This window comes from Erythrobacter epiphyticus (assembly GCF_034653295.1).
Classification (GTDB): domain Bacteria; phylum Pseudomonadota; class Alphaproteobacteria; order Sphingomonadales; family Sphingomonadaceae; genus Erythrobacter.
This window is the reverse complement of the sequence record NZ_JAYEEU010000004.1, coordinates 221,421-279,091: the sequence shown is the minus strand read 5'-3', so window position 1 is coordinate 279,091 and position 57,671 is coordinate 221,421. Positions and strand designations below refer to the sequence as shown.

General features: G+C 64.1%; 50 protein-coding genes and 1 tRNA gene (2 of these 51 cut by a window edge). 27 read left to right on the top strand and 24 right to left on the bottom strand.

From position 1 onward, the window contains the following. The 4 genes in view from SOQ14_RS03385 to bchF are tightly spaced (at most 3 nt apart) and all read right to left on the bottom strand, a layout consistent with a single transcriptional unit that may run on beyond the window. Positions 1–2,910, bottom strand: partial view of a magnesium chelatase subunit H gene (locus SOQ14_RS03385; RefSeq protein WP_322896629.1) — the 5' portion only. It extends 720 nt beyond the left edge of the window; only the first 2,910 of its 3,630 coding nucleotides appear in the window; the start codon lies at positions 2,908–2,910; the stop codon falls past the left edge of the window. Next, positions 2,900–4,471: a ferredoxin:protochlorophyllide reductase (ATP-dependent) subunit B gene (gene bchB, locus SOQ14_RS03380; RefSeq protein ID WP_322896628.1), complete on the bottom strand. Its 1,572-nt coding sequence runs from the start codon at positions 4,469–4,471 to the stop codon at positions 2,900–2,902. The genes SOQ14_RS03385 and bchB overlap by 11 nt, the downstream gene beginning before the upstream one ends. Before the next feature lie 3 nt (positions 4,472–4,474). Continuing rightward, complete coding sequence (locus SOQ14_RS03375) at positions 4,475–5,791, bottom strand: ferredoxin:protochlorophyllide reductase (ATP-dependent) subunit N (protein WP_416232720.1); 1,317 nt, start codon at positions 5,789–5,791, stop codon at positions 4,475–4,477. Then, a complete protein-coding gene (gene bchF, locus SOQ14_RS03370) occupies positions 5,788–6,366 on the bottom strand; it encodes a 2-vinyl bacteriochlorophyllide hydratase (protein ID WP_416232724.1) in 579 nt (192 codons plus the stop codon). The genes SOQ14_RS03375 and bchF overlap by 4 nt, the downstream gene beginning before the upstream one ends. A 295-nt stretch (positions 6,367–6,661) precedes the next feature. On the opposite strand from bchF, the gene SOQ14_RS03365 reads away from it, so the two are divergent. The 7 genes from SOQ14_RS03365 (at position 6,662) to SOQ14_RS03335 (ending at position 13,514) form a co-directional block, all read left to right on the top strand. After that, positions 6,662–7,525: a cobalamin B12-binding domain-containing protein gene (locus tag SOQ14_RS03365; RefSeq protein ID WP_322896626.1), complete on the top strand. Its 864-nt coding sequence runs from the start codon at positions 6,662–6,664 to the stop codon at positions 7,523–7,525. A gap of 13 nt (positions 7,526–7,538) precedes the next feature. After that, positions 7,539–8,963: a transcriptional regulator PpsR gene (ppsR, locus tag SOQ14_RS03360; protein WP_322896625.1), complete on the top strand. Its 1,425-nt coding sequence runs from the start codon at positions 7,539–7,541 to the stop codon at positions 8,961–8,963. Positions 8,964–9,255: 292 nt separating this feature from the next. Then, a complete protein-coding gene (gene chlG / locus SOQ14_RS03355) occupies positions 9,256–10,170 on the top strand; it encodes a chlorophyll synthase ChlG (protein ID WP_322896624.1) in 915 nt (304 codons plus the stop codon). Then, positions 10,170–11,549 (top strand): BCD family MFS transporter, encoded by a 1,380-nt coding sequence (locus tag SOQ14_RS03350; protein ID WP_322896623.1) that lies wholly within the window; start codon positions 10,170–10,172, stop codon positions 11,547–11,549. Before chlG ends, SOQ14_RS03350 begins: the two co-directional genes overlap by 1 nt. Beyond that, on the top strand, positions 11,546–12,742 hold the full coding sequence (locus tag SOQ14_RS03345) for a geranylgeranyl diphosphate reductase (RefSeq protein WP_322896622.1): 1,197 nt from the start codon (positions 11,546–11,548) through the stop codon (positions 12,740–12,742). Before SOQ14_RS03350 ends, SOQ14_RS03345 begins: the two co-directional genes overlap by 4 nt. 10 nt (positions 12,743–12,752) lie before the next feature. Beyond that, entirely contained in the window at positions 12,753–13,235 is a 483-nt protein-coding gene (locus SOQ14_RS03340; protein ID WP_322896621.1) for a TspO/MBR family protein, read from the top strand. Positions 13,236–13,250: 15 nt separating this feature from the next. Then, positions 13,251–13,514, top strand: a complete 264-nt coding sequence (locus SOQ14_RS03335) for a hypothetical protein (RefSeq protein ID WP_322896620.1) — start codon at positions 13,251–13,253, stop codon at positions 13,512–13,514. Between the two features lie 211 nt (positions 13,515–13,725). Here SOQ14_RS03335 and pufM read toward each other — a convergent pair whose 3' ends face one another. The 9 genes from pufM to SOQ14_RS03290 form a co-directional block, all read right to left on the bottom strand. Then, the gene (gene pufM, locus SOQ14_RS03330; RefSeq protein WP_322896619.1) at positions 13,726–14,703 is read right to left on the bottom strand and encodes a photosynthetic reaction center subunit M; all 978 of its coding nucleotides are present in this window, start codon (positions 14,701–14,703) and stop codon (positions 13,726–13,728) included. Positions 14,704–14,718: 15 nt separating this feature from the next. After that, on the bottom strand, positions 14,719–15,543 hold the full coding sequence (gene pufL, locus SOQ14_RS03325) for a photosynthetic reaction center subunit L (protein ID WP_322896618.1): 825 nt from the start codon (positions 15,541–15,543) through the stop codon (positions 14,719–14,721). Positions 15,544–15,641: 98 nt separating this feature from the next. Beyond that, complete coding sequence (gene pufA / locus SOQ14_RS03320; RefSeq protein WP_273677142.1) at positions 15,642–15,836, bottom strand: light-harvesting antenna LH1, alpha subunit; 195 nt, start codon at positions 15,834–15,836, stop codon at positions 15,642–15,644. Positions 15,837–15,916: 80 nt separating this feature from the next. After that, entirely contained in the window at positions 15,917–16,063 is a 147-nt protein-coding gene (gene pufB, locus SOQ14_RS03315) for a light-harvesting antenna LH1, beta subunit (protein ID WP_322896617.1), read from the bottom strand. Positions 16,064–16,234: 171 nt separating this feature from the next. Continuing rightward, positions 16,235–17,680 carry a chlorophyllide a reductase subunit Z gene (bchZ, locus tag SOQ14_RS03310; protein WP_322896616.1) on the bottom strand — a complete coding sequence of 482 codons (1,446 nt, stop codon included), beginning with the start codon at positions 17,678–17,680 and terminating at the stop codon, positions 16,235–16,237. 67 nt (positions 17,681–17,747) lie between these two features. Next, on the bottom strand, positions 17,748–19,325 hold the full coding sequence (gene bchY, locus SOQ14_RS03305) for a chlorophyllide a reductase subunit Y (RefSeq protein WP_416232719.1): 1,578 nt from the start codon (positions 19,323–19,325) through the stop codon (positions 17,748–17,750). Between the two features lie 5 nt (positions 19,326–19,330). Next, entirely contained in the window at positions 19,331–20,335 is a 1,005-nt protein-coding gene (locus tag SOQ14_RS03300) for a chlorophyllide a reductase iron protein subunit X (protein WP_322896615.1), read from the bottom strand. Further along, the gene (bchC, locus tag SOQ14_RS03295; protein ID WP_322896614.1) at positions 20,335–21,297 is read right to left on the bottom strand and encodes a chlorophyll synthesis pathway protein BchC; all 963 of its coding nucleotides are present in this window, start codon (positions 21,295–21,297) and stop codon (positions 20,335–20,337) included. Before bchC ends, SOQ14_RS03300 begins: the two co-directional genes overlap by 1 nt. 136 nt (positions 21,298–21,433) lie before the next feature. Then, positions 21,434–22,555: a methyltransferase gene (locus SOQ14_RS03290; RefSeq protein ID WP_322896613.1), complete on the bottom strand. Its 1,122-nt coding sequence runs from the start codon at positions 22,553–22,555 to the stop codon at positions 21,434–21,436. Positions 22,556–22,671: 116 nt separating this feature from the next. On the opposite strand from SOQ14_RS03290, the gene crtD reads away from it, so the two are divergent. Both crtD and SOQ14_RS03280 read left to right on the top strand, forming a co-directional pair. After that, positions 22,672–24,243 carry a 1-hydroxycarotenoid 3,4-desaturase CrtD gene (crtD, locus tag SOQ14_RS03285; RefSeq protein WP_322896612.1) on the top strand — a complete coding sequence of 524 codons (1,572 nt, stop codon included), beginning with the start codon at positions 22,672–22,674 and terminating at the stop codon, positions 24,241–24,243. Beyond that, positions 24,177–25,082: a carotenoid 1,2-hydratase family protein gene (locus SOQ14_RS03280; RefSeq protein WP_322896718.1), complete on the top strand. Its 906-nt coding sequence runs from the start codon at positions 24,177–24,179 to the stop codon at positions 25,080–25,082. Before crtD ends, SOQ14_RS03280 begins: the two co-directional genes overlap by 67 nt. 122 nt (positions 25,083–25,204) lie before the next feature. Here SOQ14_RS03280 and SOQ14_RS03275 read toward each other — a convergent pair whose 3' ends face one another. The 6 genes from SOQ14_RS03275 to SOQ14_RS03250 all read right to left on the bottom strand — a co-directional run bounded on the left by SOQ14_RS03275 (position 25,205) and on the right by SOQ14_RS03250 (position 31,484). Then, on the bottom strand, positions 25,205–25,519 hold the full coding sequence (locus tag SOQ14_RS03275) for a hypothetical protein (protein ID WP_322896611.1): 315 nt from the start codon (positions 25,517–25,519) through the stop codon (positions 25,205–25,207). Positions 25,520–25,894: 375 nt separating this feature from the next. Then, positions 25,895–26,062, bottom strand: a complete 168-nt coding sequence (locus SOQ14_RS03270) for a hypothetical protein (RefSeq protein WP_322896610.1) — start codon at positions 26,060–26,062, stop codon at positions 25,895–25,897. Positions 26,063–26,079: 17 nt separating this feature from the next. After that, on the bottom strand, positions 26,080–26,958 hold the full coding sequence (bchO, locus tag SOQ14_RS03265) for an alpha/beta fold hydrolase BchO (protein ID WP_322896609.1): 879 nt from the start codon (positions 26,956–26,958) through the stop codon (positions 26,080–26,082). 3 nt (positions 26,959–26,961) lie between these two features. After that, positions 26,962–28,695, bottom strand: coding sequence for a magnesium chelatase subunit D (locus SOQ14_RS03260; RefSeq protein ID WP_322896608.1), 1,734 nt, complete (start codon positions 28,693–28,695; stop codon positions 26,962–26,964). Next, the gene (gene bchI / locus SOQ14_RS03255) at positions 28,692–29,693 is read right to left on the bottom strand and encodes a magnesium chelatase ATPase subunit I (RefSeq protein ID WP_322896607.1); all 1,002 of its coding nucleotides are present in this window, start codon (positions 29,691–29,693) and stop codon (positions 28,692–28,694) included. The genes SOQ14_RS03260 and bchI overlap by 4 nt, the downstream gene beginning before the upstream one ends. 99 nt (positions 29,694–29,792) lie before the next feature. Further along, a complete protein-coding gene (locus SOQ14_RS03250) occupies positions 29,793–31,484 on the bottom strand; it encodes an ABC transporter permease (protein ID WP_322896606.1) in 1,692 nt (563 codons plus the stop codon). Positions 31,485–31,498: 14 nt separating this feature from the next. Between SOQ14_RS03250 and SOQ14_RS03245 the strand changes: the two genes are divergently transcribed. The 6 genes from SOQ14_RS03245 to SOQ14_RS03220 all read left to right on the top strand — a co-directional run bounded on the left by SOQ14_RS03245 (position 31,499) and on the right by SOQ14_RS03220 (position 37,631). Further along, positions 31,499–32,542, top strand: coding sequence for an ABC transporter ATP-binding protein (locus tag SOQ14_RS03245; RefSeq protein WP_322896605.1), 1,044 nt, complete (start codon positions 31,499–31,501; stop codon positions 32,540–32,542). A gap of 62 nt (positions 32,543–32,604) precedes the next feature. Then, positions 32,605–33,651 carry a Fe(3+) ABC transporter substrate-binding protein gene (locus SOQ14_RS03240; protein WP_322896604.1) on the top strand — a complete coding sequence of 349 codons (1,047 nt, stop codon included), beginning with the start codon at positions 32,605–32,607 and terminating at the stop codon, positions 33,649–33,651. Positions 33,652–33,801: 150 nt separating this feature from the next. Continuing rightward, positions 33,802–34,617, top strand: coding sequence for a ferredoxin--NADP reductase (locus tag SOQ14_RS03235; RefSeq protein ID WP_322896603.1), 816 nt, complete (start codon positions 33,802–33,804; stop codon positions 34,615–34,617). A 216-nt stretch (positions 34,618–34,833) separates the two neighbouring features. Next, on the top strand, positions 34,834–35,976 hold the full coding sequence (locus tag SOQ14_RS03230; RefSeq protein WP_322896602.1) for an acyl-CoA dehydrogenase family protein: 1,143 nt from the start codon (positions 34,834–34,836) through the stop codon (positions 35,974–35,976). Between the two features lie 132 nt (positions 35,977–36,108). Beyond that, positions 36,109–36,849 carry an SDR family NAD(P)-dependent oxidoreductase gene (locus tag SOQ14_RS03225; protein ID WP_322896601.1) on the top strand — a complete coding sequence of 247 codons (741 nt, stop codon included), beginning with the start codon at positions 36,109–36,111 and terminating at the stop codon, positions 36,847–36,849. A gap of 107 nt (positions 36,850–36,956) precedes the next feature. Then, a complete protein-coding gene (locus SOQ14_RS03220) occupies positions 36,957–37,631 on the top strand; it encodes a response regulator transcription factor (protein ID WP_322896600.1) in 675 nt (224 codons plus the stop codon). 60 nt (positions 37,632–37,691) lie between these two features. Here SOQ14_RS03220 and SOQ14_RS03215 read toward each other — a convergent pair whose 3' ends face one another. Together SOQ14_RS03215 and SOQ14_RS03210 are read right to left on the bottom strand one after the other, a co-directional pair. Further along, positions 37,692–40,400, bottom strand: coding sequence for a TonB-dependent receptor domain-containing protein (locus SOQ14_RS03215; RefSeq protein ID WP_322896599.1), 2,709 nt, complete (start codon positions 40,398–40,400; stop codon positions 37,692–37,694). A 138-nt stretch (positions 40,401–40,538) separates the two neighbouring features. After that, entirely contained in the window at positions 40,539–42,107 is a 1,569-nt protein-coding gene (locus tag SOQ14_RS03210) for a beta-helix domain-containing protein (RefSeq protein ID WP_322896598.1), read from the bottom strand. 329 nt (positions 42,108–42,436) lie between these two features. Here SOQ14_RS03210 and SOQ14_RS03205 point away from each other — a divergent pair, with 329 nt between their 5' ends. From SOQ14_RS03205 to SOQ14_RS03155, 11 genes are all read left to right on the top strand, one after another. After that, positions 42,437–42,838, top strand: a complete 402-nt coding sequence (locus SOQ14_RS03205; protein WP_322896597.1) for a tetratricopeptide repeat protein — start codon at positions 42,437–42,439, stop codon at positions 42,836–42,838. Positions 42,839–43,007: 169 nt separating this feature from the next. After that, entirely contained in the window at positions 43,008–43,616 is a 609-nt protein-coding gene (locus tag SOQ14_RS03200) for a lytic transglycosylase domain-containing protein (RefSeq protein WP_322896596.1), read from the top strand. A 53-nt stretch (positions 43,617–43,669) separates the two neighbouring features. Then, positions 43,670–43,981, top strand: coding sequence for a TrbC/VirB2 family type IV secretion system protein (locus SOQ14_RS03195; protein ID WP_322896595.1), 312 nt, complete (start codon positions 43,670–43,672; stop codon positions 43,979–43,981). A gap of 24 nt (positions 43,982–44,005) precedes the next feature. After that, on the top strand, positions 44,006–44,290 hold the full coding sequence (locus SOQ14_RS03190) for a VirB3 family type IV secretion system protein (RefSeq protein WP_322896594.1): 285 nt from the start codon (positions 44,006–44,008) through the stop codon (positions 44,288–44,290). After that, the gene (locus SOQ14_RS03185) at positions 44,280–46,718 is read left to right on the top strand and encodes a VirB4 family type IV secretion/conjugal transfer ATPase (RefSeq protein WP_322896593.1); all 2,439 of its coding nucleotides are present in this window, start codon (positions 44,280–44,282) and stop codon (positions 46,716–46,718) included. The genes SOQ14_RS03190 and SOQ14_RS03185 overlap by 11 nt, the downstream gene beginning before the upstream one ends. Continuing rightward, positions 46,715–47,929 carry a TrbL/VirB6 family protein gene (locus SOQ14_RS03180; RefSeq protein WP_322896592.1) on the top strand — a complete coding sequence of 405 codons (1,215 nt, stop codon included), beginning with the start codon at positions 46,715–46,717 and terminating at the stop codon, positions 47,927–47,929. Before SOQ14_RS03185 ends, SOQ14_RS03180 begins: the two co-directional genes overlap by 4 nt. Further along, positions 47,926–48,729, top strand: coding sequence for a TrbG/VirB9 family P-type conjugative transfer protein (locus SOQ14_RS03175; protein WP_322896591.1), 804 nt, complete (start codon positions 47,926–47,928; stop codon positions 48,727–48,729). Before SOQ14_RS03180 ends, SOQ14_RS03175 begins: the two co-directional genes overlap by 4 nt. A 32-nt stretch (positions 48,730–48,761) precedes the next feature. Further along, positions 48,762–49,892 (top strand): TraB/TrbI/VirB10 family type IV secretion system protein, encoded by a 1,131-nt coding sequence (locus SOQ14_RS03170; RefSeq protein WP_322896717.1) that lies wholly within the window; start codon positions 48,762–48,764, stop codon positions 49,890–49,892. A 5-nt stretch (positions 49,893–49,897) separates the two neighbouring features. Next, complete coding sequence (virB11, locus tag SOQ14_RS03165) at positions 49,898–50,914, top strand: P-type DNA transfer ATPase VirB11 (RefSeq protein ID WP_322896590.1); 1,017 nt, start codon at positions 49,898–49,900, stop codon at positions 50,912–50,914. Between the two features lie 141 nt (positions 50,915–51,055). Then, positions 51,056–53,236: an RNA degradosome polyphosphate kinase gene (locus SOQ14_RS03160; protein WP_322896589.1), complete on the top strand. Its 2,181-nt coding sequence runs from the start codon at positions 51,056–51,058 to the stop codon at positions 53,234–53,236. A gap of 13 nt (positions 53,237–53,249) precedes the next feature. Further along, positions 53,250–54,791, top strand: a complete 1,542-nt coding sequence (locus SOQ14_RS03155) for a Ppx/GppA phosphatase family protein (RefSeq protein WP_322896588.1) — start codon at positions 53,250–53,252, stop codon at positions 54,789–54,791. On the opposite strand, the gene SOQ14_RS03150 is transcribed toward SOQ14_RS03155, so the two are convergent. Then, the gene (locus SOQ14_RS03150; RefSeq protein ID WP_322896587.1) at positions 54,788–55,588 is read right to left on the bottom strand and encodes a queuosine precursor transporter; all 801 of its coding nucleotides are present in this window, start codon (positions 55,586–55,588) and stop codon (positions 54,788–54,790) included. The genes SOQ14_RS03155 and SOQ14_RS03150 overlap by 4 nt on opposite strands. Positions 55,589–55,649: 61 nt before the next feature. Between SOQ14_RS03150 and SOQ14_RS03145 the strand changes: the two genes are divergently transcribed. Beyond that, positions 55,650–55,726, top strand: a tRNA-Arg gene (locus SOQ14_RS03145). A gap of 182 nt (positions 55,727–55,908) precedes the next feature. Here SOQ14_RS03145 and SOQ14_RS03140 read toward each other — a convergent pair. Together SOQ14_RS03140 and SOQ14_RS03135 are read right to left on the bottom strand one after the other, a co-directional pair. Next, positions 55,909–56,907: a protochlorophyllide reductase gene (locus SOQ14_RS03140; RefSeq protein ID WP_322896586.1), complete on the bottom strand. Its 999-nt coding sequence runs from the start codon at positions 56,905–56,907 to the stop codon at positions 55,909–55,911. A 70-nt stretch (positions 56,908–56,977) separates the two neighbouring features. Beyond that, positions 56,978–57,671 carry the 3' portion of a DUF6671 family protein gene (locus SOQ14_RS03135; protein WP_322896585.1) on the bottom strand. It continues 203 nt past the right edge of the window, so the window shows 694 of its 897 coding nt (coding positions 204–897); its start codon lies beyond the right edge, outside the window; the stop codon is at positions 56,978–56,980.

The following is a 57,671-nucleotide window of genomic DNA, read 5'->3' as shown; positions in this document are numbered from 1 at the left end:
CAGCGCGGCGGTTTCGATGTCGCAGCCGTGCTTCTCCATCTGCGCCAGCGTGTGCTTGCGGATGAAGTTGGCCTCGGTCGGCTCGTCCGCCTGGCTTGCCATCAGCGCGGCTTCGGCGAGCATGCGGATCTGCATCGGCAGCAGATCGCGGAAAATGCCCGACAGCGTCATCACCACATCGATGCGCGGACGGCCGAGTTCTTCCAGCGGGATCAGTTCGGCACCGCACAGGCGGCCATAGGAGTCGCGCCGCGGACGTGCCCCCATCAGGCGCATCGCTTGTGCGATCTGAACGCCTTCGGTCTTCATGTTGTCAGTGCCCCACAGCACCATAGCGATGCTTTCGGGGAAGGGCGCGCCGCCATTGACGTGGCGGGCGATGAGCTGCTCGGCCTGTTCCGAACCCAGCTTGCAGGCGAAGGTTGACGGCAGCAGGAAGGGATCAAACCCGTGGATGTTGCGGCCCGTGGGCAGCACTTCGGGATTGACCACGACATCGCCGCCCGGCGCCGGCAGGACATAGCCACCATCAAGCGCGTGGATCAGCGAGCCCAGTTCATCCGATGAGGCGATCTTGGCGGCGAGTTCGGCGCGGTTGACCTTGTCCGGCCCGCCGCCCGCATCGACCATCGCATCGAGCATGTCCTCGAGTTCCTGCCCTTCCGGGTTCTTGCCCAGAATATGCAGGCCATAGGGAATGAGCGCTTCCTCAAGCTCATACAGCTTGGCCGTCAGTTCGCCGATCTCGGTATATTCGATATCGAGCGCTTCGCACTGGTCAGCGATCATCTGTTCCAGATCAGCGCGTTCATCGGCGTGATCGGGATCATTCTGCGTCAGCCGCCAGCGTTCGACACTGGTCTTGAGTTCGGACAGGCCCTTGTACAGCCCTGCCTGCGCCAGCGGCGGAGTCAGGTAGCTGATCAAGGTCGCCGCCGAACGGCGCTTGGCCAGCATGCCTTCGGTCGGGTTGTTGGCGGCATAGAGATAGAAGTTGGGCAGATCGCTGATCAGGCGTTCCGGCCAGCAGGTACCGGACATGCCCGCCTGCTTGCCCGGCATGAATTCGAGCGCGCCGTGGGTGCCGAAATGGACCACGGCGTGGGCGCCGAAATCCTCGTTGATATAGCGATAGAAGGCGCTGAAGGCATGGGTCGGCGAGAAACGGCCTTCGAACAGCAGCCGCATCGGATCGCCTTCGAAGCCGAAGGCCGGCTGCACGCCGACGAACACCTTGCCGAAATGCGCGCCCATGATCTGGATGTGGCCGCCATCGGCAAGCTGCTTGCCCGGTGCGGGGCCCCATTGCGCTTCGATTTCGCCGAGGAACTTCTCACGCCGGACATGCTCATCCGCCGGGATGCGGTGCGCGATATTGGCATCGGTGCCGTAACGCTCCGCATTGCCCTTGAGGATCGCCTCGCGCATCGCATCAAGGCTTTCGGGCACCTCGACATCATAGCCTTCGGCGTTGAGACGCTTGAGCGTCGCGTAGAGCGATTCATGCACCGCCATGAAGGCAGCCGTGCCGGTTGCACCGGCATTGGGTGGGAAGTTGAACAGCACGATCGCCAGCTTGCGCTCAGCCCGTTCAGCCTTGCGCAGGCGCACCAGCTTGACGACGCGCGCGGCGAGCGCCTCGGCGCGTTCGGGGCAGCCCTGCATCGGACGCAGTTTTTCGGTGACCTGCTGCGCGCAGTGCCGCTCGCAGCCCTTGCAATGCGGGCCGGAATTGCCCGCGCGGCCGCCGAACACGCTCGGCACGGTCGAGCCATCAAGCTCGGGCAGTGCGACCATCAGCGTCGCTTCGAGCGGGAGCAACCCGCGCTCGCTCAGCGCCCAATCTTCGATCGTCTGGAATTCGACCGCATGGGCCGCCACGTAAGGCAGATCCATCTTGGCGAGCACATCGCGCGCGGCAGCCGCATCGCTGTAGGCCGGGCCGCCGACCAGAGAGAAGCCGGTAAGGTTGACGATGGCATCAACAGTCGGCTTGCCATCGGGGCCGACAAAGAACTTGTCGATCGCCGGGCGCGCATCGAGCCCACTGGCAAAGACCGGAACAACATTGAGCCCCATCGCCTCGAACGCCGCAATCGCGCCATCATAATGCGCGGCATCACGGCCCAGCAGATAGGAGCGTAGCAGGATGAGCCCGACCGTGCCCTCCGTGCCTGTGGGCTTGGGCAGCAGGCGCAGGCTTTCGGAAATGCGCTGCTGGGTGCGCGGATGATAGACGCCCACCTCGGGGTATTCGATCGGCGCTTCGGCCTTGGTGACACCGCGGCGATAGGCGCGTTCCCCGCTGGCATAGCGATCGATCAGCGCGCGCACCATGGCGACGACGTTTTCGTCCGAACCCGCCAACCAATATTGCAGCGTGAGGAAATAGGCGCGCACATCCTGCGCGGTGCCCGGAATGAATTTGAGCAGCTTGGGCAGGCGGCGCAGCATTTTCATCTGGCCTTCGGCCGAATTGCCGCCGGGCTTGGAAGAGCCGCGCAGCTTCTTGAGCAGCGCCAGCGGGCCCTTCGCCGGCGCATCCATGCGATAGGCGCCCATCTTGGTGAGGCGCACGATTTCGCCCGCGCTCATCAGGCATACCATCGCATCGCAATCCTCGCGCCGGGCTTCAAGCGCGGGCTGGATCATGCGGATCTGTTCATCGAGGAAGATCATCGTGGTGATGACAATGTCAGCCTCGGCAATCGCGGCGTTCACCTTGGCCAATTCGTGCGCATCGCTGCCCCATTCCGATGCGGCATGGAGCGAGAGTTGGATATTATCTGCCGCCAGTTCCGCCTCAGCGCGGCCAACCGCGCCTTTGAGGTGATTGTCGAGCGTCACAATCACCACCCGCACGGGGGCGCGGGGATCGACAAGTGCAGCAGAAGCAACCTTACCGTGCATAATGAGCCTTCGCGTCGTAGAGTGTTTCCAGTTCAATCCGGGTGAGGCCTTCGGCGGCAGCGAAGGCTTCGGTGTTGCGCTTGGCCTTGCCGCGCACAAAGAAAGGGATCTTTTTCAGCTCGCGCTCGGCCTCGGCAGTCCAGAGCGAGCCATCGGCTTCAGCCACCGCAGGGGCCGGGATGTCGGCAACCGGCGCTTCCGACACGGCTGCCACTTTCGCCGCCTTGGGCGAATGGGCTGCAAGGTGGCTCGCGCCATGTTCATCGGCGAATTCAAAGTCCTCACGGAACATCGTGAGCAGGTGTTCCTCAAGGCCCATCACCAGCGGGTGCACCCAGGTGTCGAAGATCACATTGGCGCCTTCAAAGCCCATCTGGGGCGAATGGCGCGCCGGGAAATCCTGCACATGGACAGGGGCTGAGATCACCGCGCAGGGCAGGCCCAGCCGCTTGGCAATGTGCCGTTCCATCTGCGTGCCGAGCACCAATTCGGGGCAGGCCGCGGTAATGGCATCTTCCACGGCCAGGTGATCATCGGTGATCAGCGGTTCGACCCCGCAGCGCACCGCTTCGGCGCGGATATCGCGGGCGAATTCGCGGTTGTAGCAGCCAAGGCCGCAGACTTCGAAGCCAAGCTCCTCGCGCGCGATCCGCGCGGCGGCCACGGCATGGGTGGCATCGCCAAAGATGAAGACGCGCTTGCCGGTCAGATAGGTCGAATCGACCGAGCGTGACCACCACGGCATCCGGGAAGAGGTGTCGCCGAGGGCAGGCGTGGGATCTGCACCTGCCAGCTCGGCGACGTCGGCAATGAAGGAGCGTGTCGCTCCCACGCCGATAGGGACGGTGCGCACCGCCGGCTGGGAGAAGGTCTTCTCCAGCCAGCGGGACGCCTCATCTGCAATTTCGGGATACATCACGATGTTGAAATCGGCCGCGCCAATGCGGGCAATATCAGCAGGGCTCGCGCCGAGCGGCGCGACAAGATTGACCTCGATATCGAGGCAATCGAGGATCTTGCGGATTTCCACCAGATCATCGCGGTGGCGGAAACCGAGGGCCGTGGGGCCAAGGATATTGGCGCGCGCGCGGCGGCCTTCGCGCGGTTCGCGCACCAGCGACTTGTCCGCCAGATGGCGCACGATCTGATAGAAGGTCTCGGCCGCGCCCCAGTGCTCCTTGCGCTGGTAGCTCGGCAGTTCGAGCGCGATAGCCGGGCAGGGCAGGCCCATCGCTTCGGCAAGACCGCCGGGATCATCCTGGATGAGTTCGGCGGTGCAGGATGCGCCAACGATAATCGCCTGCGGATTGTAGCGGGCAACCGCTTCGCGCGCGGCATCCTGGAAGATCTGCGCGGTGTCCTTGCCAAGATCGCGCGCTTCGAAAGTGGTGTAGGTAACCGGCGGGCGCTGGCCGCGCCGTTCGATCATCGTGAACAGCAGATCGGCGTAGGTATCGCCCTGCGGGGCGTGCAGCACATAATGCAGGCCCTTCATCGCCGTTGCGATGCGCATTGCACCGACATGGGGCGGGCCTTCATATGTCCAAACCGCCAGTTGCATCGCCTAGACCTCCAGCCTGTCGCGCCGCCGCAAGGGCCGGGCGAAGAGTTCAGCAAGGTCAGCGGCCTGATCAAAGCCGTGGATCGGCGAGAAGACGAGTTCAATCGCCCACTTGGTGGTGAAGCCTTCGCCTTCGAGCGGGTTGGCAAGGCCAAGTCCGCACACGGTGATATCCGGCTTGTCGGCGCGCACGCGATCAAGCTGACGCTCGACATGCTGGCCTTCACTGAGGCGCACCGCATCACTGAAATGCGGCAGTTCGCGGGCCAGGTGCGCGCGGTGAAGATAGGGCGTGCCGACTTCGACCAGCTCCATGCCAAGCTCGTTCTGCAAGAAGCGCGCAAGCGGCACCTCAAGCTGCGAGTCGGGCAGAAAGGTGATGCGCTTGCCTGCCAATTCGCCGCGCAGCTTGGCCAGCGCCTTGTTGGCGCGTTCACGGCCCGGTGCGAGCACGCGGGCGATGTGCGCTTCGTCGATCCCGAATTCGCGGGCCGCCGCGGCAAGCCAATCGGTGGTGCCTTCGGCGCCGAACGGGAACATTGCCTCGATCCGACGCGCGCCGCGATTTTCCAGCGCCATCGCGGTTTCACCAAGGAAGGGCTGGGCGAGGATGTAGCGGGTGTTGGCGCCAAGGCTGGGCAGATCGCGCGAATTACGCGCGGGCAGCACGCCGACATTCGCGATGCCCAGCTCGGCGAAAAGCCGCAGGAACTGGTCTTCCACGATATCGGGCAGACTGCCGACGATTAGCAATTGCTTGTCCGCTTGCGGATCGCTGGCAGGCATGACCGGCACGAGCGCAGCGAGGCAGGTGTCTTCGCCCTGGGTGAAAGTCGTCTCGATCCCGCTGCCGGTGTAATTGAGAATGCGCACCCGGGGCATGTATTGTGCGCCGAGGCGCTGGGCGGCCTTGGCGAGATCAAGCTTGATCACTTCAGACGGGCACGAGCCGACCAGAAACAGCGTCTTGATATCCGGGCGCCGTTCGAGCAGGCGGCTGACCACCCGATCCAGTTCTTCCTGCGCATCGGCCATGCCGGCGAGATCGCGCTCTTCCATGATCGCCGTGGCAAAGCGCGGTTCGGCAAAGATCATCACGCCAGCAGCCGATTGCAGCAGGTGCGCGCAGGTGCGCGAGCCCACGACAAGGAAGAAGGCATCCTGCATTTTGCGGTGCAGCCAGATGATCCCGGTCAGCCCGCAGAACACCTCGCGCTGGCCGCGTTCGCGCAGAACCGGACGATCATCGCGCGCCGGGCGATCGGTCGCCGGGGCGACATAATCGGCGCTGCAGCCATCGAGGAGGGTGGCATCGCTCACGCAGCCACCGCCATATCCTGCGCACCTTGTGCTTGGCCGGCAGCGTCAAGCTCGGCTTCTTTCTCGGCCTGGAGGCGTGCCATCCGCAGCTTCCAGATGAACTGGCCCGCGTTGATGACATAAGCGCCGTAACCTGCAAGGGCGACAATCAGGCGTTGTTCGAGCGTGCCGTAATCGCCCAGCAGCATCACCATATAAAGGGTGTGCAACGCGATCACGAGCATCGAGAAGACGTCTTCCCAGAAGAAGGCGTCGGCAAAAAGATACTTGCCGAACACGACCTTCTCCCAGATCGCGCCTGTCACCATGATGGTGTAGAGAAAGAACGTCTTGACGACGATGGAGACGTCAGCGGCGAAAGCGCCTTCGCCGGTGTTGAGCGTGCGGATCACCAGCACGAGGCTGACGAGAAACACCAGAAATTGCAGCGGCGCGAGCACGCCTTGAACCAGTGTCCAGACCGATTCATCCCGGCGCTTCCGCTCTTCCGCGGTGTACAGCGCGTATCGGGCTTTCCTCTCCGTGTCCGCCTGCGGCGTTGTTCTTGCAGGCTCGACCGGGGACGCGTGATCCATCCGAGTCATGTAGTTTTAGCCTTTGCTGTCAGAATCGAAGACTACGCCTTTCCCAACAGAAGTGTCAACTAAATTGGACGTTCAAAATTGTTGACGCTTTTTTGCTGCCGGGATGCGCGTTTGCGTGTTCTGGGGAAAAGGCGTATGGGTCATGCGTGGCTTCTTCGGGATCAGGGCCAGATTGCATGCGGGATGTGACGCGTCCCGCATCGTCCTGGACACTTTGTCCGCATGATCTGACAGGGGGCAGCCGATGGGAGAGGCCAGCAATTCCGGCACATTTGGGACCAGCGCCGTGTCCTGGCGCGATATTCTGGCCAGTCCCTTTGAGCGGGTGCGCAAGCGGGTAGGCAAGGGCAAATACTCGGCCACCGACTCCATCGAATCGATCACCACCGTCATCGAAAGCGAGATCATTCCGCGCCTCTTGATGGCGCATAATGCGGGCGGGCCTGGCAGTGATGCCGCGCATCCCGGACTGATCGATGGCACGGATATCAACCGCTTCGCCCTGCTACCGCTACGGCTGGAGGCGGCCGGTCTGCTTGAGGAAGTCGATGCGCTGATCGAGCGCGGCGCCAGTGTCGAGGCGATCTGCGTCGAATTGCTCGCGCCCGCCGCCCGCCGGCTTGGCGAAATGTGGGATCGCGACGAATGCGATTTCATCGATGTTACAATGGGTTTGTGGCGCCTTCAGGAAGTGATGCGCGAGATTTCGGCGCGCTCTCCGTCGCGCCGCTTTCCCTATCCGGAATCGCGCAGCGCGTTGTTTTCCCCCATGCCCGGGGATATCCACACCTTCGGCAGTCAGATGATCGAGGAAGTCTTCGCCCGCGCCGGCTGGCAGAGCGAGGCTCTGGTCAATCCGGAACGCCGCGAACTGCTCGATCGGGTGGCGCATATCCCATTCGATATCATCGGATTGACGCTTACCCGCGATTGCCCTAGCGCCGCGCTCGGCAATCTTATCAGGGCGATCCGCAGCGTTTCCGCCAATCCGCATGTCGCGGTCATTATCGGCGGGCGGGTTGTCAACGAGAACCCGTCAATCGTTGCGGAAGCCGGCGCAGATGGCACAGGCCATGATGCGCTGAGTGCCCTTGAGCTTGCCGAACAACTCATACTCGCCGCCCCAGTCAAGGCTCACCATTTGCGTTAGGTTCAATCACCGGATGCTCACACGCAAACATTCCCTCGATGGCAAAAAGCCGTTCGGCGCTGCGGCCGAACTGTTCGGTGCGCTTGACGCTGCTTCGGCCATGCGCATGGCGCTGGTGGCGGGCGATGTCGCGCTCGTGCTTGATGATGCCGGAACCATCCTTGATGCGGCCTTTGATCCGCGCGATTTTCCCAGCTTTTCCAATATTATCGGCAGCAACTGGATCGATATCGTCACCGAGGACAGCCGTCACAAGGTGATGGAAATGCTGGCCGCTGCGCGGCGCGGCGAAGTCCAGCCGTGGCGCGAAGTCAACCATCCGACCCGCGATGGCGAATTGCCGGTGCGCTATTCGGTGCTCAGCATGAATGGCGGCGAATATCACATCGCCTTTGGCCGCGATCTGCGCGAGGCCGGGCGCCTACAGCAGCGCCTTTTGCAGGTGCAGCAGGCGCTTGAGCGCGACTATCTGCGGATGCGCCAGCTCGAAGCGCGCTACCGCATGCTGTTCGAGCGTTCGTCTGAAGCGGTGATGATTATCGAGGCGTCGAGCTTGCGTATCCGCGAGGCCAATCCGGCAGCGCACGGCATGTTCGGCGCGCGCGCCGGGAGCCTGCCGGGCAAGAAGCTGCTGGGCGTGCTTGATCGCAATTCGCGCGATGCGGTGCAGGCGCTAGTCGGCTCGGCGCTGGTGTCCGACAATGTCAGCCCGATCACCTTGCGCCTGTCCAAGGGCGCGCGTGAAGTGCAGGCTTCGGTGGCCGGTTTCACGCAGGATCGCGGGCAGTTTTTGCTGCTGCGGCTGGTTGTCATCGGTGAGGGAGCAGAGCCTGCGGGCGTCCGTGTTGGCGAACTCATCGATCAGATGCCCGATGCCTTTGTGGTGGCCAACAGCAATCTCGAAATTGTCAGCGCAAACAGTGCCTTCGTCGAAATGGTGCAGGCGGCGAGCACGGATTCGTTGCGCGGGCGCCAGCTTGGCGAAATCATTGGCAGGCCGGGCATTGATCTCGATCTGATCGAAGGCCAGATCGATCAGCACGGCGTTGCCCGCAATGTCAGCACGGTGGTGCGGGTGGGCCGCGATATCGAGGGCGAAGCGGTGGAACTCTCCGCCGTGCGCACCGGCGGGGAGGAGCCGTTCTACGCCTTTGTCATCCGCCCGATCGGGCGGCGGATGCGCGACGTTCCGGCCAGCAGCACTGATGAATTGCCGCGTTCGGTCGAACAATTGACTGATCTGGTCGGGCGCATGTCGCTCAAGGATATTGTGCGCGAAAGCACCGATCTGATCGAGCGGCTGTGTATCGAGGCTGCGCTCTCCTACACCTCGGATAACCGGGCCTCTGCCGCTGAAATCCTTGGGCTTTCACGCCAGAGCCTTTATTCCAAGCTGCATCGCTACGGGCTCGGCAATCTGACGGGTGACGGCGACTAGCGCAAGCTTCACGGCGGTTCGCATAGTGGCCCGAATTTGCCCGAAAATGCGGGTAAACGGCACCAATCTCCACGATAATGCACAAATCCTGCGGGGATCGGGCTCCTTGCGGGGGCATCGCCGGCGCGCCCGGCGGCTGCGCCCGGCGATGAGAATCAGGGTAGCTTGACACCCTGCTGACCCGACAGGTTTCAGGGCCAATCAGTGCTTCCCCTCATCATTTCCCGATTTGTTGGAGACAAAGTGTCAAAATAATTTGACGCTTTCGCCTGTCAGACATAGCCTCGCGCACATGGATCAATCTGTGCCCTCGACTCGCCCAGCGACGCGCAGCCCCAATCTTCCTGCGCCCCGCGATGTGCTGCAATTGCTGAAACCGATCACCTGGTTTCCCCCGATGTGGGCATTCATGTGCGGGGCGGTTTCGTCCGGCGCTGGCCTTGAAGGGCGCTGGTGGTTTGTTGCCGGGGGCGTGCTCTTGGCGGGGCCGCTGGTCTGCGGCACCAGCCAAGCGGTGAATGACTGGTTCGATCGCCATGTCGATGCGATCAATGAACCGGATCGCCCGATCCCCTCGGGCCGCATACCCGGCCGCTGGGGTCTTTATATCGCCATCATCATGAGCCTGATTTCCGCCAGCATCGGCTGGCTGCTCGGGCCGATCGTGTTTGTTGCCGCGCTTGTCGGTCTGGCTTTCGCATGGGCCTATTCCGCCCCGCCGTTCCGTTTCAAGGAAAGCGGCATGGTCGGCCCGCTGGTATGCGGCCTTACCTATGAAGGGCTGAGCTGGTTCACCGGCGCGACAGTGATGCTCGGCGCCATGCCTGCGAAAGAAGTGATCTTCGTGCTGTTCTTCTATTCGCTCGGCGCGCACGGGATCATGGTGCTCAATGATTTCAAGGCCGTCGAGGGCGACCGGCAATCGGGCTTCACCTCGCTCCCGGTTGTCATGGGGGTGGAAGCCGCCGCGCGCTTTGCCTGCACCACCATGGCGGTGAACCAGATCGTGGTGATTGGCCTGCTGGCGCTGTGGGGCTTTGGCTGGTCGGCGCTGATCGTCACCGCCTCGCTGCTGGCGCAGATCGCCGCCATGCCAACCCTGATCCGCGATCCGGCGGGCAAGGCGCCATGGTATAATGGTGTGGGCGTGACGCTCTATGTGCTTGGCATGCTCGCGGCCGCCCTCGGCCTCGGGGGTTACATCTGATGGGCGGCGTGGCTTCCCCGGCATCGTGCGCTCCGGCAAGCGTAACGGGAGAAGCCGGGTTTGGCTGGCTTGCGATTGCCCGTATCGGCATGGTGCAGGCGTCGATCGGCGCGCTGGTGATGCTGGCAACCACCGTGCTCAACCGGCTGATGGTGGTCGAATATGCGCTCGCCGCGGCAATCCCGGCAGGCTTGGTGGCATGGCATTATGCCGTGCAATTGTGCCGCCCGCTGTGGGGCCATGGTTCGGACAAGGGCCGCGCGCGGGTGCCGTGGATCATTGGCGGCGTGGTGGTGCTGTCGCTTGCTTCCTACATGGCCACCCATGCGACCTTGCTGATGGTGCCATCGCCGCTGATCGGGTTTTCGATGGCGATTGCCGCCTATACGCTGATTGGCGTGGGTGTGGGGGCAGGGGGCACCTCGGCGCTGGCCCTGCTTGCATCGGGCGTTGCGCCGCGCCGCCGCGCTGCTGCTGCGGCGTTGACGTGGATCATGATGGTTGCGGGCATTGTCGCCTCGGCGATCACGGTCGGCAAATTGCTCATCCCCTATTCGCCCGAGCGGCTGCTCTTGGTGGCAGGCGGGCTGGGCATGGTGATGATAAGCCTTACCGTGGTCGCGACCTTCCGGCTTGAACGGCAAGCGGGCAGCTTTGCCGAAACCGCCAAGGATGGCCCCGCGCCTGATTTCAAGGCTGCGATCCGCGAGATCTGGGCCGAGAAAGCGGCGCGGCGCTTCACCATCTTCATCTTCGTCTCGATGATTGCCTTCTCGATGCAGGATCTCATCCTCGAACCTTTCGCGGGCCTGATCTTTGCCATGTCGCCGGGGGAATCGACCCAGCTTGGCGGCACGCATCAGGCGGGCATTCTGCTTGGCATGATCATCACCGGGATCGGCGGCAGTGCCTTTGCCGGTGATGGCAAGCGTGATTTGCGCAGCTGGGTGGTGGGGGGATGCCTCGGATCGGCAGCGGGGCTCGCCGGGCTTGCCATGGCTGCTGTCCACGGGCCGCCGTGGCCGCTGGCGATCAACGCCTTTGTGCTGGGTTTCGGCAATGGCGTCTTCGCTGTCGCCGCGATCGGGACGATGATGGGATTGGCCGGCGCCGGTGAGAACACCCGCGAAGGCGTGCGCATGGGCGTGTGGGGGGCATCGCAAGCCATTGCTTTTGGCCTCGGCGGTCTGATCGGCGCGGTCGGCGTCGATTTTGCGCGTCGCTGGCTCGGCGAGGATGGCGCGGCCTTCCAGATGATTTTTGCGGTGGAGAGCGCGGCTTTCGTGCTCGCCGCCATTCTGGCTTTCGGGATTGCCGCGGTGCGCGCGCCTTCCAAGTCCAGACCGACACAACCGGGTGAGAGGGAGATGTTCGCATGACCGAGGCTATCTATGATGTCGTCATTGTCGGCGGCGGGCCGTCGGGCTCCACCGCGGCCAATGATCTGGCGCTGGCTGGACATTCGGTGCTGCTGATGGAGCGGGGCGGGCGGATCAAGCCCTGCGGCGGGGCTGTGCCGCCGCGGCTGATGGCGGATTTCGACATTCCGCAAAGCCTGCTGGTTGCCAAGGCGCGCGCGGCGCGCATGATCGCGCCCTCGGGCCGCGCAGTCGATATGCCGGTGGGCGAGATCGGCTATGTCGGCATGGTTGACCGGGAGGATTTCGATGAATGGCTGCGTGAACGCGCGCGCTCATCGGGGGCGGAACGTCTTACCGCCACCTTCGAGAAGATCGAGCGCGATGATATGCCGCATCCGATCGTCACCTTCCGCCGGACCCGTGGCGGCCCGATTGAACGCGTGCGCGCACGCTGCGTGATTGGCGCCGATGGTGCGCGTTCGGCCGTGGCCAAGCAATGCTTGCCGGGCGCCGAGCGGGTGCCTTGTGTCTTTGCCTATCACGAGATCATCAAATCGCCCGAAGGCACCTCGGATGCCTTTGATCCGGCGCGCTGCGATGTGTTCTATCAGGGGCGGCTCTCGCCCGATTTCTACGCCTGGGTCTTCCCGCATGGCGACACGGCGAGCATCGGCGTGGGCAGCGCCAACAAGGGCTTCTCGCTGCGGGGCGCGATTGCCACGATGCGCGATGATCTCAAGCTGGATCGCTGCGAGACTGTCCGCCGCGAAGGCGCGCCGATCCCGCTGAAGCCCTTGAAGCGCTGGGACAATGGCGCTGATGTGATTGTCGCCGGCGATGCTGCGGGCGTGGTGGCTCCGGCCTCGGGCGAGGGGATTTACTACGCGATGATGGGCGGGCGCGTGGTCGGTGAGGCGGCAAGCGCCTTCCTCAAGACCGGGGATGCCAAGCAGCTGCGCACCGCCCGCAAGAAGTTCATGAAAGAACACGGCACGGTGTTCTGGGTGCTCGGGATCATGCAGTATTTCTGGTATCAGAGCGACAAGCGCCGCGAACGCTTTGTCACGATCTGCGATGACAAGGATGTGCAGGAACTGACCTGGCAGGCCTACATGAACAAGAAGCTGGTGCGCGCCAAACCGCTCGCCCACGTCAAGATCTTCCTCAAGGATACCGCGCACCTGCTAGGCTTGAGGCCCGCAACGCGCTAGACTTCCCCTCATGAACCGGATGATGATCCTGCCGGTGACCGTTGCGACGGTTGCGGCGATATGCGTCGCTGCCCTCGGTGCAACGATTACCGACCTTGGCCCGTGGTATCAGGGCCTTGCCAAGCCTGCGTGGAACCCGCCTGATGTGGTGTTCCCGATGGGCTGGACGCTGATCTACGCGCTCATCACCATCGCCGGGATCAATGCCTGGCGCGCGGCGCGCACCTCGGCACAGGCCGAATGGGTTATCAGCCTGTTCGCGCTCAACGGATTTCTCAACATCCTGTGGAGCATCATCTTCTTCCGCATGCAGCGGCCCGATTGGGCCTTTGTCGAAGTGATTGGCCTGTGGCTCTCGATCGTGGTGCTGATTGTCTATTGCGGGCGCTTCTCGAAAAGCGCGGGGTGGCTGCTGCTGCCCTATCTGGGATGGGTCAGCTTCGCCGGAGCGCTCAACTGGGCGGTGGTGGAGCTCAACGGCCCGTTCGGCTGAGATGAGCCCGCGCCCGTGATCGAAGCCATGTTTGCAAGCGGCCACGCCGCTGATGTCGTCCTCGCCGTGCTCGCGGCCGAGGCATGCTGGCTGCGTTTTGCCAAGGGCTGGCGCGTGCTGGCGATTGCCGGACTGCTTGGCCCGGCGGTGCTGATCGTGTTCGGGTTGCGCGCCGCGCTTGTGGGGGCGGCATGGTGGTGGATTGCACTGCCGCTGGCGGTGTCCCTCCCGCTCCACCTTATGGATCTGCGTTCGCGGCTGAGTGATCGCAAGGGCTGAGCGCGGGACCCTTCTGGCGAGGGGCAGCGCGCCGGTGCCTGAGCGCCCGCGCTCCCGTTGCCCTTTGCCCTTTCAAGGCTAATCCCTGCCTCCACGCCCTTCGGTGCCCAAACAAAAGCCCCGCTCAAGCGAGGCTTGAGCGGGACGTTTTTGAGGTTTGCGGTAGCGATCAGACCCTCGGGGACTGACCGCCAGAGCCAAGCCGGGTGGGTTACTTGCCCTGCCCCGAGGCGCCTGCCACCGCGTCGCTCACATCGTAGTTTTCACCGGTCGGGGCATAGTAGTGTTCCTGTGCCCAGATGTACCAGTTATCGACCACAGTGCCGGTCAGCAGAATGCCGATCCCGCCCGTGAGCGTCACCAGCACTGCGAACCACCAGGCCCAGCGGTGGATGGATTCGAACGAAGCGTTGAAGCCCATCACCCAGCGCCAGTAGAGCGCGCCGCGCTCGGCCGCAGTGCCGCGATCGGTAATCTGTTCGATCTCGCGCTCACCGCCGTAGCGGCCGAGTGCCAGAATGGTCGCCCCATGCATCGCGAACAGGAGCGCCGAACCATAAAGGAAGACGATCGAGAGCGCGTGGAACGGGTTGTAGAAAAGGTTACCATAGACCAGCGAGAAGTTGTTGGTCCAATCGAGGTGGCTGAAGATCCCGTAGGGAACCGCTTCGGCCCAGCTGCCCAGCAGCATCGGGCGGATGAAGCCCAAGACCAGGAACAGCCAGATCGCCGAGGCAAAGGCCCAGGGAATATGCATCCCCATGCCCAGCGCCTTGGCGCGGTAGTAGGTACGGGCCCACCAGCACAGCACCGAGATGGTCAGGAATGCGCCGGTCATGATGAACCAGCCACCCTTTTCCAACGGAACAAACGGGCTGAAGCCATATTCCGGCCCCGGCGGATCAAGCGAGAGCCAGAAGAACTCGCGCATGAAGGCCTGCGGGCTCCAGTTGACCTGGGCGGCAAAGTTCATCCCGATGATGAACAGCGCCATCCCCCCGAAGGCAAGGCTGATAACGCCCAGCCAGCCGAGGTAGATCGGGCCAAGCTGTGCCTGACCGATCTTGCCCATCCAGTAGGAATAGCCGGTGAAGGGCAGGCGCCCCTCACTGCCATCGAGGTGGGGCACCCCCATTTCGGGAGCTGCCTTGACCTGCACCTGGGTAAAAATGTTTTGATAAGTCGCCATGATACAGGTGCTCCTTTACGACCAGATCGGGATACGTTTCCAGAAATCCCAGAACTCGATCCAGCTGCCGACATACAGAGTGCCGGAGATCACGATACAGATGGCGCTCCAGAACCCTGCGTTGAGCGCAAGGAACAGCCCCACCCGGTGAATGCCTAGCGTGCCCACCGAATAGCCGATGAAGTCCCGGAAATAGGTATCTTCGTATTCGGGCGACTTCACATTGGTCCCGCCCGACGGGTTGACCGCCGACAGCACCAGACCGCCATGCAGTGCGAGCGCGAGCGCGTTCGTGAAGAAGAACGTGATCGCGAGCATGTGCACGGGGTTGTAGTGGAAGTTACCAAAGGCATAGCCGACGTTCGACACCCATTCGAGGTGCGTCCAGATCCCGTAAGGGAAGCCATTGGCCCATGCGCCCATCAACACCGGACGGATCACATTGAGCGTAACGTAGGCAAAGACGGCAACGCTGAAGGCGATCGGGACATGATAGCTCATGCCCAGCTTGCGGGCGATTTCCGCTTGCCGGCCGACCCACGAGCAGAACGCGACCACAGCGCAAGCCGTGATCACCTGCCAATACCCCCCTTCGGAAAGGGGCGCAAAACCCAACCCGACCTCTGCCGAGGGCGGATTGATGGAGATCAGCCAAGGGTTAAGTGTCGGACCTTCGACGGCGGCGGCGAAAATCAGTGCAGTCCCAAGAAGCGCACTGATTGCCGTCGTCACCCCAAAGAATCCAACATAAAACGGCCCGACCCAGAAGTCGAAAAGGTCGCCGCCGATCAATGTGCCACCGCGTACGCGGTATTTCCGCTCGAAACTAAGGAGCGCCATAGGTCCATCCTCCCCGCCATAGCGGCGGGTTTTGAAGTTTTCGCCAGAGTGTCAGGAGGCAGGCAGGCGAACCTGCCCCCTCACATGTTGGACAGGTGTTACCCGGCCGCCGGAGCTTCCGACGACTCGATAGCAGCCTGAGCCGGCGCAGGCGCACCCGGGGCGCGCTCGAGCCAGTTGTAGCGATCCGTGCTCAGCAGGATGAAGTGGATGGTGAAGGCCAACACGGCCAGACCCACATGCAGCGCAACCAGAGCGCGGCGGATGTCAAAGTAGAACCAGATTCTCCACATGGGAAAATTCCTTTTCTTGAAAAGCGATCAATCGATTGGTGGACAGCCCGAGGGCGAGCCACCTCACAGGTTTGATCGGATCAGAGCCAGGGCTTGTAAGCCCACATCAGGGCATGAGCGACGAGCGCAATCACCACGTAAAGGGTGAAAGTACCCATGAAGCCCTTGTGGATTTCCTGCGCCTCTTCAGGTGTCAGGTAAGTCCCTACGCGTTCCGGATCAGTCATTGGTATGTCTCCGTTCAGTTGGGTAGAAATGAGAGCCCGAAAGCTCCCGGCTGCATCCCCGCGTGATCCCCCACGTGGATTGGATGGCCCCTTTGTGTGGGGCAAACGGGGCCGAGGCCGCGGGACGAGCCCGCAGCCTCGGCATGGATTGGGTCAAGGCGGGCCCGCCTATCAAGCAGTCGCCCCTTCAAGCAGTGCCTCATCGAGGCAATCTGCCGTCACTGTATCTGCGCCGCGCTGGCGGGCGGCTTTCTCGGCCGCATCGCGCAGGCGCTTGGCTGCCGAAATGCGGATCAGCACAGGCTGGGCCTCCACCAGCGCGTCAAGCCGCGCCTTGGCTTCGTTATCCCAGTTCAGTTCGGTGAGGCTGCGCGCCGGGGTCTTGTCGACCTTGTCCATCTCGGTGCCGAGCGGCAGGATGTGGAACAGCGCATCGAACAGCGCATTGCAGACTTCCTGCAAAAGATAGCTCGCGCCCGAATAGCCCATGAACGGCGTGCCGGTGTGACGGCGGATCGCTGCGCCCGGGAAGCTCGCCGGGATATACATGCCCCGGCCGCCGCACTCCGTCATATACATGCGTTCGTTGTAGCTGCCGAACAGCACCAGCGGCGGATTGGCATAGATCGCCGCGCGCACATCTTCGTTCTTCGGCTTGACCCCGGCGGTGCGCGAAAACGCAAAATTGCAGGGCATGCCGAGATCATCTTCGAGATAGGCGCGGATGCCGCGGGCATAGGTTTCATTGGCGACAATGCCGAAGCTGGCGGTCGCGAAGAAATCCTGCGTCACCGAACGCCACAGATCCCACAAGGGCTTGATCGTGGTGTGCTTTTCCCGCTCGATGAAGGGCTCGGGATCAAGGCCGAGCTGTTCGCCAAGCGCGCGCAGGAACTTGGTTGTCTGGTTGAGGCCAACCGGCGCCTGGAAATAGGGCACTTCCAGCGTCTCGCACAGGTTGCGGCCATATTCGCGGTACATGCAGATATTGGCATCAGCCGTGGCGAGCTTGCTGATATCGGCAAGGTGCGTGCCGAGCGGGAAAACCAGTCCGACTTCCGCGCCGATGCCTTCAACAAGGCGGCGGATTTCGGCCAGATCGGACGGCATGTTGAACATGCCGTAGGCCGGGCCGATGATGTTGACGCGGGGCTTTTCGCCGTCCTTGCGTTCGCGCTTCTGCGGCATTTTCTTGGGGCCGAATTCGGTCCACAGCCACGTCAGCGCGCGGTCAGCCGATTGCCACTGATCCTCGTCAATGGTGCGCGGCAGGAAGCGCTTGATATTGGTGCCTTCGGGCGTCACGCCGCCGCCGATCATCTCGGCGATCGAGCCGGTCACCACCACGCAGGGCAGTTCGGGGTCGAGCGTCTTCCACGCCCGCTTCATCGCGCCTTCAGTGCCGGTCTTGCCGAGCTCTTCCTCGCCAAGGCCGGTGACAACGATGGGCAATTCGTGCGGGGGCAGGGCATCGGTGTAATGCAGCACCGAGGTGACCGGGAGGTTTTCACACCCCACCGGGCCATCGATGATAACCTGCAGGCCCTTCACCGCGGTGAAGACATAGGTGGCGCCCCAATAGCCGCCTGCCCTGTCGTGATCGAGAACCAAGGTCATGCCTCACCTCCCGCGCGACGTGACGAGAGCACGACGAAACAAACAATGCCGTGATCGAGAACGAGGGTCATGTGCCAATCGCCTCCGATGCCTTGCGCGCGGCTTCATTGAGCGCGGCGTATTTCTTGCGGAACTTGGGCCGGTCGACGGGGAGATCTTCCCACACGCCGGCAGCATGTTCGGTGCCGACGCCTTCGAAGAAATCGCGCATCGTGTCGAACCGCGCCTTGTTGCCCATCGCGGCGTTGATCACCGTGGCAAGGCTGCCTGCGCCCGCCGGGCCCATCAGCGGCCGCGCCGAGATGAGATTGGTGAAGTAGAGCGACGGGATCGCCTTGGTCTTGGCATGCTGCACCACGGGCGTGGTGCCGATCGCGAGATCGGGGCGATATTCCTCAACCGCGGCGATGTCCTGTTCAAGGCTGGCGCGGAAATTGACATGCACCCCGCGCGCTTCAAGCCATTCGCGGTCAGGATCCGACCACTTGGTGCGCGGGCAGGCGCTGCCGACATAGGCGACTTCGGCGCCGCTTTCGACCAGCAGGCGGGCGACCAGCAGTTCCGAACCTTCATAGCCCGAAACCGTGATGCGGCCCTTGATCGGCATCTGCGCGAGCGCGCCCTTGCAAGCACCGATCATCGCGTTCTTGACGCCATCCACCTGCGCTTGCGGCAGGCCGAGCGTATCCCCCAGCGCCTGGAGCCACGCAGCCGTGCCATCCGCGCCGACCGGAGCCGAACCGATAATCGGACGGCCTGCGGCTTCGAATTCGCGGATGCTGGCGGTGTAGAAGGGGTGGATCGCGGCAACCACCGCGCAATCGAGCGCGGCATAAAGCTCACGCCATTCGCGGGTCGGCACAACCGGGCCAGCGGCAAGGCCCAGCGGCGCGAGCATTTGCCCGATCACCACCGGATCAGCCGGGAACATCTCGCCGAGCAAGGCCACGCTGGGACGATCCGAGCGTTCGCGCGGCGCGGCGACAGGGCCGACCATCACTTCCTCGCGGGCGTAGTTGAGCATGGCGCCCGCCAGAATGTCTTTCGCTTCGGCATGGGTCGGCACGCCGAAGCCCGGCACGTCGATCCCGATGATGCGCACGCCGTTGATCTGCTTCTTCAGCAGGCGCAGCGGCACGCCGCTGGCGGTGGGGACGCAGAGGTTGGTGACGACAATCGCATCGTATTTTTCGGGATCGGCCATGTCCTCGACCGCTTCCTTGATATCCTCAAAGAGCTTGCCGGTGACGAGTGTTTCCGAATTGAACGGGACATAGCCCACCGTCCGCCGCGCGCCATAGAAGTGCGAGGTGAAGGTGAGGCCATAGACGCAGCAGGCCGAGCCCGAGAGCACCGTGGCGGTGCGCTTCATGCGCAGGCCGACACGCAGGCTCCCGAAAGCGGGGCACATGGATTGCGGCTGATCATGCGGGCCGGCATTCGGATCAACCGGGTAATCGGCCGCATAGCGATCAAGGATATCGCTCTTGCCGGCAGCACGGGCCGCCGCGAGCATCGTTTCCTTGCCGCCGTGGCAACCAGCGCCGGTATCGGTGGCTTCGGAGATAGGGGCACCTTCGGGCGCATCGACAAGATCGATCCGGTCCGGGGCGCGGGTATCGCCTGTGGGGGTAAGATCGTCCATCGCGCTTATGCCTCGTCGTAGATCACTTCGAGGCTGGGGCGTGTTTCAAACACACCGCCGCGCATATCGGCCTGCGTGGCCGGGATCAGCATGACATCACCGCCGGTGTCTTCCGGGCTGAACAGGCCGAGCAAGCCGTCCTGCGTGAGCGGGGTGGGGCGCACGGGCGGGGCTTCGGCGACATTGGTGGCGAGCTCTTCAAAAATGCTTGCCCATTCGCCGCCGGGTACGCCGATGATCTGGTAATTCGCGCTCTTGCGGCGGATATCCTCGTTCGCAGGGATCGAGGTGAGCACCGGAATGCCGACCGCATCGGCAAAGGCCTGGGCTTCGCCGGTGCCATCATCCTTGTTGATGATCATGCCCGCGACGCCAACATTGCCGCCCATCTTGCGGAAATATTCGACCGCCTGGCAGACATTGTTCGCCACATAGAGCGACTGCAGGTCGTTCGAGCCGACCACGATCACCTTCTGGCACATGTCGCGGGCAATCGGCAGGCCGAACCCGCCGCAGACCACGTCGCCGAGGAAATCGAGCAGGACGTAATCAAAACCCCAATCGTGGAAGCCCAGCTTTTCGAGCAATTCAAAGCCGTGGATGATCCCGCGACCACCGCAACCGCGCCCGACTTCCGGGCCGCCCAGTTCCATCGCGAAGACGCCATCACGCTGGAAGCACACATCCTCGATGCTGACTTCTTCGCCGGCGAGCTTCTTCTTTGAAGACGTCTCGATGATGGTCGGCACGCTCTTGCCGCCGAACAGCAGGCTGGTGGTGTCGGACTTGGGATCGCACCCGATCAGCAGCACGCGCTTGCCCTGCTGCGCCATCATGTAGGAGAGGTTCGACAGGGCAAAGCTCTTGCCCGAGCCACCTTTGCCGTAGATCGCGATGATCTGCGTTTCTTTCTTCACCTCGCCGGTGTGGACCGGATCAGGTTCGTGGCCAGCTTCTTCACGCAGCAAAGCGGCCTGATCGGCCAAAGTGGGATTGTCGAGAACACTCATCAGCAATCGCTCCAGTCGAGAACCATTTTGAGGCATTCAGGATCGCTGAAGGCCTGGGGGTAGGCTTCGTCGGCAGCCGTCGCGGGGCGGCGGTTGCTGATGAGGCCGGTGAGATCGAGTTTGCCGGTTGCAATCAGATCGCGGGTTTCCGCGAGATCGACCGGCTGCCATTCGGCGGCGACACGCAAGGTCGCCTCCTTCATGAAGGCCGAAGGGAAGGCGAAATTGAGACGATCGGAATAGAAGCCCGCGAGCACGATCTCGCCGCCCTTGGCCATCCGCATCACGAGGCTATCGATGATGTTGGAATCGCCGCTGGCATCATAGATGGCGCGGTAGTCGCGGCGCTCATCCTCTTCAGGATGCATCACGCTGTAACCGAGCGCGCCGTCGCGGCGCGCCGCATTGGTTTCCCATACGGTCGGTGCCGGTGCGCCCAGTGCCACGGCCAGCCGCGCAATCAGACGGCCGAGCACGCCATGACCGATCACCAGATCGGGCAGTGCGCAGCGATTGGCCGGATTGCCATCATAGCCGCCGCCATTGATGGCGTGGAGGGCGGTGGCAGCGAGCGCGCAGAGCACACCTGCTTCGCCGAGTTCTTCGGGAATGGGAATGGCGCGCGCGGAAGGCACGATCACCCGGCGGGCCGTGCCGCCGAACAGGCCGCGCGCATCCTGATAGCAATTGGCGCCGGGCACAAACACCCAGTCACCGATCCGTGCGCGGGCTTCGGGGCCGGCATCAACAATGCGGCCTACAGATTCGTAACCCGGCACCAGCGGATAGCCGAGGCCGGGAAAGGGCGGCATTTTGCCCGTCCACAGCAGCTTTTCCGTGCCAGTGCTGATCCCGCTGTAATGAATATCGACGACGACGTCGGAAGGCTGAACCGGGGTCAATTCCAGTGTCCTGAGCGCAAGCCGCTCAGGCGCTTCAAGAATGACTGCCAAGGTGTTCATCAAGCGCTCCCTTGCTTCCGATTCCCGAGCCGCATGGGCGACTCAGCCAATCTGGAAAACCACTCTCCTATCTGTTTGCTATGCCTTACACCTTGGACTGTCAACTTATTTGGACAACATTCGGTGGGGAGGCGCTTCAGCGGTGCGCAATGATGATGCTGGTGTTGACCGGTTGCGCAGTTGCGACGAAGCGCGCCCGCGAAAAGCCCGCCGCGTGCAGCATCGCGATGATTTCCTTGGGGCTTCTCGCCCGCCCTGATCCCATCGCCCACAGATAGAGCCCGAAGAAGGCCTCTCCCATGGCTTCGGCGCCGGGCACGCGGGCCATCGGTTCGGCGATCAGCAGGCGCGCACCGGGGGCAAGAGACTTGTGGATATTCGCCAGCAGGGCCTGCGCGGGCGCATCATCATGATCGTGGAGGATTCGCACCAGCGACACCATGTCAAAACCTGTCGGGATCGGATCGGCAAAGAAGTTGCCGCCATGCGCCGTAATCCGGCTGGTTTCCAGTTTTTCCCCAAGAATTTCAGCGCCTTTTGCGGCGACTTCGGGCAGGTCGAAAAGCCCCAGTGCGAGATGCGGAAAGGCGCTGCCGATCGCCCCGAGAAAGGCCCCGTGCCCGCCGCCCACATCGAGCAGGCGGCGCACATCGCGGAACGAGACCGAGGCCAGCACTTCATCCGCCACGAAGTGCTGCGAGGCTGCCATCAGCTGCGAATATTCCGCCGTATCCCGACCCCGTTCGCCCGCACCGTGGAGCGCTCCGGCATAGGTCCAGAAGCGCGACAAATGCGTGGGTTCGCGCCGGTCCTGCCGCAGCAGCGCCATCGGATCTGCCAGATCGGCGTAGAGCAGGCGGTGGTGGCGCACCATCGCCTGCACCCCGGGATTGGCGGCAATCACCGCGCCCTGTTCGCCCAGCATCCAGCCATCAGGCCGGGCTTCTTCCGAGAGCATCAGCGCCCGTCCGGCGCGCAGCAGGCATGCCGCTGCCTCGACCGAGAGATCAAGCCTTTCAGCGACTTGGGCGGTGGTAACTGGGCCTTCGCCAAGCACCTCGAAGATGCCGCTTTCGACATAGGCGCGCAGGGTTTGCGCGTAGGCAAAGCCGGCCAGCATATCAAAGGCACCGCGCGCGCGACTTTTCGCGATCCAGCGGATCAGCGGCAGGCGGGCGGCCCAATATTGGAAGCGCGGGCTCGCAAACAGGGCATTGCGCCGCGCCACATAGCCAACCTTGAGCGCGGCAAAATCCATCAATACCTGTCCAAATGTGATCCCATATGTCTAATTCATTGGACAGACCAATCAGTAAGGTCAATGATATTGTCTGTCTGTCTGTCTGACATGACAGCACAGGGCAGGGAGGGCCAGTGAGCACGCGAGTCGTTGTCATCGGAGCGGGAATCGGCGGGCTGACCAGCGCCGCGTTGCTGGCTGCGCGCGGGGCTCAGGTGATCATCTGCGAGAAAGAAGCCTGGGTCGGCGGGAAGGCGCGCCGCGTGGCGGTGGATGGCGCCGAAATCGATGGCGGGCCGACAGTTTTCACCTTGCGCGAAGTCTTTGACGAGGTGTTCGCCGCTTGCGGGGCGCAGCTTGATGATCACATCACCGCCGCCCCTGCCGAGATTGTCGCCCGCCATGCCTGGGATGCGCAGGGCCATCTCGATCTCTATGCCGATCCCTTGCGCAGCGAGGATGCGATTGGCGCGTTCGCCGGGGCGGATGCCGCGCGCGGCTATCGCAATTTCCGTCTTGAAGCGCAGCGCATTTTCAACGTGCTCGAACAGCCCTTCCTGCGCGGGGACAAGGCCTCCACCCCGTTTCCGATGATGCGCCAGATCGGCCTCACGCGGATCGGCGACATGCTGGCGATGCGCCCGTTCGATCGGCTGTGGGATGCGCTTGGCGAACATTTCGCCGATCCGCGCCTGCGCCAATTGTTCGGGCGCTATGCGACCTATTGCGGTTCCTCGCCCTATCAGGCGCCTGCCACGCTGATGCTGATCGCCCATGTCGAGGCGCGCGGGGTGTGGCTGATCGACGGCGGGATTCATGCGCTGGCGAAGGCCATCGCCGGGCTCGCCGAAAAGCAGGGTGTGGTGATCCGCACCGGGACGCCGGTGGCCGAAGTCATGGTCAAGGGCGGCAAGGCCAGCGGGGTGCGGCTCGCCTCGGGGGAGATGATCCCCTGCGATGTCGTGATCATGAATGGCGATCCCAATGCTCTGGCCGAGCTGCGGCTTGGCCGGCAGGCGTCCTATGCCGTGCCGACAGTGCCACCGGCCAAGCGCTCGCTCTCGGCGCTGGTGACCTATGCCCACGCCGCGACCGAGGGTTTCCCGCTCACCCATCACAATGTCTTCTTCTCGCCCGATTACGCGCGCGAATTTGCCGAGATCGCCGGTGGCCGTCCACCGTCTGATCCTTCGGTCTATCTGTGCGCGATCGATCGCCCGGCGCGCGAGGCGGATAATGCCACGCTGCCCAAGGGCCAGCGCGAACGCATCCAGATCATCGTCAATGCGCCAGCCAATGGCGACAACCACCCCTATCCCCCTGAGGAGATCGAGCAATGCACGAAAGCCATGAGGAACTCGCTGGCGCGCTGCGGCCTCATAATGGAGGAAGCAGCGCCCCATATCGTGATGAGCCCGCATTCGTGGGAGGGGCTGTTCCCCTCCACGGGCGGCGCGCTTTATGGCAGAGCGTCGCACGGCTGGGCGGCTTCCTTCCAGCGGCAGGGGCCGAAAACGAAGCTGCCGGGTCTGTATTGCACGGGCGGGGCGACGCACCCGGCGGCGGGCGTTCCTATGGCAGCCTTGTCCGGCTTGCTGGCAGCGAAGGTCATCGCACGGGACCTCGCTTCGACGAAGCGATTCCTCCCGGCGGCTATTCCTGGTGGTATGTCGACGCGATCAGCGACGACGGAGCCCACGGCCTGACGATCATTGCCTTTCTGGGCAGTGTCTTTTCGCCCTATTACAAGCGTTCGGGCCGCAGCGATCCGCTCAACCATTCCTGCCTCAATGTCGCGCTCTATGGGCCGCAGGCGCGCTGGGCGATGACCGAGCGCACCCGCGGGGCGGTGAGCCGGGATGAACATAATCTGGCGATCGGGCCGAGCGCGGTGCGCTGGGATGGTGATGTGCTCGAAATCACCATCGAGGAACGCGACAAGCGGCTGTTCAATCCGTTCCAGCGCCGGGTCTGCGGCACGGTGCGGGTGTATCCCGAAGCGCTCAATCCCGCCGCCTTTGCGCTCGACCCGGCAGCCAATCACGTGTGGCATTGCCTTGCCCCGGTGGCGCGGATCGAAGTGGAAATGACCTCGCCCGCCGTATCGTGGCAGGGGCGGGCCTATCTCGATCACAACCGTGGACGCGAGCCGCTCGAAGCAGGCTTTCGCACCTGGCACTGGTCGCGCGCGCATCTGAAAGAGGGCGCGGTGGTGTGTTACGAGGGTGAGCGGTCGGATGGTTCGCTGTTCGCCAGCGCGCTGCGCTTTGGTGCGGATGGCGCGCCCGAGCCGGTCGATCTGCCCCCCGTGGCGCAATTGCCGCGCAGCGCGTGGCGGATCGCGCGGGTGACGCGCTCGGATATCGGGGTGGCGCGGGTCAGGCGCACGTGGGAGGATACGCCCTTTTATGCGCGCTCCGAACTGGCATCGCGCTTTGCCGGGGAAGAGGTCGTCGCGGTGCAGGAAAGCCTCGATATGCAGCGCTTCGCCTCGCCGCTGGTGCAGTTCATGCTGCCCTACCGGATGCCGCGCAAGCGGGGGTAGGGAAGCGATCAGATCGGCTGCTTTCGGGAAGGGCTTGCCAAAGAGCGCATGCCCGGAAATGGGTGGATTGGAGACTGGCGGCTTACCTTGGCCCGGGGACATCATGGGCCCCATCCGTCACGCTATATGATGATCGGTTTCGGCCCTGCGCGCCCTTTCATCCTGAACGGTTGACGTCGCCAGACATCAAGAAACTCCTCTACAAGGGCCGCCGCTTCATCCGTGGTGCCAGGAAACTGTCTTTTGAGATCAAGCGACTCAACCTTTATCGCATCCCGCTCCGGTGGAAATTGCTCCCTGACATTGAATTCGAAACTCCATTCAGGGGCCGAAATCCTCCAACCTGTTCTGCCGTCTGGGCCGCCTCTGATGAGTTTCGCAATCATCTCACGCTCCCGATCCACATAATGGCCGCGCTCACTTGGTTCGAACGCCATCTCTGCAATCCTCATCCAGCTCGCGTCCCTCTGTAATCGTGCGCTTGATAAGGCAACTGCCAATGACCGAAATGGGGTCGTTTCCCGAACGGCAGCAACTTTTTTCGAGCCGGTGATAGCCGCCATGCCGCTTTCGGGATCACGTGTTGGCCCGGCTTATGGCGGGATGTGGGTGGTTTTCTGCCGTCATCCACACCGTCTCCCCGGACTTGATCCGGGGCCCCGCTGCCTTTCTCTCGGTCTGCAAGCAAAGAAAGCGGGATCCCGGGTCAAGCCCGGGAAGACGATGAAGAGATGAGCGAAACGGGATCGTTCCCCGAACGGCAGCTTTTCTCTGGAAGCAGCAAAAGCGGATACGGCTGCAGCCCCAGCGCCTCACATCCCCGCCGGGCGATCCTCCTTGGCAGCCGCCTCCTTCGCGGCTTTCTCCGCGCGGGTCTTTTTCAGCATCCGGTCCATCTTGACCCATTGCCACACGCCAAAGCCGATCGCGATCCCGTAGAACAGCACCAGCTCGATCCAGCCATATTCTCCGCCGTGCATGCTGACTCTCCGGTGTTTCAGGCTTCGGGTTGCGCGAGGAATGCGCGGATCAATGCCGCCGTTTCTTCAGGCGCTTCTTCATGGGCAAGATGGCCGAGCCCGGGCAGGACTTCAAGCCGCGCTTGCGCGATCCAGCCCGCCGCCTCGCGCGTCCAGTCGAGCGGGATCGCCGCATCGCGATCCGAATGCACCAGCAGCACCCGATTGCCGATCCGCCCCATCCGCGCCTTGAGCGTCGGCAGATCCCAATTCGCCATCATCGCGAGCGCGCCCTTGGCGTGGGCGGGATTGCGGAACAGCGCGGCATAGCAGGCCATGCCAGCCGCATCGATGCTCGATCCGGTTGAACGCTTGAGGAAACGCTCGACCTCGCCTTCGCGCATCAGCGAGCCCGAGAAGATGCGCGGCACCAGCGGGTTCACCAGAAACAGCTTTGCCACCGCCGGGAAGAGCTGCGCGCCGATGCCGGGGAAGGGGCGCAGCGCGGCGTTGAGCCCGATGATCGGCGCGGCATAGCCATGATCGAGCGCCAGTTGCAGCGCGAGCGCCGCGCCCGCCGAATGGCCCACAATCCCAGCAGGGGTGACATCAAGCGTCTTCAGCAGCCGCGCCAGCTCGCCCGCCATGCGCGGCAAGGACAGTGCATCGGGCGCATGGCCGGTGGTGAAGGCATGGCGCGGCAGATCCACCGCGATCACGTCGTGGTTCTGAGCCAGCAGGGGCATGAGGTCGCGCCAGGAATGCACCGATGCGCCCGTGCCGTGGAGCAGCAGCAGCGGTTCGCCTGAACCCATCCGCTGGACATGCCAGCGGGCGCCCCCGATGGAGACAAATGCGCTCGCCTCGCGGTGTGGCCAGATCAGGCCCTCACGCTGCCAGTCGAGCGGGCGGGCCATGCTCTATGCGGCCTTGCCGAGCGGCTGGGCGGCCTGGATTGCCTGTTGCAGCATCCTGGCATCGGCGCGTGGCAAGGCGAGAAAGCGCCCGCCCATCGCATTCGCGAGCGCTGCGCCTTCGGGGCCGGGGCGAGCCGAGATATCGACCACGAGGCTATCAATCCCGCGCGCATAGATCGCCCGCGCGGCGGCCTTGGCATCCTCATTGGCCTGCGCACGGCCCGGCTGGCCATCGGCGGTGATGTTGGCGCGGCCATCGGTAAGGATCACAAGGCTCGCGCTGCGGCCCTTGGCAATCACCCCGTCGGCACATTCGCGCGCCGCGTTGAGCCCCATGGCGAGCGGCGTGCCGCCGCCGCCGGGCAGTTCTGAAAGCGCGCGCTTGGCCCGCGTCAGCGAGCGGGTCGGCGGGAGCAGCACTTCGGCAGTCGCCCCGCGAAAGGCGATCAGCGCGACTTCGCTGCGGGTGACATAGGCCTGCGCCAGCATCAGTTCGACCGCGCCCTTGGCTTCGGACAGCCGCGCAGCAGCGGCCGAGCCGCTGGCATCGACGGCGAAGATCGTGACCCGCGCGGCGCGTTCCTCGAACCGGCGGATGCGCAGGTCTTCCTTGCGCATGATGATCGGCGCATCGGCATCCATGCCCTTTTCGCGGCGCCGCACATTCTGCCACGGCACGGCGGCGCGCAGGGAATCGATCAGCGCGAGCCGCGCTCCGCCGCGCGGCATCCCGGGGCGCGCGCCCAGCGGCTTGCCGCGCATCCCCGATTTGCGTTTCTGCCCGGTGCCGGTGCTGCTGCCCCGGCGCGGTGCATTCCCCTGCGCAAGCTGTTCGAGCAGATCGCGCGGGATCGCAGCCTTGGCCGCTTCGACCAGCAATTCCTCAAGATCCTGCTGCTGCGATTGCTGCGTCTGATCATCGGGGGGATCGGAGGCATTGCTATCGGGCGGCGGCTGGTCTTCGGGAGGCTGATCGGGCGGACTGTCGTCGGGCTCGGGCTGCTCTTCCTGCTGGTCTTCGAATTCGGGGAACCGCGTGGCACGGGGTGCGAGCACAAGCCGCACGGCGGTCGCCAGATCGGCATCTTCGGCGACGGCGCGCCCCGCCAGCAAGGCCGCGCCGCGCGCGGCTGCTTCGGCAAAGATGAGCGCGCGCACATCATCAACGCCGAGCAAAACGGCAGTGGTGGCAAGGCCGCGCAATTGCTTGTCATCAAGCGGCGCGACATGGCCCCAGCCCGCAGCCGGAACCGGCGGCAATTCCACCCCTTGCCATTGCCGCGAGGCGGCAAGATCGCAGCGAAACGCCGCGCGCTCCATCAGGCTGGTGGGCGGGGAATCATCGGCCTCGACACTGTCATCCAGCATCACAAGCGCCGCTTTGGCATCATCCAGCGCTTGCACCAGCCGTCCGGCGACGCTGGTGTCCATGCGCTCGGCCATCGGAATGATGAGCGCGCCGTTCTGCGCTTCTTCGATCAGGCCCTTCTGCACGATCGGGCGGCCCGCTGCGAGGCTGGCGGCAATATCAATCCCGCCGAGCAGGCGTTCATCATCGACATGGCCCGGCATACGCCGCAGCGCGATCGCGCCCGCGAGCGCTTCGATCAGGGCATCGCGCGCCGGCGAAGAGCCGCGCAGCACCACCCCACCAAACACCTTGGGCGCAAGGGTAAACAGCCGCGCGGCGATCAGAGCATCCGCTAACGGATCAGCGGCCGCTTCTGTCTCGTTCATCCGAACAGCTCTTCGATGGCGCGCGTGATGCGCGTGGTCGAACCGGTTTCATCGAGCACATCGCGGCGCAGCCGGTGGCGCAGCGCCGAAGGTGCAATCGCGATGAGGTGCTGGCGATTAACCGATTTCGCGCCTTCGAGCGCGGCATAGGCGCGCGCGGCGCGCATCAGCGTCAATTCGCCGCGCAAGCCATCGGCACCCACCGCGAGACACAGATTGGCCGCATCGCGCAGCACATCATCGCCAGGCACTAGCTTGGTCAAGCGGGCCTTGCCGCGCGCGATCTTCTTGAGGATTTTCTCATCCTCGCCCGCCCAGCGCTCGGCAAAGGCCACCGGATCGGCTTCGTTGGCGGCGACAAGCCGCATGATCTCGATGCGGACTTCCAGATCCTTAGGGGTGCGCACTTCGACCGAAAGCCCGAAGCGGTCGAGCAGCTGCGGGCGCAATTCGCCCTCTTCGGGGTTGCCGCTGCCGATCAGCACGAATTTGGCCGGGTGGCGGACCGAAAGGCCTTCGCGCTCGACGACATTCTCGCCCGAGGCCGCCACATCCAGCAGCAGATCGACGAGGTGATCTTCGAGCAGGTTGATTTCGTCGATGTAAAGGAACCCGCGATGCGCCTTGGCGAGCAGGCCCGGTTCAAACGCCTTTTCACCCGAACGCAGCGCGCGTTCGAGATCGAGGCTGCCGATCACCCGGTCCTCGGTCGCGCCGAGCGGCAGATCGACAAAGGGCACTGCGCGCTTTTTGAGCGGGCCGTCGCCAACCACGCCCGGATAGCGCGCCTGCTCTTCCTTGGAGCAGCCATAGGGGCAATTCGCGATTGCCATGATCGGGGGAAGCAGGCTGGCGAGCGCGCGGGCCGCGGTCGATTTGCCCGTGCCGCGGTCGCCGAACACCATCACCCCGCCAACCGAAGGATCCACCGCTGCGATAAGCAGCGCTTGTTTCATCTCGTCCTGACCGACGATTGCTGAGAAGGGAAAACGTGCCATAGGGCTGCCCTAATGGACGTTCTGCGTGCTGGCGACAAGCCCAAGTGACAAGCTGGATTGACACTTTTTTGTGGGTTTCGCGCCAAAGCCGTCCAACGGCTATTTTTCGTCGATCCGGTTGAGCAGCAGCACTGGCAAAAGTCCGGCCGCCAGCAGGATCAGCGCGGGGATCGAGGCTTCGACGAGGCGTTCATCGCTGGCGAGGCGATAGGTGCGGGTCGCGAGCGTTTCGAGATTGAACGGGCGCAGGATCAGCGTGGCGGGCAATTCGCGCAAGGTGTCGATGAAGACGAGCGCGGCGGCTGCGGCAAGGCTCGGCGTGAGCAGCGGCGCATAGATGCGCGCCAGCACCCGCGCCGGGCCTGCGCCAAGGCTGCGCGCCGCGGCATCGAGATTGGGGGGAATGCGCGACAGCCCGCTATCCAGCGTGTTGTAGGCGACGGTCAGGAAGCGCACCGACAGCGCGTAGATCAGGATCACGCTGGTGCCGGTCAGCAGCAATCCGCCAGTGTAACCCACAGCTTCGCGCGCCATCCGCGTCAGGCTCTGATCGAAAGCGCCCAAGGGTGCCAGCAGGCCGACCGCGAGGAGCGCACCGGGCAAGGCGTAGCCGAGCGTGCCCAGCCGGATCGCCAGCGTCACGAGCGGACTGGTGCTGCGGGCCTTGGCGAAGGCGAGCAGCAGCGCGGCGATCACGCAGGTCAGCGCGGCGGCAAGACCAAGCCACAGGCTGCCGCTGATATATTCGCCGAGCGCGCGCGTGGCTGCCTGTGCCGCATCCTGCGTCGCAAGCCAGCCGAGCCATCCCGCCGGAATGACAAAGCCGAGCAGCACCGGCAGCGCGCAGGCGATCAACGCCAGCGCCTTGCCAAGGGGGCCTTGCGTGACCAGCGCCTCGCCCTGGCGCGCGGCCAGACCATCGCGGCTTGCACTGCGCCCGGTGCGGGTGCGCGCTTCGAAGATCACCAGCACGGCGACGAAGACCAGCATCATCGCCGCCAGCTTGAGCGCAGCCTGCTTGTCGCCCATGGCCAGCCAGCTGCGGAAAATCCCGGTCGAGAAGGTGGGGATCGCGAAATATTCCGCGACTCCGAAATCGGCGAGCACTTCCATCAGCACCAGCGCCAGCCCGCCAGCAATCGCGGGGCGGGCTGCTGGCAGGGCGACCCGCCAGAACGCTGTGCGCGGGCTTGCGCCAAGGCTGCGCGCGGCGCGGAATTGCGACAGGCTTTGCGCGGCAAAGGCCCCGCGGGCGAGCAGATAGACGTAAGGGTAGAGCACCAGCGCCAGCACCAGCGCGCCGCCCGGCAAGGATCGGATCGCGGGGAAGGTGTAATCGGCAACGCCCCAGCCGGTCGCCGCGCGCAGCGCGCTTTGCACCGGGCCGGCGAAGCTCAGGATATCGGCATAGATATAGGCCGCGATATAGGCGGGCACGGCCAGCGGCAGCACCAGCGCCACCGCGAGGACGCGCCGCCCCGGAAAGGCCGCCGCGCTCACCAGCCATGCCGTGCCGGTGCCGATCACCACCGCCAGACTGCCTGCCAGCGCCATCAACAAGGCGGTGTTGGCGACATAGTGCGGCAGCACGGTGCGGGCGAGGTGGGCGATGGCGTCCATCCCGCCAGCCAGCGACGAGCCGAGAATGGCGGCAAGCGGCAGGCCTGCCAGTGCAGCGATCACCAGCGCGCCCAGCGTCCACCCGCTTGGCATCGCCGCACCTGCGCTGTCGCCCGCCGCACCACCGCTTGCGCTTGCCTGCGAGGCGGCAAATTGCCTAAGGCGGCTCACCCGCAATCGCCCGGATGCATCATGTGAGCCTCGAATTTCGTCATATTGCCCATGCTTACGGTGAGATCGAGGCGCTCCGCGAGATCAGCTTCACGGCGCCCGCCGGAGAAATCACCTGTCTGCTTGGCGCGTCGGGCTGCGGGAAGTCAACACTGCTTAATCTCGCAGCCGGTTTGCTGAGGGTGCAACAGGGCGCGGTTTATGCAGACGGCGCGCTGCTCGCCGATGCCGGGCATCACCCGCCGCCCGAGCAGCGCCCGGTCGGCCTCGTCTTTCAGGAAGGGGCGCTGTTCCCGCACATGACCATCGCGGCGAATATCGGATTCGGCCTGCCGCGCGCCCGGCAGGGCGAGGTCGCAGGCTGGCTCGATGCCGTCGGCCTCGGCGGGATGGGCGATCGCTATCCCCATGCGCTGTCCGGCGGGCAGCAGCAGCGCGCCGCGCTGGCGCGGGCGATGGCGCCGGGGCCGCAGGTGCTTTTGATGGATGAGCCCTTCGCCAGCGTCGATATCGTGCTGCGCCGCAAGCTGCGCCGCGATTGCCGGATGCTGCTGCGCGCGCGCGGGACGACGACCTTGCTCGTCACCCATGACCCCGCCGAAGCGCTCGACATCGCGGATCGCATCGCGGTGATGGAAGGCGGACAGATCGTCCAGTTCGGCACACCCTTGGAACTCCACGATGCGCCCGCCACCGCTGCGGTCGGCGCGATTTTCAGCGGGGCGCAGATCGTGCCGGGCACCATGGGTGAGAGCGGCTTTGCCACCGCTTTCGGCGTCTGGCCACTCGTGACCGCCAAGCCTGCGGCGACGGGTGGTCTGCCGCCCGGGGGGCAGGCGGTTGATCTGCTTGTCCATGCCGAACGGCTCGATCTGGTGGCCGATGAGGCCGGGGCGCGGGTGGTGGATATCCATCCGGTGGGCGAGATCACGCGCGTGCTGCTCGAAGGCGTAGGCGGCGCGCAGATCACCGTCGAAACCCGCGCAGCGGTGGCGGAAGGGGTGCGATACCGGATCGTGCCGCACCCTGAAAGCTTGCGCGCCTTCCCGTGCGATTAGCGCTTGCCTTTTGTCAGATACTATTGCAAGTCATTCGCAATTATCAGCGAAAGCCCTTCATCATGACAAAATCCCTGCTTGGCCTCTTTGCCGCCGCCAGCCTCGCGGTGCTCGCCGCCTGTTCCGAAACGCCTGCGGGTGAGGATGCTCCGCCCGCCGATGCGGGGGAGATCAATCTCTATTCCTCGCGCCACTATGATACCGACCTGGCGCTCTATGACGATTTCACCAAGGCGACCGGCATCAAGGTCAACCGGATCGAAGCCGATGCCGATGCGCTGATCGAGCGCATCCAGTCGGAAGGGGAGTTCAGCCCCGCCGACTTGCTGATCACGGTTGATGCCGGACGCCTGTGGCGCGCCGAGGAAGCGGGCATCTTCGCCAGCGTTGATTCGCCGGTGCTCAAAGAGCGCCTGCCTTCGCATCTGCGCCACCCTGACGGGCTGTGGTTCGGCCTGTCGACCCGCGCGCGGATCATCATCTACAACAAGGCCAAGGGCGTCCCCGAAGGGCTCACCAGCTATGCCGATCTCGCCAAGCCCGCATTCAAGGGCCAGATCTGCGTGCGGTCTTCGTCCAATATCTACAACATCTCGCTGCTATCGAGCGTGATCGCGCACAAGGGCGCGGCCGAGGCAGAGAAATGGGCCAAGGGCGTGGTCGCCAATTTCGCGCGCGCGCCCGAAGGCAATGACACCTCGAACATTGATGCCGTTGCTTCGGGAGAATGCCGGATTTCGGTGGTGAACACCTATTACCTTGCGCGCTATGCGGGCGATCCGGAAAAGAAGGCGGTGTTCGATGCGATCGGCGTGATCTTCCCCGATCAGGATGGCACCGGCACCCATGTCAACATCAGCGGAGCGGGCCTCGTCAAGACGGCGCCCAACCGCGCCAATGCGATCAAGTTCCTCGAATATCTCACCGAGGAAAAGGCCCAGCGCTATTTCGCCGATGGCAATAATGAATATCCGGCGGTGATCGGGCTCAAGGCCAATTCGGCAGTCGAAAAGCTCGGCACCTTCAAACCCGATACGCTCAATGCCGCCGAGATCGGCAAGGGCCAGGCCGAAGCGGTCAAGATCTTCGACCGGGCAGGCTGGAAGTAAGGCGGGCGGGCGAGCGGGCCTACTGGCTTTGGTCAAGGCCCGCTTTCACCTGCTATTGCTAAACTGTCTTGATGTGCGCGGCGCAAACGTCCATTTGCGCCGCATTCCTGCCGCCCCCTGTGCGGTGCCAGCCGAAAGCCGAGACCTGCCTTGAACCAGCCCGTTATCGACCGCGCCCAGTTCACCGAAAGCGGCGCGCTTTCCGTTGAGACCATCACCTATGTCCACCACTGGACCGAGGGGTTGTTCACCTTCAAGATGACCCGGCCGGCAAGCTTCCGCTTCCGCTCGGGCGAATTCGTGATGATTGGCCTGCCGGGCGACAATGGCAAGCCGCTGCTGCGCGCCTATTCGGTCGCCTCGCCGTCGTATGAGGAGGAATTGGAATTCCTCTCGATCAAGGTGCAGGATGGCCCGCTGACCTCGCGGCTCCAGCATATTCAGGTCGGCGATCCGATCTATCTCGGCAAGAAGCCGACCGGCACGCTCGTCACCGATGCGCTGCTGCCGGGCAAGCGCCTTTTCATGCTTTCGACCGGCACCGGGCTTGCGCCCTTCATGAGCCTGGTGCGCGATCCCGAGGTTTACGGGATGTTCGAGGAGGTGATCGTGGTGCACGGCGTGCGCCATGTCGCCGAACTTGCCTATCGCGCATTGCTGGAGAGCAAGCTTGAAGGCGATCCCCTGCTGGAAGATGAAGACCGCGCGCGCATGATCTATGTGCCGACCGTCACCCGCGAGGATTTCCACACCACCGGTCGCATCCAGACGCTGATCGATGATGGCCGCCTGTTCGCGCAGAGCAAAGGCCCGCAGCATTTCGTGCCGGAAGAAGACCGCGTGATGCTGTGCGGCTCGATGGCCATGATCAAGGATCACGCGGCTGATCTCGAAGCGCGCGGCTTTACTGAGGGCAGCAATTCGATGCCCGGTCAGTTCGTGATCGAACGCGCGTTTGTGGGGTAACATTCGTCTGTCGCCCCGTGCCTGACACGGGGCTTGGCTACCTTTTGGTCAAACGCCGAACAGAAGAAGCCTAGCCCCGGATCAAGTCCGGGGTGACGAAAGGGGAGAGGTCGCGCAATCCATCTCCTACATCCCCACTTTCGCACTTGACCCCCGCCTGCGCGGGCTGTTCAATCGTGGCAAATCGAAACCCTTTGCCCCGGAGAGAGAACCGCCATGCTCGCGACGTCCTATCGCACCGCCTATAACGAAGATCACGAAGCCTTCCGCGACACCGTCCGCAAGGTCTTTGCCGAGCACCTCACCCCCCACATGGACGAGCACGAAGCCAACGGCATCGTGCCGCGCGAGGTGTGGAAAAAGATGGGCGACGCGGGCATGCTGTGCATGACGGTGAAGGAGGAAAACGGCGGCCTCGGCCTCGATTTCGGGTTCAACTGCGTGCTGACCGAGGAGCTGTCCTACCTCGGCTCCTCGGCGGGCTTCACGCTCCAGAACGACATCACGGCGAACTATTTTGAGCGCCTTGGCAATCCCGAACAGCGCGCCAAGTACCTGCCCGGCATGGTCAGCGGCGACATCATCACCGCCATCGCCATGACCGAGCCCGGCGCGGGCTCCGACCTTCAGGGCATCCGCACCACCGCCAAGAAGGACGGCAATCACCTCGTGATCAACGGCTCGAAGACCTACATCACCAACGGCCAGAACGCCGACTGCGTGATCGTCGTCGCCAAGACCGATCCCGAGCGCGGCGCCAAGGGGATCAGCCTTGTGCTGGTCGACGCCGACACCCCCGGGTTCGAGCGGGGGCGCAATCTTGACAAGATCGGCCAGCACGCTGCCGACACGTCCGAGCTGTTCTTCAACGATTGCCGCGTGCCGATGACCAACATCCTCGGCGCCGATGGCATGGGCTTCGTGCACCTGATGGAGGAGCTGCCGCAGGAACGCCTCGGCATCGCGGTCGGCGCGCAGGCGGCGGCGCAGCGGGCGTTTGACGAGGCGGTCAAGTTCACCAAGGACCGCAAGGCCTTTGGCAAGACCGTGTTCGAATTCCAGAACACCAAGTTCACCCTCGCCGACCTCAAGGCCAAGCTGCAAGTCGGCTGGGCGCACCTCGACTGGGCGATCAAGAAGCACCTCGCGGGCGAGCTCACCACCGACGAGGCCTCCGCGGCCAAGCTGTGGCACACTGACCTCCAGTGGGAATGCTGCGACACCGCGCTGCAACTCCACGGCGGGGCGGGCTACATGAACGAATACGCCATCGCCCGCCTGTGGCGCGATGCGCGCGTGACGCGGATCTTCGGCGGCACCAACGAGATCATGAAGGAAGTGATCTCGCGGTCGATCTGAGCCTATGTCTTCCCTCCCCGGCGGGGAGGGGGCGGGGGTGGAGGCTCTGCCTCTTCGGCTGCCGAACCCCCAACCCCGGCCCTTCCCCAAGGGGAAGGGAGAAATTGGCGCAATCAGGATTGGTGGCACGCAATGACCGAACCCCTCGACTTCACCGGCAAGCGCGTGCTCGTGATCGGCGGGTCGAGCGGGATCGGCAACGGCATCGCCCACGGGTTCCGCGCGCGCGGGGCGGCGGTGACCGTCACCGGCACCCGGCCCGATTTCGGCGATTACCTTGAGGCGGAGGACAGCGACTTTACCTGCCTCGATTACCGTCAGCTTGATCTGACTGATCGCGATGCGGCGGACCGGCTGGCGGCCACTTTCGGCCCACTTGATGTGCTCGTCCTCTCGCAAGGCACAGTTCGCTACGGGCGGCAGGAGTTCACCCGCGAAGGCTGGGACGCGGTGGTCGACATCAACCTCAATTCGGTGATGGACGCCGCCCGCGCCTTCCACCCGGCGCTGGCCGCAAGCAAGGGCGCGATTATCATCATCTCCAGCGTTGCCGCGTTCAAATCGACCATCGGCACGCCCGCCTACGCCGCCTCCAAGGCCGGAGCGGCCAGCCTCACCAAGACGCTGGGCGAGGCTTGGGCAAGGGATGGCATCCGGGTTAACGGCATCGCGCCGGGGCTGGTGCCGACCAAGCTCACCTGCGTAACCACCGATCACCCCGAACGCCTCGAAGCGACCCTCAAGGCGATCCCGCTGCGACGCATGGGCACGCCCGAGGACATGGCCGGCGCCGCGCTGTTCCTTGCCTCGCCTTTGAGCGCCTACATCACTGGGCAGACGCTGGTGGTCGATGGCGGGCTGACGCTGTCCTGAAGCGAAAAATGCGCCAATGTGACAGCAAGGCTTAAGCTGTCGCAAACCCGTCGTGAAAAGGTCACATGTCTGCGTCACTCCGGCGATCTAACCGGGGCTGGCAACGCATGGATGTCGTTCATATTTTCCTCACGAGCGACCTTGCCGAGACGCTCGAGGATTTCCTCCATGATGGGCGGCGCTTCACCTTTGATCAGCTTGGGCCGGAAGGTCCGCGGCGGCTGGTCGAAGGGCCGATGTGGGCCTTTGTCGACTGGGTGATGGACGATCTCGCCGGGCTGGAAATGTGCCGCCGGTTGCGCGCTGATGCGCGCACGGCTGATGCCCATGTCACCATGGTGCTCGAAGCCGATGATTTCGAAGATCGCCGCCGCGCGCTCAAGGCCGGGGCGGATGATTACATGGTCGGCCCGCTGACGCGCACCGTGGTGCTCGATCGGGTGCTGGCCTTGCAGGCGCGCCGGAGCGATCCGGCTGGCATGCGCCGGATCGAGCAGGGGCCGCTGGTGATCAATCTCGGCGCCTTGCAGGCGCGCTGGCAGGATCGCCCGATTGTGCTGCGCCCCAACGAGTTTCGTCTGCTGCGCTTCTTTGCCGAAAACCCCAATCGCGTGCTCAGCCGCACCGAGCTGATCGCGGGGTTGGGCAAGGGCGAAGCGCCGATTGACGAGCGCACCGTTGACGTGTGGATCGGGCGCTTGCGCCGCGCGCTGAAGCAGGCGGGTGCAGGCAATCCGCTGCGCACCGTGCGCCAGATGGGCTACGTCTTCGATCTGGCATAGGCGCCGCCGGGACGAAACGGGGGCAGGGTTACCCGCTGCCCCCCACTGTCCGATGTCCGATCAGAAGCTCGCCTTCACGCCAACCGAGAACGCCGTGCCGACGCGGAAGGTGTTGATCTCGGCGCGGTTGCCGTTGATTTCCTGAAATTCGAAATTGTCGCGGCCAAAGATGTTGCGCGCCTCGAAGCTGAGTTCGAGCGGCAACTTGCCCAGCTTCACTTCCGAACGCGCCACGAAATCCACTGTCAGGCCCGGGTCCTCGACCACATCGGGAAGGGCCCCGCCGCGCAAGGTCACCCGCTCGCTCGCGTAGTTGAGCAGGAAGGTGAACTGCTGGAGCTTTTCGGTATCCTCGATGCCGAGCGAGAGGTTCGCGACGTGATCCGATTGGCCGACGAGCGGTGATCCATCGTCGAATAGCTGGCTCGCTGCCTGATCAACGCCGCCGGGGATCGGCGCCACATCACCTGCAGCCACCGCAATGCTTGATTGCGTGAAGGTGTAGTTGGCAAACACCATCAGCTTCTTGGTGTTGAAGAAGCCGCCCCAGTTCGACAGATCGAAATCATAGGCGAGATCGAGTTCCGCGCCATAGAGCTGCGCTGAAGGCGCATTGGCATAGCTGGTTTCGATGATCCCCGGCGCGGTGATCAGGAAATTCTCGATCGGGTTGTCGATCTTCTTGAAGAAGCCGGCAAGGCTCACCTTGCGGCTGCCGCCCATGTAATATTCGGCGCGGGCTTCGGCGTTGATCAGCTCGCTATCCTGCAGGAACGGGTTACCGCGGAAGCGGCGGTTCGATTCCGGATCGAAATAGGTCTGCTCCACCAGCTCGCGGAATTGCGGGCGGGCAATCGTCTGCGAGGCCGCAAGGCGCAATTGCAGATCGTTGGTCACTTCCCAGGTCGCGGTGGCCGAGGGCAGCAGATATTGGTTCGCGATCCGTGTCGGGGTGGGCTGGAAGCCCGCACCGAACACCGGATCGGGTTCGGCGGTCTGCAAGCCATCCTCAAAGCGCAGGCCACCTTCGATGTTGAAGCGATCGGTCGGACGGAAGCGCAGCAAGCCGTAGCCGGCATGGACCGTCAAGGCCGCGTCAAACACCGGGAAGGGGGTCGGGTCGGAGGTCGTGATGTTGAAGAAGCCGACCCCGTTGGCATCGGTTGCCAGCGTTGCGCCGTTGAAGATATCGCCGGGGCGCCGCAGGCCGAGCGCGCGCAGGATTGTGGTGCGATCCGCGCTCGATTGGACAAGCGGGCGGATGATGAACGAGAGTGAGCGCCGCGCCGTATCCGAATAGGCATAGCCTGCCGTCAGCGAGAGGGAATCGGTGATCTCGTAGGTCACATCCGCGCCGCCGAACCACAGCTGCTCGTTGAGATCTTCAAAGCCGACCTGAATCCGCTCGGTCCCGCCGATCACCGCGCCGACATCGACCACGAACTTGTCGCCAAAGGGATCGCTTTCGACCGGGAAATTGGTGCGGATATAGGGCACGATGGCATTATAGGGCGCCTCGCGATCAGTGCGGGCAAAACCGCCGCGCAGATCGATCTCGAGCTTGTCGAAATTGAATTCCGCCACCAGCTGCGTGTCGATCAGCTGGCGTTCGAACCAGCCGGTCTGCTGGGTCTGGAAATCGAACGGGCGGGTGATATCGGTGAAGGCATCGCTGCCGCGCGCGAGACGCGCGGTCTTGAGGCTGTCGCGGATGTAGAGGTTGGTCCAGCGGATGGTGTGCTCACCAATATCGAGACCCACCCCGACAAGGCCGTTCAGCAGCACTTTGTTGTCGGTGATGAAGGTGTTGGAATCGAAAATGATCTGGCCCGCTTCGGCATCGCCGAACTGCTGGCTGATCACTGAACGGTTGCGCCAGCTGTTGGTGATTCCGATGGTGGCGATCACACCGAGATAATTGCCATCGCCGACCTCGAACGAGGCCCCGCCGGTGATATTGCCGGAGAAATTGGCCGGCAGGGTATCGTTGCGCTGCAAGGTGACCAGATTGAGCGGCAGGATCTGCCCGGCAAGCTGACGTTGCACTGCGGCTGGCGCATCATTGACCCGCGTGCCGCTGTCGATCAGGCCCTGCAAGGCCGACGGGAAATCCCGATTGCCATTGTCGAAGCCGAAAAAGTCCAAATTGGAGCCGAAATAGGTCAGCCCGTTCTGGAACGTCGTCAGCGTGTCGCCGCCCATGCTTACGCTGACATCGAGGAAATCGCGCTGCGGGATCGCCTTGGTGGTGAGGTTGATCACTCCGCCGCCAAATTCCGCCGGGAAGTTGGCCGAATAGGTCTTCTGCACCAGCGAGGAAGAAATCACGCTCGTCGGGAAGATGTCGAGTGGCACCACGCGGCTGAGAGGCTCGGGGCTGGGGAGGGGCAGGCCGTTAAGCAGGGCGAGCGAGTAGCGATCACCCAGGCCGCGCACGAAGACACGCCCGTTGCCGACCAGCGAAAGCCCGCTGACCCGGCCGAGCGCGCCGGCAATATCGCCTTCGCCAGTGCGGGCAATATCGGCTTCGGAAAGGACGCTGAGCACCTGCGTCGACGCGCGTTCGGGATTGCGGTTGCGCCGCCCGGTGACCACAATGTCGCCACCGGGGACGGAGATATCCGGCTGGACATAGTCCTGCTCTTCCTCTGGCGGCGTCGCGTCGCTTGCGCTCTCCTGCGGCGGAGCCTCCTGCGCGTGAAGCGCGGCAGGAAAGGTCAGCGACGTGGTCAGCAGCAGCAAAGCTGCAAGGCGCGTGCCCTTCGGCATGGTGCTAGGCCCCCTCATGAATGCCTCTTCGAATGATGACAGCCGCAGCGCGGCCAGTGATGATAGATGGGTCGAGTGATGATGCGGTGCGGGAGGCGCAGCACGCAGCCACGCCTCCCGCCCCATGCAAACAAACGCTTAGCTGTAGATCGGCAGCGACGTGCAGTTGCCCAACGGGCTGTTGAAGTTCTGCGTCGCCGAATTGCAGGTCCAGCTTCCGAACAGCGTCGTCAGCGCCGCCGCATTCTCGATCGCACCAATATAGGCACGGGTCGGGAAGAAGGTCGAACGGGTGTTGGCGTTGAACGCGGTGCGACCTGCTTCGCCCGTCCCGTTCACAACATTGTTGGTGAGCGTGATGGTGAAGGCGAGGTTGTTGTTGGTCCCGCCATTGATGGCCGCTGCGGCATCGGCGTTGCTCACGCCGGCACCGCCACGCACCGGATCGGTCGCCGGGCAGTTACCCACCACCGAAGCAACCCCGATCAGCGCCGCCAGCGTGGCGGGCTCATCGATCTGGAAACAGTGGTTGGTGCCAGCGCGGATCACCCCGTTGGTCAGGCCCAGCGCCGCACCACCACGGGCCTGAATGACCTGCGGGGCACCTGCGCGGGTCACGAAGGTGAAGTTGTTCACCTGGAAGCGCGTCTGCGGGATGGCATTCGAGGGAGTGCGATCAGCCACGTTGGGCGAATCGAGTTCGATGATGCGATCCCCGGTGGTTGAACGCTGCACCGCGATCACGGTGTCGAGATTGACGATCGCCCCGGTATCGACATCGAGCGAATCGTCCGACGCGCCGATGACGGCAAAGTTGCGGGCGTTGAACCCGCCACCGAAGAATTCGATGCCATCGTCCGAACTGTTGAACGACAGCAGGTTCTCGATCACCGTGCCCGAACCCGCACCGCCGGTGGTCAGCGCTTGAAGCTCGTTGTTCGGGGCAAGCTCAAAGCCCGAGAAGCGGATCTGGTTGAAGCGGAAGCTGCCCGAATTGTCGGCAGCATTGGTGCCGCCGAACGGAGTGGCGACGGCCGCCCCTTCCAGCTGGCTTTCGCATTGCGGATTGGCGGTCGGATTGGCAGCGGTGTTGAACACCCCAGTGCGGCAATCGGAAACCGGCGCGCGGCCCAGCAGCACGACGCCGCCCCATTGCTGGTCGGAGTTGTCGTTGGCGAGGCCCAGCACGTTATCGCGGCTCGTCCAGATGATCGGACGCTCGGCGGTGCCATTGGCGACAAGGCGGTTGCCACGGTTGGCCACCAGGAAGCTCGAACCCGAGGCATAGAGGATCACGCCCGGCTCGATGGTGAGCGTCACGGCGGTGTTGGTGCTCGAAAAGCCCTGATCCGTGCCGACATTCACGCGGTCGCGGATTTCATAGAGCAGGCCGGGCACATAGCGCAGCGTGTCATTCGAGGTGAAGGTGGCTGGCAGGCGGCACACACGATAGGTGCCGGTCGGGCCCGTGATGGTGCCTGCATCGGTCAGGCCGCCAGTGGTGGCGATGGTGGGGCAGCCAGCTGCCGGGGTCACCAGCGACTGGGTCGGCGTGGGTGTCGGCGTCGGCGTCGGTCCGGGCGTGGGCGGCGGGTTGTTGATGATGATGTCGCCGCCGGTTCCCGGCGAAACGATCTCATCAGCACCGCAGCCCGCGAGGGCGATGAGGCTGCAACCAATGACAAGAGTGCGTTGTACGTTTTTCACGGCAAGCGTTCCCCCAAAGTCCGAGAATCGGAAGATGTAAGCGCCACAGGAAGATGTGTGCGGGGGAAGCGCTAGGCAGGCTGCGTGACAGATTCTTGGCAGCGTTACAGTTTCGCGGCAGATTTGAAAATATGACTTAACTATGACCAATGTGACATGAAAAGTCGCGCGCTGAATCGTATTTCGGCGAATTTCCCGAGAAATATGACACAGGAAATTCAACAGCTTGGTTCTCAAAAATTGCATTAAGATGACAATGTTTCAGTTGCGTTGCATTTTGATGAAACATGATGCACCTTCGTGGTCGGATCGAAACAGGAGGTTCGCCCATGTTCATCGCTGCGCTTGCTTTCACCCTTGGTGCTTCCGTGCAGATGGAGGCCGCTCCCGCAATGCATGTGGAGCCAGCGGGCGATCTCGCGGCTGCGCCAATCCTCGCGCGGCGCACCGAAGAAGCGATTGCCATTCTTGAACAATCGCGCCTCAGCAAGCCGGAAGATCCGGCGGTGCTGATCAATCTGGGCATTGCCTATGCTCATATCGGACGGGAGGCAGAGGCACGGGCGCTGTTCGCCCAAGCTCTTGCGGCGCGCGGTTCGCTCGACCTTGCAATTTCAAGCGGGGATGTCGCTGATTCGCGCTTGCTGGCTCGCCGTGCGATCCGCATGCTCGATCGCGGCGAGTTCCGCAGCCAGCCCCAAAGTGCCAGCCAACTGACTTTGCGCGACTGATCCAGAGTTTATTGAAAGCCTTTTTTCACAACGCTTACCGGCATGGTCAGATTGGTCGCCATCCGGCCATGGGATGGTCATCGTGTTGCGCTTTGCTGACGCGCTTCTTTGCGCCTGTCACCCGCCTGTCATTTAGGATATCCAAAGGGGCTTGCATGAGGGGCCCCCAATGATTCTTTCCAAGGACCGGCGCTGTGTGATTGCTTCCCTGCTGGCGTTGTGCGCCGCCGAGGCGCAGGCCGATGTGATGGAAGTCGATCGCGATGGCGCGCGCTGGGTCGCGGGGCCTTTGGTTGCCGCGCCTGCGCCGCCGCTTGATGCCGATACCGCCACCACTGCTGAAATGGCTGCCACTTATCCGCAGACCCAAGCCGCGCGAATCCCCGGACGCTACATGGCGACCATCCAACAGATCGCCGCGCGTTATGATCTCAGCCCGAGCCTGCTCGAAGCGGTGGTGTGGCAGGAAAGCCGCTGGCGTGAGAACGCGGTCTCGCCCGCTGGTGCGCGCGGGCTTGCGCAATTGATGCCGGCGACCGCGCGGTATCTGGGCGTCAATCCCGACGATCCCCACGCCAATCTCGAAGGCGGTGCGCGCTATCTGCGCGAACAATTGAACCGCTTCGGCGGTGATCTCGAAAAGGCACTTGCTGCCTATAATGCCGGGCCGGGCCGGGTGGAGCGCGCGGGCGGCATTCCCAATATCCGCGAGACCCGCGAATATGTCGCCGCAATCATGGGGCGGCTATCCAGCCAGGCGCGTCCTGTCAGCCAGTGATCGCGATCAACAAAACACTGATTTTTAATCATGAATGAACTATGGACCATCTGATGAGACTTCTGAACGTTCCCCTGGCCCGGCTGGCCGCGCTGCTCACCTTGGTCCAAATGCCCGCGATAGCGCAGGCGCAGGGCACTGATCCGGCAGGCTCCGGCCCGATCAACAATGCGCTGCTGTGGCTGCAGGGCACGCTGCTCGGCACCGTGGCGACCACTGTGGCGGTGATGGCAGTGGCGGCGATCGGCTTCATGATGCTGACGGGCCGGATGAACTGGCGCTTCGGCGCGACCGTGATCATTGGTGTTTTCATCCTGTTCGGCGCGACCACCATCGTCGCCGGTATCCAGTCGGCCGCCGGGTAAGGGCACGAGGGGAGCCATCGGCTTATGAGCGAGCTTGTCCGTCATCCGGTGCACCGCGCGCTCACCCGGCCGCAGATGTTCGCGGGCGTGACGATGAATTTCTTCATCATCAACCTGATGGTGACGACAATCGCCTTCCTGATCCTCAAGAGCTTCTGGATCATCCCGGTGCCGGTCACCATGCATGTGATCGGCTATTTCGTGTCATTGCGCGAACCGCGCATTTTCGACCTGTGGATCACCAAAGTCTCGAAATGCCCGCGCGTGCCCAATTTCAAGCGCTGGGGGTGCAATTCCTATGCCCCATAAATGGATCGGCGCCGCCGCGTGGAGCGCGAAGGAAGCCAAGGTCGGCGACCGGCTGCCCTATGCCCGGCTGATCGACGAGAACACCGTGCTGCTGCGCGACGGCAGCGTGATGAGCGCGATTCAGGTACCCGGCTTGCTGTTCGAGACCGAGGATTCCGCCGCGCTCAACGCCCATGCCGCCACCCGCGAAGTCATGCTGCGCTCGACGCTGGATTCGCGGTTTGTGATGTATCACCATGTGATCCGTCGCAGGGTCGAGGTCGAACTTGAGGCGGAATTTCCCGATCCTCTGAGCCGCCACATTGATGCGCGCTGGAAAGAGCGGCTGGCAGGCGGCGCGCTTTTCATCAATGATCAGTTCGTCACCCTGATCCGCCGCCCGGCGCGCGGCAAGACGGGGCTGCCCGAGCGCATGGCCAAGCTGTTTTCACGCCGTGGGCAGGAAGAACTGGTCGCCGATCCCAAGGATATCCGCTCGCTGCGCGCCGCGATTACCGGGATGGTCGCCTCGCTGTCGTCCTACGGGGCGAGCGTGCTGGGCGAATATGCTGCGGCAGGCAGCACAACCGGCGGCACTCATTCCGAAATGCTCGAATTGCTGTCGGCGCTTTATAATGGCGAGATGCGCCCGGTGCGCCGTCCTGCGCCCGATACGGATATCGGCGAGATGCTGCCCTATCGCCGCGCCAGCTTCGGGCTGGATGCGATGGAGCTGCGCGGTTCGGGTGCGCCTGATTTTGCCGCGATGCTCGGGCTCAAGGACTACCCTGAAGCGACCTCGCCGGGTCTGCTCGATGGGCTGCTGCGCCTGCCTTACGAGATGATCGTCACCGAAAGCTATGCGCCCAACGAACGCACCACGGCGCGTGAGCGGATTGATCTTGCGCTGCGCCGGTCGCGCTCGGTCGACGAGGAAGCGGCCGCCGAACGTGCCGAGATGATGGCCGCGCGCGACGCCTTGGGCAGTGGCGGGCTCGGCTTTGGCGATCACCACCTTACCGTGCTGGTGCGTGAGACCACGCTTCCCCGGCTGGACGATGCGATGGCGGCCTGCGCCGCCGCGCTCGCCGATACGGGCGCGATCGCGGTGCGCGAGGACACCAATCTCGAACCGGCCTTCTGGGCGCAGTTTCCGGGGAATGAGGAATATATCGTCCGCCGCGCGCTGATTTCGTCCGCCAATATGGCGGGCTTCGGCTCGTTCCACGGCTTTGCGTTGGGACAGGCCAGCGGCAACCATTGGGGCGATGCGGTGACGCTGCTCGAAACCACCAGCGCGACGCCGTTCTTCTTCAACTTCCACAATGGCGATCTCGGCAATTTCACGGTGATCGGTCCGTCGGGCTCGGGCAAGACGGTGGTGATGAATTTCCTCGCTGCACAGGCACAGAAGTTCAAACCGCGCACCATCCTGTTCGACAAGGATCGCGGGGCGGAGCTGTTCATTCGCGGGATCGGCGGGCGCTATGATCGCATCGCGCCGGGGCTGCCTACGGGGTTCAACCCGCTGAGCTTGCCCGATACGCCCGCCAACCGCGCTTTCCTGCGCGATTGGTTGAGCGTTCTGCTCAAGGCCGAAGGGCCCGAGGAATTCGCCACTGTCAGCGCCGCGGTCGATGCGACCTATGCCAATGATCCGTCGCTGCGGCGGCTGCGGCATTTCCGCGAATTGCTGGCGGGTGCTCGCCGTCCGCAGCCGGGCGATCTGGCGGACCGGTTGGGCGCATGGATCGGCGAGGGCGAACATGCCTGGCTGTTCGACAATGTGCAGGACCGGCTTGATCTGTCGCAGCGGGTGCTTGGCTTCGATATGACCGCGCTGCTCGAAAACCCGCGGCTGCGCACCCCGGTGATGATGTATCTGTTCCACCGCATCGATGAACGGCTCGACGGGCAGCCGACGATGATCCTCATCGATGAAGGCTGGAAAGCGCTTGATGATGAAGTCTTTGCCGCGCGCATCCGTGACTGGCTCAAAACGCTGCGCAAGCGCAATGCGCTGGTCGGCTTTGCCACCCAGTCTGCGCGCGATGCGCTCGACAGCCGGATCGCGACCGCGCTGGTTGAACAGACCGCCACGATGGTCTTCATGCCCAACAGCCGCGCCCGCCACGAAGATTATTGCGAGGGCTTTGGCCTGACCGAACACGAGCTGGCGCTGATCCGCAGTCTGCCCGCTCACTCGCGCTGCTTCCTTGTGCGCCAGCCCGATGCTTCGGTGGTGGTGCGGCTTGATCTGTCGGGCGCGCCCGAAGTGCTGACAATCCTTTCCGGCCGTGAGAGCGCGGTGCGGCGGCTCGATCAATTGCGTGAGGCCGTGGGGGACAGGCCGGCAGCCTGGTTCCCGGCGCTGACCGGCGCGGCTTGGCCCGATGGCACGCAGCCGCTCGATGATGGCGGTGCGCCGCTCTGGCAGGCTGCGGAATGACAGCGCGCTGCGACACGGCTGTCGAGGATATGGGCGCAGGCGTGGCAGCCGCGCTCAAGGCCGTGGATTGCATCGCGGGCAGCGTTTCGGAACAGGCGTTCAACCGCCTGTTCGGGAGCGAAGGGCAATTGACCTTCGCGCTCACGCTGATGCTGGTGTTCTACGTCGCCTTTTTCGGCATCTCGCTGATGCTCGGCCGCTCGAACCTGTCGGTGCGGGTGCTCCTGCCCAAGATGATGACGCTGGGGCTGGTGGTGGGCTTTGCCACCAGTTTCGTGGCCTTTTCGACGTTCTTCTACAACATCTTCATCGGTGGGCCGGACGAAATCGCCCGCATCCTCACCGGCACGCAAGGCTCGGCCACCGCGGTGTTCGCGCAGAAGCTTGATGTGGTGTTTCTCGCGCTTCAGGAAACCGGCGGGGAGACCAAGGACATCAACGCCTTCTCGCCGCGCGGGATGATGTGGCTCGGCGCGATGCTGCTGCTGCTGGGAACGGTCGGCCTGCTGGTGACAGCGCGGATCGGCCTTGCGCTGCTGCTGGCGATTGGCCCGATCTTCGTGGTGCTGGCGCTGTTCGAAGGCACGCGCGGCCTGTTTGCCGGCTGGCTCAAGGGGCTGGTGTTGCTCGCGATCACGCCGCTCTTGGCAGTGCTGGGCGGATCGATCATGCTCGAACTGGCCGTGCCGATCCTTGCCCAGTTGGTGGCGGTGCCGGGGGTGATTGATCAGCAAGCAGCGATGGGCTTCTTCCTGGTGGGCGCGGTGCATCTCGCGCTGATGTTCATGGCGCTGCGGATTGCTTCGACAATGGTGTCGGGCTGGCAGGTGTTCGGCCTCGCACCGGATCGGCGCAGCAGCGGCGCCGCGGCCGATCTCGCGCGGCTTGCGCCTGCGGCAGCGAATGCCGCGACGGTCACGGCAGCGCTCGCGGCGGCGCGTGCGCCTGCCACCGCGCCAACCGCCGCGCGCCGGGTTGATATTGTGCCTGCTGCGGCCCTCACCCCTGCCAATGATGCAGCGGGCGCGGCGAGCACGATCCGCGAAACCCGCATCACCGCGACGGCTGCGGGCGGCGCACAGGCGGCCCTGCTCAATCCCGCCACATCGCGCACCCGCGGTATTGGCAACCGCTTCCGCGCGGCGGCCAAGCCGCAGGCCAGCGCCCCGGCTGCTGCTGCCGCTCCCAAACCTTCGGAGACCTATTCATGATCCGCCGCCCTATTTTCGCGGCCCCTGTGATCGCCGTACTGTTGGCTGTTGCACCGGCACAGGCCAGCGATCCGCGCATCCAGACCCGCGTGTTTGAAGAGGCACAGGTTGTCCCGATCCAAGGGCGGGTGAAGGTGCAGACCACGATCAAGTTCGGCCCCGATGAAGTGATCGAGAATGTCGCCATCGGTGACAGTGCGGCCTGGCAGGTCCAGCCCAACCGCGCGCAATCGATCCTGTTTGTGAAGCCGCTCGAGCCTGCGGCCCGCACCAATCTGACGGTGGTGACAAGCCGGCGCACCTACCTGTTCGATCTGATCGCCAGCCCGCGCAATGCGCCGCTTTATGTGCTGCAGTTCCGCTATCCCGATATCGAGCGGGCCGAGGAAGAAGCCCGTCTTGCCGCCGCCGCCGAGGCCGAGCGTGCGGCTGCCGATCCGGTGGCCGCCGCCGCGGCGGCCGATCGGTTCGCGGTGGTTGATCCGGCGCAGCTCAATTTCGCGTGGTCGGGGGCGGGTTCACCCGGTCTGCTGCCGGAACGGACTTACGATAATGGCGAGGCGGTGTTCCTCGTTTGGCCAGCGGGCCGCGCGGTCCCGGCGATCCTGACGCTTGATGACGAAGGCAATGAAGGCCCGGTCAACTCGATCGTGCGCGATGATGTCATCGTGATTGATGGCATGCCCGCGCAGATCATCCTGCGGTTTGGCGATGAGGTTGCGACCTTGACCAACACCAGTCTGCTGCCGCCAGCCAAGGGCAAGTCAAAGCGCGCCGAGCGTGCAGGCAAGGGGGCCTGAACCATGCTTTTGACCAAGCCGGAGATGATGTGATGCGTCTCGCCACGCGAATCCCGCCCCGCAAGGGAACAGGGCTTGAAGCCGATCCGCGCGAGCAGGAATCGGCCGAGATCATTGATCTTGCCAGCCGCGCCGCCTTTCCCGCGGTGGTCGATCGCAAGGCGCGCGGCGACGGGTTGGGGCTGGCGGCTGGCGTCGCCATCATCTGCGGGATCGGCGCGCTGACCTTCTGGGCGATGGAAACCGCCCGCGCCCCGCAGCCAGCGACGATTGGCAATCCCGAAATCGCGCCGCCCCCTGCCGAAGTGCCAGCGCCGCTCGTCGCGCAGGCCCCGGTGGTTGATCCCGCGCTCACCCCGCCTGCGGTGCCGGAAGAGACTGCGCCGCAGCCGGTGACGGTCAACCAGCCCGGCGTGGCCGCAGCGCCCGTCACCAATCCTTATGCCAGCCCGAGCCTGATCTTCGATGGCAGCCGCGGTGCCGATAGCGCACCGCGCGTGCTCGAAGCACCGGTGGCCACGCCTGACGCGGCAGGGGCGAGCGCCGGGACTGATTCCGCCTCAGCCTTTGCCAACCGCATCGGCGGGGTAGGGGGCGGCACCGCGCGGGCGACCGCGATGGTCAACCCCTCGACCACGATTACGCAGGGCACGCTGATCCCGGCGATCCTTGAAACCGCGATCAACACCGATGTGCCGGGCTTTGCCCGCGCCGTGGTCAGTCAGGATGTTCGCAGTTTCGATGGCAAGCGCTTGCTCATTCCGCGTTCCTCGCGCCTGATCGGCCAGTATCAATCGGGCGTGCAGCAAGGCCAGCGCCGCGCCTATGTCATCTGGACGCGGCTGATCCGGCCCGATGGGGTCTCGGTCAATCTGGCCTCGCCCGCGATCGGCTATGACGGGACGACCGGGCTCGAAGGCGATGTCAACAGCCACTTCCTGCGGCGGTTCGGATCGGGGCTGTTGTTCTCGGTGATTGGCGGGCTCGGCGCGGTGGCGACAGGCGGGGTCGGCGGGGTGCTGATCGCCGGCGGCGCGCAGAGTGCGGCCAGTTCGGCGGTGCAATCGCAGGGCCAGATCAGCCCGACGATCCGCGTGCGCATGGGCGAACCGATCCGCGTTTTCCTCGCGCGTGATCTTGATTTCAGCACCATCGGCAACTGATCGCGATGAGCGCGGATATTCACCGGCTCGCGGGCGAAGCGGCAGAGGATGGCGCGCCGCCGCTTGCTGCGGAGCGCAGCGTCTATCTCGACGCCTATCTTGCGCCGTTCCGCCGCTGGCTTGAACGCGACACGATTACTGAAATCATGGTCAATCGCCCCGGCGAGGTATGGATTGAAGACGCCGCCAATCCGGGGATGCAATGCATCGCCACGCCCGAGATTGATGATCGGCTGGTGCAGCGGCTCGCCGAACAGGTCGCGCGGGTGAGCCATCAGGGCATCAACCGCGAACATCCCCTGCTGGGGGCCACTTTGCCCGATGGCGCGCGCGTCCAGTTCTGCGGCCCGCCCGCGGCGCGCCAGCACTGGGTGATGGCGATCCGCCGCCACCGGCGGCTTGATCTGCCGCTCGATGCCTATGACACCGGCCCGCTCAAGGGCGAGGCGCAGGTGACCTTGCCCGATCCCCAGGCCGAACCGATTGCCTATCTGCGCGCGGCGATCCGGGCGCGCCGCACGATCCTGATTTCGGGTGGGACGAGCACCGGCAAGACGACTTTCCTCAACGCCATGCTTGGCGAAATCCCGCGCGAAGAACGGGTCGTGCTGGTCGAGGATACGCCCGAATTGCGCTTTCCCGGCGACAATGCGGTGGGGCTGGTCGCAGTCAAGGGTGAGCTCGGCGAGGCCAAGGTCACCGCCAATGAATTGCTGCAAGCCGCGCTGCGGCTGCGGCCCGATCGCATCGTGCTGGGCGAGCTGCGCGGCGCGGAAAGCGTCAGCTTCCTGCGCGCGATCAACACCGGCCATCCCGGCAGCTTTTCGACCATCCATGCCAACAGCCTGCGCGGCGCGCTCGAGCAATTGGCGCTGATGGTGATGCAGACCGGGATCGGGCTGACGCGGTCGGATACGATTGCCTATGCGGCGAGCGTCATCGATGTGATCGTGCAATTGGGCCGCGATGCCCATGGCAAGCGCGGCATCACCCAGATCGCCGACAGCCGGGCCTTGATCTGATCTACCTCTTCTTTTCCGTGTGAACGCCAAACGACATTTGTGTGACAAGCGCAGCTTGGTGATTTACACCAGCGGCGGGTGCGAACATGGCGCTGGGGCCAGCAGCGCCGGCCTGACAGCAAAGCAATGAGCACACAGTCGATGGATAGTCCCACCGGAACAACCGACGCGGCGAGCGAGCCCTTGCCCGCGCTCGGGCTGGATGAATCCCCCTATTTCAACCGCGAATTGTCGTGGCTGCAATTCAACGAGCGGGTGCTCGCCGAGGCGCGCAACGAAGCCTATCCGCTGCTCGAACGGCTGCGCTTCCTGTCGATTTCGGGAAGCAATCTCGATGAATTCATGATGATCCGCGTGGCGGGTCTGGTCGGGCAGGTGCAGCGCGGGCTGGGCGAGCCTTCGATCGATGGGCGCAGCCCGAGCCAGCAGCTTGCGGCGATCCGCGAGAAGCTGGCGCAGCTTTCGGCGCTCCAGCAGGAAATCTGGCGCTATCTGCGGGTCGCGCTGGCCGGTGCGGATATCCACGTCGCCGATGAACGGCGGGTCAAGCCGGCCGCGCATCGCTGGCTCAAGGCGTTTTTCCTTGAGGAAATCCTCCCGATCATCACCCCGCAGGCGCTTGATCCGGCGCATCCTTTTCCCTTCGTGCAGAACGAAGGGATGGGCCTCCTGTTCACGCTCACCCGCGATGCGGACAGCGAACAGCTGATCGAGATGGTGCTGATCCCCAGCGCGCTACCGCGCTTCGTGCGCGTGCCCGGGGACATCGCGGGTGAGGGCGAGGCGCTCTACATCTCGATTGCCAGCCTGATCCAGCGCTATGCCGAAGCCTTGTTCCCCGGTTTCACCATCGAAGGCGATGGCCTGTTCCGGGTGCTGCGCGACAGCGATATCGAAATCGAGGAAGAGGCCGAAGATCTCGTGCGGACCTTCCGCAGCGCGATCCAGCGCCGCAGGCGCGGGCAGGTGATCCAGCTCGAACTGGAAGAGGATTTCGATCCCAAGGCCGAAAACCTGCTGCTCCAACAGCTCGGCGTGACCGAAGCGGCGGTTATCAAGACCGATGGCATGATCGGGATCGATGGCCTTGCCGAGATCGTCGCCGAAGATCGCCCCGATCTCAAATTCGATGCCTACGCCCCGCGCTTTCCCGAACGCATCCGCGAACATGACGGCGATGCCTTTTCCGCGATCCGCGAAAAGGACATCATCATCCATCACCCCTATGAAAGCTTCGAGGTGGTGGTCGATTTCGTGCGTCAGGCGGCGGCCGATCCCGATGTGGTGGCGATCAAGCAGACGCTGTATCGCGCCGGCTCACAATCCAATGTCATCAACGCCCTGATCGAGGCTGCCGAGGCCGGCAAATCAGTCACCGCCGTGGTCGAGCTCAAGGCCCGCTTTGATGAGGAGCAGAACCTCAAATGGGCGAGCAAGCTGGAACGCGCGGGCGTGCAGGTGATCTACGGCTTCACCGATTGGAAAACCCACGCCAAGGTCGCGATGGTGGTGCGGCGCGAAGGCGATTCTTTCCGCACCTATTGCCACTTTGGCACCGGCAATTACCACCCCGTCACCGCCAAGGTGTACACCGATCTCAGCTTCTTCACCGCCGATCCGAAGCTGGGGCGCGATGCGGCCAAGATGTTCAACTTCGTCACCGGCTATGTCGAACCCCATGCGCTCGAACGCATCTCGATCGCGCCGATTGATCTGCGCGCCGAAATCTATCGCCGGATCGATGCCGAAATCGCCCATGCCGCGCAGGGCAAGCCGGCGGCGATCTGGATCAAGTGCAACCAGATCACCGATCAGGCGATGATTGATCGGCTCTATGCCGCGAGCAATGCCGGGGTGCAGATCGAACTGGTGGTGCGCGGGATCTGCTGCCTTAGGCCCGGCATCGCCGGGTTGAGCGAGAACATCCATGTCAAATCGATCATCGGGCGCTTTCTCGAACACAGCCGGATTTACGCCTTTGCCAATGGCGCGCCGCTGCCGAGCGCGCAGGCGGCGGTCTATATCTCATCCGCCGATCTGATGAGCCGCAACCTTGATCGCCGGGTCGAGGCGCTGATCCCGATCCTCAACCGCACGGTGCATGATCAGGTGCTGCAACAGGTCCTGCTCGCCAATATGCTCGATACCGAACAAAGCTGGTGGCTGCATTCGGACGGGAGCTATTCACGGGTTGAAACCGATGGCAGGTCGTTCAACTGCCATCGCTACTTCATGACGAACCCGTCGCTGTCGGGGCGGGGCGGGGCGCTGGAGGCAGGCGCGGTACCGAAATTGTCGCTGCGCCGGGGGCGTGCGGGATAGGATTGTTGCAGGAATGACGTATCGCAAGCGGCGCTCGGACCGCGACGGCACATTTGCGGGCAGCACGCCCCAGCGCGCGATTATCGACATTGGTTCGAACACGGTGCGGCTGGTCGTCTATGGCGGGGCGATGCGCGCGCCGACCGTGCTGCTGAACGAGAAAGTCACTGCCAAGCTCGGCCGCGATATCGCGACCACCGGCAAACTCGCGGATGAAGCGGTCGAACTGGCCTTGCGAGGCCTTGCACGCTTTGCCTTGCTGCTGGAAGACCTCGCGGTTGATGATGTCGAGGTGGTGGCGACAGCGGCGGTGCGCGACGCCAGCAATGGCCCGGAATTCGTCGCCAAGCTGCGCGCCATGGGGCTCGAACCGCGCGTGATTTCGGGCGAGGAAGAAGCGATCCTCAGCGCGCATGGCGTGATCGGGGCCTTTCCCGATGCCCGCGGGATTGTCGCCGATCTGGGCGGCGGCAGTCTTGAACTGGTGCGCGTGGGCGAGGGCAGGGCGAGTGCGGCCAGCAGTCTCCCGCTGGGCACGCTGCGTCTGCCTGAATATCGCGGGCGCGGGGCAAGCGAGATGCGCAAGGCGCTCGACAAGGCGATCCGCAAGGGCGGTTGGGATCTCGCTGCCAAGGCACCCGAGGATAATGGCGCGCTTTATCTGGTGGGCGGGACATGGCGCGCGATGGCGGTGTTCGCGATGGAATCAACCCGCCATCCCTTGAGCGATCCTCACGGGTTCGAGCTTGATCCTGCGACTGCGCTCGCTCTCGCGGGGACGCTGGCGGAATTGCACGATGGCGCGCGCCCGCGCGGGCGCATTTCGACGATGCGGATGGAAAAGCTGCCCGATGCGGCGGTGTTGCTGCAAGCGATGCTGACGCGGCTCAATCCTGTGCGGATCGTGTTTTCATCCTGGGGCCTGCGCGAAGGGCTGCTCTATGATCGCCTGCCGCCGCATGGGCGGGCGCAGGACCCTCTGCTCGCCGGGATTTCCGCTTTCGCCAGCCAGCGCGGCGCGCCGCCGACGCTCGCCGCGCGGATGGCGGCCTGGACGCTCGATGCCGCGCCCGCGCGCGAACATGGCAGCGAAAGGCTGCGGCTTGCGGCGACCACGCTGGCGCTCGCAGCGATGCAGATCGAGCCCAATGTGCGCCTGCCGCAAGCGATCGACTGGGCTTTGCAGAAGCGCTGGATCGGGGTTGACGGCAAGGGCCGCGCCATGATGGCCGCCGCGATTGCGGCCAATGGCAACCAGCTTGATCTGCCCGAACGCGTACGGCTGCTGGCGAGCCCCGAAGCGCTTGAGGAAGCGATCCGTTGGGGCCTTGCCCTGCGGCTCGCCCGGCGGCTGGGTGCGCGCTCGCCGCGCTCGTTGCAGGTCAGCCGGCTGCTGGTGCAGGATGGTGTCCTGCTGCTCAGGCTCGCGCAAAGCCATGCGGCGCTGTTCGGCGCGCCGACCGAAAAGGACATGAAGCTGCTGTCGGGCCGGCTCGGGTTGGGCTGGCGCGTCGAGATTGTGGCGGACGAGGCCCTGCTGGATCAGCCCGCTTAAGCTTTGGTCGCCGTGCTCGCAAAGGGCGAGAAATTCGTGTCCATATCGAACAGATCGACACCCTCGGCGGCCTTGAGACGGTTGACCACGACATAGGTAACGGGCGTGAGCAAGGCCTCCCACGCGGTTTTGATCAGCCATTGCGACAGCACCACCTGGAACAGGGTTTCAGGCGGCCAGCCTGCGAGCCCCCAGAAGGCGAGCGGGTAGAAAATCAGACTGTCGAGCCCCTGACCGACAAAGGTCGAACCGATGGTGCGCATCCACATGAAGCGCCCCTTGGTCCAGACCTTCATCTTGGCGAGGACAAAGGAATTGGCGAACTCGCCGACCCAGAAAGCGGTGATCGACGCGAGCACGATCCGCCAGCTGTTGCCGAAGACATGCTCGTAATCGCTTTGATAGGGCCAGCCTTCGGCCGGGGGTAGGGCGACCACCACCCATGCCATGAAGGCCATGAAGGCTAGCGCGCCAAAGCCTGTCCAGATCACCCGGCGCGCCTTGGCATAGCCATAGACCTCGGTCAGGACATCGCCGAGGATGTAGCTGATCGGGAAGAACAGGACGCCAGCGCCGAAAATCCACGCCTCGCCATTGGGGAGCGTGATGAAGCTCGGCTTGGACGCGCCGATCAGGTTCGACAGCAGCAGAATGGCGACGAACGCCGCCATGACGATGTCGTAATGGCGGAACGACCCCGGCGCGCGCGAGGTGGCGATGATCCCGTCTGCGGGATCGCGGTCAAAGGCGGCAGCGGGATCGGGAGAGGGATCGACCGCGGAAGGCGTTTTTTCCATCGTCGGCTATCCTAGCTGCATTTGATTGCGAGGCAAAGCGCGCTATTGGACGTGGCGGCGCGCGCCCGTAGCTCATCTGGATAGAGCGCGAGACTTCTAATCTTGAGGCAGCAGGTTCGAGTCCTGCCGGGCGCGCCACACACCAGTCTCTCTTGCGCGTCCGAAACCATCCGGCCCTCTTCGCATGGGGGCAAAGAGGCATGGGTTCTTGGCTGCCGCGTGGTCTGGCCAATTGTGCACCGGGATGCCGCCGGGCGGCGCATATCCCCGTATAAGGCGAGGTTCTTATTCGCCCTGGCCCGTGACCCGAAGAAAAACCCTTACGCTGCCTGCTGCACCCGCGCGCCCTGAAGCCCGACGAGACCGCAGCTCAGCTCCCACAAACGGGCCGAGCGCGCCGCGTTCTCCGCCCGCGCCGACAAGGGCTGGGCAAAGGCCTCAGCCCCCGGCTTCTGGCGGTTCCCCCAGCTCCAGTGGACGCCCGAGCGGGTAAAGCCCGGATCGGCCACCACTTGCGCCACCCGCTCGCCCGCGAGGGGCTGCGAGACATAGCCCTTGGTGATGTTCTTCTGGAACCACGGGAAGATCGTGCGGAAGGCCTTGGGCGCATGCCGGAACAGCGGCGTATCCGCGACGCAGCCGGGATAGAGCGTCGCAAAGATGATCCCGGTGCTGGCATGATAGCGCGCGTGAAGTTCGCGGCTCATCATCATCAGCGCGAGCTTGGAGTCCTTGTAGGCCTTGCCCGGCTTGAACGCCTTGCCATCAATCATCGCGACCGGCGGGCCGAAGCCAGCCTCGAAGCCCGCCAATTCGCCGAGATGGGCGGGCGCCGGGATCGGGATCTTGCCGCCGAACTCCTCGGAATTGGCGGTTACGGTGCCGAGCGTGATGAGGCGCGGCGCGGGCGCTGCCGCCAGATCATCGAGCAGCAGGTTCGCCAGCAGGAAGTGGCCGAGATAATTGGTCGCCACCGAGACTTCATAGCCCTGCGCGTTGCGCAGCGGTTCCTGCGCGCGCGGGAGGTAAACTGCGGCATTGAGCACCAGCGCATCGAGCGTGCGGCCCGCTGCCTTGAGTTGCTGGCGGGTGGCCTCGGCCAAAGCATGGACGCTGGCGAAATCCGCCAGATCAAGCGGGAGTAGCGTACGGCTCGCCGGATCAATCCCGACTTCGCGCGCGGCGGCCTCGGCTTTGGCAAGGTCGCGGCAGGCCATGATGACATGCCAGCCGCGCGCGGCGAGCGCCTGCGCGGCCCACAGGCCAACGCCGGATGAGGCACCGGTGATAAGGGCGGTAGAGGTTTGGGCAGTGTTCATGGAGCGATGATTGCCGCAAGTCCTTTGGCCGTTCAAGACCATGATGAACAAGACCGCGCTCGCCAAATTATCAGGGATTGCAGCGCGGGCAGAGGCCGGGATCGGCGTGGGTGGGGCCCAGGGCAGGGCGCTCTTCACGGTGCCCGCACGCCACGCAGGCGCGCACTTCGGCCATGGGCAAGGCGGTGGGGGTGCCGCACCACTCGCACGGCAAGCCGGCGATGCGCTCGGTCACAGCAAAGCCGGGATAAACGCAGGCGGGGCAGCGGCTCGCATGGCGGCGCACCAGATCCTGCGTCGCCCGCGCAATTGCAGCCATGCGGGTGGGATTGTAATGCGCGCGCATATCGGTTTCGACGCAGGCTGCACCGCTTTCGCTGATGGCCATGCTGACAGCTTCGGCGAGCGCGGCCGGGGTCGTGATCCCCTTGCGCAGGGCAAGGTGCGGGGCTGGTTGGCCGCCTGCGCAGCCCATCACGATCAGTGCGTGCTGGGGAAAGCCGATGCGGTCGGCGAAGCCTTGCGCTTCGTCCAGCGTGCGCGCGATGACATGGGCATAGCGCACATCGAGCGTCGTATCATGGCCTGCCAGCTCCAGCCCGGTCTCGCGGTCGACCAGCAGCACCAGTTCGCGGCCCATCGGCGCAAAGGGGATGTGCGGATGGGGGCCAAAGCTGCCCTCGCTCGCAAGCGCAACTCGCGCGCCGGGCACAAGGGCGAACGCGGCTTTGGCCTTGGCGCGCGCCGCATCCAGCGCGGTCCCG

Coding starts and splice junctions, on each gene's coding strand:
- bchB (WP_322896628.1), bottom strand. CDS start 4,471: ATGCAACTGGCGGTTTGGACATATGAAGGCCCGCCCCATGTCGGTGCA.
- bchF (WP_416232724.1), bottom strand. CDS start 6,366: ATGGATCACGCGTCCCCGGTCGAGCCTGCAAGAACAACGCCGCAGGCG.
- ppsR (WP_322896625.1), top strand. CDS start 7,539: ATGCTCACACGCAAACATTCCCTCGATGGCAAAAAGCCGTTCGGCGCT.
- chlG (WP_322896624.1), top strand. CDS start 9,256: ATGGATCAATCTGTGCCCTCGACTCGCCCAGCGACGCGCAGCCCCAAT.
- SOQ14_RS03350 (WP_322896623.1), top strand. CDS start 10,170: ATGGGCGGCGTGGCTTCCCCGGCATCGTGCGCTCCGGCAAGCGTAACG.
- SOQ14_RS03345 (WP_322896622.1), top strand. CDS start 11,546: ATGACCGAGGCTATCTATGATGTCGTCATTGTCGGCGGCGGGCCGTCG.
- SOQ14_RS03340 (WP_322896621.1), top strand. CDS start 12,753: ATGAACCGGATGATGATCCTGCCGGTGACCGTTGCGACGGTTGCGGCG.
- pufM (WP_322896619.1), bottom strand. CDS start 14,703: ATGGCGACTTATCAAAACATTTTTACCCAGGTGCAGGTCAAGGCAGCT.
- pufL (WP_322896618.1), bottom strand. CDS start 15,543: ATGGCGCTCCTTAGTTTCGAGCGGAAATACCGCGTACGCGGTGGCACA.
- pufA (WP_273677142.1), bottom strand. CDS start 15,836: ATGTGGAGAATCTGGTTCTACTTTGACATCCGCCGCGCTCTGGTTGCG.
- pufB (WP_322896617.1), bottom strand. CDS start 16,063: ATGACTGATCCGGAACGCGTAGGGACTTACCTGACACCTGAAGAGGCG.
- bchZ (WP_322896616.1), bottom strand. CDS start 17,680: ATGACCTTGGTTCTCGATCACGACAGGGCAGGCGGCTATTGGGGCGCC.
- bchY (WP_416232719.1), bottom strand. CDS start 19,325: ATGGACGATCTTACCCCCACAGGCGATACCCGCGCCCCGGACCGGATC.
- SOQ14_RS03300 (WP_322896615.1), bottom strand. CDS start 20,335: ATGAGTGTTCTCGACAATCCCACTTTGGCCGATCAGGCCGCTTTGCTG.
- bchC (WP_322896614.1), bottom strand. CDS start 21,297: ATGAACACCTTGGCAGTCATTCTTGAAGCGCCTGAGCGGCTTGCGCTC.
- SOQ14_RS03290 (WP_322896613.1), bottom strand. CDS start 22,555: ATGGATTTTGCCGCGCTCAAGGTTGGCTATGTGGCGCGGCGCAATGCC.
- SOQ14_RS03275 (WP_322896611.1), bottom strand. CDS start 25,519: ATGGCGTTCGAACCAAGTGAGCGCGGCCATTATGTGGATCGGGAGCGT.
- SOQ14_RS03270 (WP_322896610.1), bottom strand. CDS start 26,062: ATGCACGGCGGAGAATATGGCTGGATCGAGCTGGTGCTGTTCTACGGG.
- bchO (WP_322896609.1), bottom strand. CDS start 26,958: ATGGCCCGCCCGCTCGACTGGCAGCGTGAGGGCCTGATCTGGCCACAC.
- SOQ14_RS03260 (WP_322896608.1), bottom strand. CDS start 28,695: ATGAACGAGACAGAAGCGGCCGCTGATCCGTTAGCGGATGCTCTGATC.
- bchI (WP_322896607.1), bottom strand. CDS start 29,693: ATGGCACGTTTTCCCTTCTCAGCAATCGTCGGTCAGGACGAGATGAAA.
- SOQ14_RS03245 (WP_322896605.1), top strand. CDS start 31,499: ATGCATCATGTGAGCCTCGAATTTCGTCATATTGCCCATGCTTACGGT.
- SOQ14_RS03240 (WP_322896604.1), top strand. CDS start 32,605: ATGACAAAATCCCTGCTTGGCCTCTTTGCCGCCGCCAGCCTCGCGGTG.
- SOQ14_RS03230 (WP_322896602.1), top strand. CDS start 34,834: ATGCTCGCGACGTCCTATCGCACCGCCTATAACGAAGATCACGAAGCC.
- SOQ14_RS03225 (WP_322896601.1), top strand. CDS start 36,109: ATGACCGAACCCCTCGACTTCACCGGCAAGCGCGTGCTCGTGATCGGC.
- SOQ14_RS03220 (WP_322896600.1), top strand. CDS start 36,957: ATGGATGTCGTTCATATTTTCCTCACGAGCGACCTTGCCGAGACGCTC.
- SOQ14_RS03215 (WP_322896599.1), bottom strand. CDS start 40,400: ATGCCGAAGGGCACGCGCCTTGCAGCTTTGCTGCTGCTGACCACGTCG.
- SOQ14_RS03205 (WP_322896597.1), top strand. CDS start 42,437: ATGTTCATCGCTGCGCTTGCTTTCACCCTTGGTGCTTCCGTGCAGATG.
- SOQ14_RS03200 (WP_322896596.1), top strand. CDS start 43,008: ATGATTCTTTCCAAGGACCGGCGCTGTGTGATTGCTTCCCTGCTGGCG.
- SOQ14_RS03195 (WP_322896595.1), top strand. CDS start 43,670: ATGAGACTTCTGAACGTTCCCCTGGCCCGGCTGGCCGCGCTGCTCACC.
- SOQ14_RS03190 (WP_322896594.1), top strand. CDS start 44,006: ATGAGCGAGCTTGTCCGTCATCCGGTGCACCGCGCGCTCACCCGGCCG.
- SOQ14_RS03185 (WP_322896593.1), top strand. CDS start 44,280: ATGCCCCATAAATGGATCGGCGCCGCCGCGTGGAGCGCGAAGGAAGCC.
- SOQ14_RS03180 (WP_322896592.1), top strand. CDS start 46,715: ATGACAGCGCGCTGCGACACGGCTGTCGAGGATATGGGCGCAGGCGTG.
- SOQ14_RS03175 (WP_322896591.1), top strand. CDS start 47,926: ATGATCCGCCGCCCTATTTTCGCGGCCCCTGTGATCGCCGTACTGTTG.
- SOQ14_RS03170 (WP_322896717.1), top strand. CDS start 48,762: ATGCGTCTCGCCACGCGAATCCCGCCCCGCAAGGGAACAGGGCTTGAA.
- virB11 (WP_322896590.1), top strand. CDS start 49,898: ATGAGCGCGGATATTCACCGGCTCGCGGGCGAAGCGGCAGAGGATGGC.
- SOQ14_RS03160 (WP_322896589.1), top strand. CDS start 51,056: ATGGATAGTCCCACCGGAACAACCGACGCGGCGAGCGAGCCCTTGCCC.
- SOQ14_RS03155 (WP_322896588.1), top strand. CDS start 53,250: ATGACGTATCGCAAGCGGCGCTCGGACCGCGACGGCACATTTGCGGGC.
- SOQ14_RS03150 (WP_322896587.1), bottom strand. CDS start 55,588: ATGGAAAAAACGCCTTCCGCGGTCGATCCCTCTCCCGATCCCGCTGCC.
- SOQ14_RS03140 (WP_322896586.1), bottom strand. CDS start 56,907: ATGAACACTGCCCAAACCTCTACCGCCCTTATCACCGGTGCCTCATCC.